This is a genomic window from Ferrovibrio sp. GW821-FHT12B10, assembly GCF_058807515.1.
The window spans coordinates 2049917-2106215 of sequence record NZ_JBXAQT010000001.1 but is presented as its reverse complement, the minus strand read 5'-3'; the positions used below and the strand labels follow the sequence as shown (position 1 = coordinate 2106215).

53 protein-coding genes (1 of these 53 only partly in view) are annotated in these 56299 nt (G+C 63.8%); 30 read left to right on the top strand and 23 right to left on the bottom strand.

Annotated features, from left to right (window positions below; genetic code table 11):
* The first annotated feature begins 178 nt into the window (after positions 1-178).
* The 3 genes from secA (at position 179) to AC1RRT_RS10710 (ending at position 4396) form a co-directional block, all read left to right on the top strand.
* Positions 179-2875 carry a preprotein translocase subunit SecA gene (gene secA, locus AC1RRT_RS10720; RefSeq protein ID WP_493013786.1) on the top strand — a complete coding sequence of 899 codons (2697 nt, stop codon included), beginning with the start codon at positions 179-181 and terminating at the stop codon, positions 2873-2875.
* Between the two features lie 186 nt (positions 2876-3061).
* A complete protein-coding gene (locus AC1RRT_RS10715; RefSeq protein WP_493013785.1) occupies positions 3062-4066 on the top strand; it encodes a DUF2891 domain-containing protein in 1005 nt (334 codons plus the stop codon).
* Positions 4067-4138: 72 nt separating this feature from the next.
* Positions 4139-4396 carry a hypothetical protein gene (locus AC1RRT_RS10710; protein ID WP_493013784.1) on the top strand — a complete coding sequence of 86 codons (258 nt, stop codon included), beginning with the start codon at positions 4139-4141 and terminating at the stop codon, positions 4394-4396.
* Positions 4397-4408: 12 nt separating this feature from the next.
* Here AC1RRT_RS10710 and AC1RRT_RS10705 read toward each other — a convergent pair whose 3' ends face one another.
* Complete coding sequence (locus tag AC1RRT_RS10705) at positions 4409-5365, bottom strand: peptidoglycan-binding domain-containing protein (protein ID WP_493013783.1); 957 nt, start codon at positions 5363-5365, stop codon at positions 4409-4411.
* A gap of 162 nt (positions 5366-5527) precedes the next feature.
* Between AC1RRT_RS10705 and AC1RRT_RS10700 the strand changes: the two genes are divergently transcribed.
* Genes AC1RRT_RS10700 through AC1RRT_RS10690 form a run of 3 tightly spaced genes read left to right on the top strand, consistent with a single transcriptional unit; the run spans position 5528 to position 7803 of the window.
* Entirely contained in the window at positions 5528-6154 is a 627-nt protein-coding gene (locus tag AC1RRT_RS10700; protein ID WP_493013782.1) for a LysE family translocator, read from the top strand.
* A gap of 1 nt (position 6155) precedes the next feature.
* Complete coding sequence (locus AC1RRT_RS10695) at positions 6156-7343, top strand: epoxide hydrolase family protein (RefSeq protein ID WP_493013781.1); 1188 nt, start codon at positions 6156-6158, stop codon at positions 7341-7343.
* A 4-nt stretch (positions 7344-7347) separates the two neighbouring features.
* The gene (locus tag AC1RRT_RS10690) at positions 7348-7803 is read left to right on the top strand and encodes a MaoC family dehydratase (RefSeq protein ID WP_493013780.1); all 456 of its coding nucleotides are present in this window, start codon (positions 7348-7350) and stop codon (positions 7801-7803) included.
* A 27-nt stretch (positions 7804-7830) separates the two neighbouring features.
* Here the strand turns inward: AC1RRT_RS10690 and AC1RRT_RS10685 are convergent, their stop codons facing one another.
* On the bottom strand, positions 7831-8679 hold the full coding sequence (locus AC1RRT_RS10685) for an alpha/beta fold hydrolase (protein WP_493013779.1): 849 nt from the start codon (positions 8677-8679) through the stop codon (positions 7831-7833).
* A gap of 20 nt (positions 8680-8699) precedes the next feature.
* Positions 8700-9932, bottom strand: coding sequence for an MFS transporter (locus AC1RRT_RS10680; RefSeq protein WP_493013778.1), 1233 nt, complete (start codon positions 9930-9932; stop codon positions 8700-8702).
* A 219-nt stretch (positions 9933-10151) separates the two neighbouring features.
* On the opposite strand from AC1RRT_RS10680, the gene AC1RRT_RS10675 reads away from it, so the two are divergent.
* Complete coding sequence (locus tag AC1RRT_RS10675) at positions 10152-10790, top strand: glutathione S-transferase family protein (RefSeq protein WP_493013777.1); 639 nt, start codon at positions 10152-10154, stop codon at positions 10788-10790.
* Between the two features lie 267 nt (positions 10791-11057).
* Positions 11058-12629 (top strand): bifunctional AfsR/SARP family transcriptional regulator/alpha/beta hydrolase, encoded by a 1572-nt coding sequence (locus AC1RRT_RS10670; protein WP_493013776.1) that lies wholly within the window; start codon positions 11058-11060, stop codon positions 12627-12629.
* Between the two features lie 41 nt (positions 12630-12670).
* On the opposite strand, the gene AC1RRT_RS10665 is transcribed toward AC1RRT_RS10670, so the two are convergent.
* The 3 genes from AC1RRT_RS10665 to AC1RRT_RS10655 all read right to left on the bottom strand — a co-directional run bounded on the left by AC1RRT_RS10665 (position 12671) and on the right by AC1RRT_RS10655 (position 15648).
* Positions 12671-13603: a hypothetical protein gene (locus AC1RRT_RS10665; RefSeq protein ID WP_493013775.1), complete on the bottom strand. Its 933-nt coding sequence runs from the start codon at positions 13601-13603 to the stop codon at positions 12671-12673.
* A 166-nt stretch (positions 13604-13769) separates the two neighbouring features.
* On the bottom strand, positions 13770-14636 hold the full coding sequence (locus AC1RRT_RS10660; RefSeq protein WP_493013774.1) for an alpha/beta fold hydrolase: 867 nt from the start codon (positions 14634-14636) through the stop codon (positions 13770-13772).
* A 154-nt stretch (positions 14637-14790) separates the two neighbouring features.
* Positions 14791-15648: a LysR family transcriptional regulator gene (locus AC1RRT_RS10655; protein ID WP_493013773.1), complete on the bottom strand. Its 858-nt coding sequence runs from the start codon at positions 15646-15648 to the stop codon at positions 14791-14793.
* Positions 15649-15746: 98 nt separating this feature from the next.
* On the opposite strand from AC1RRT_RS10655, the gene AC1RRT_RS10650 reads away from it, so the two are divergent.
* Together AC1RRT_RS10650 and AC1RRT_RS10645 are read left to right on the top strand one after the other, a co-directional pair.
* A complete protein-coding gene (locus AC1RRT_RS10650) occupies positions 15747-16127 on the top strand; it encodes a tautomerase family protein (RefSeq protein ID WP_493013772.1) in 381 nt (126 codons plus the stop codon).
* 66 nt (positions 16128-16193) lie between these two features.
* Positions 16194-16793: an alpha/beta fold hydrolase gene (locus tag AC1RRT_RS10645; protein WP_493013771.1), complete on the top strand. Its 600-nt coding sequence runs from the start codon at positions 16194-16196 to the stop codon at positions 16791-16793.
* Positions 16794-17007: 214 nt separating this feature from the next.
* Here AC1RRT_RS10645 and AC1RRT_RS10640 read toward each other — a convergent pair whose 3' ends face one another.
* Positions 17008-17961, bottom strand: coding sequence for an acetyl-CoA carboxylase carboxyltransferase subunit alpha (locus tag AC1RRT_RS10640; protein ID WP_493013770.1), 954 nt, complete (start codon positions 17959-17961; stop codon positions 17008-17010).
* Between the two features lie 147 nt (positions 17962-18108).
* On the opposite strand from AC1RRT_RS10640, the gene purH reads away from it, so the two are divergent.
* The 3 genes from purH to AC1RRT_RS10625 all read left to right on the top strand — a co-directional run bounded on the left by purH (position 18109) and on the right by AC1RRT_RS10625 (position 21798).
* On the top strand, positions 18109-19698 hold the full coding sequence (gene purH / locus AC1RRT_RS10635; protein ID WP_493013769.1) for a bifunctional phosphoribosylaminoimidazolecarboxamide formyltransferase/IMP cyclohydrolase: 1590 nt from the start codon (positions 18109-18111) through the stop codon (positions 19696-19698).
* A gap of 18 nt (positions 19699-19716) precedes the next feature.
* On the top strand, positions 19717-20364 hold the full coding sequence (locus AC1RRT_RS10630; protein WP_493013768.1) for a glutathione S-transferase family protein: 648 nt from the start codon (positions 19717-19719) through the stop codon (positions 20362-20364).
* A gap of 186 nt (positions 20365-20550) precedes the next feature.
* The gene (locus AC1RRT_RS10625; RefSeq protein WP_493013767.1) at positions 20551-21798 is read left to right on the top strand and encodes a cyclopropane fatty acid synthase; all 1248 of its coding nucleotides are present in this window, start codon (positions 20551-20553) and stop codon (positions 21796-21798) included.
* Positions 21799-21822: 24 nt separating this feature from the next.
* Here AC1RRT_RS10625 and AC1RRT_RS10620 read toward each other — a convergent pair whose 3' ends face one another.
* Complete coding sequence (locus AC1RRT_RS10620; RefSeq protein WP_493013766.1) at positions 21823-23226, bottom strand: MFS transporter; 1404 nt, start codon at positions 23224-23226, stop codon at positions 21823-21825.
* A gap of 175 nt (positions 23227-23401) precedes the next feature.
* Between AC1RRT_RS10620 and AC1RRT_RS10615 the strand changes: the two genes are divergently transcribed.
* The 5 genes from AC1RRT_RS10615 (at position 23402) to AC1RRT_RS10595 (ending at position 28626) form a co-directional block, all read left to right on the top strand.
* Positions 23402-23815 (top strand): globin family protein, encoded by a 414-nt coding sequence (locus AC1RRT_RS10615; RefSeq protein WP_493013765.1) that lies wholly within the window; start codon positions 23402-23404, stop codon positions 23813-23815.
* A gap of 14 nt (positions 23816-23829) precedes the next feature.
* On the top strand, positions 23830-24780 hold the full coding sequence (locus tag AC1RRT_RS10610) for an alpha/beta fold hydrolase (protein ID WP_493013764.1): 951 nt from the start codon (positions 23830-23832) through the stop codon (positions 24778-24780).
* A 79-nt stretch (positions 24781-24859) separates the two neighbouring features.
* Entirely contained in the window at positions 24860-25570 is a 711-nt protein-coding gene (locus tag AC1RRT_RS10605) for a response regulator (RefSeq protein WP_493013763.1), read from the top strand.
* A gap of 3 nt (positions 25571-25573) precedes the next feature.
* On the top strand, positions 25574-27496 hold the full coding sequence (locus tag AC1RRT_RS10600; RefSeq protein ID WP_493013762.1) for a PAS domain S-box protein: 1923 nt from the start codon (positions 25574-25576) through the stop codon (positions 27494-27496).
* Between the two features lie 155 nt (positions 27497-27651).
* Complete coding sequence (locus tag AC1RRT_RS10595) at positions 27652-28626, top strand: TRAP transporter substrate-binding protein (RefSeq protein ID WP_493013761.1); 975 nt, start codon at positions 27652-27654, stop codon at positions 28624-28626.
* Between the two features lie 73 nt (positions 28627-28699).
* Here the strand turns inward: AC1RRT_RS10595 and AC1RRT_RS10590 are convergent, their stop codons facing one another.
* A complete protein-coding gene (locus tag AC1RRT_RS10590; protein ID WP_493013760.1) occupies positions 28700-30019 on the bottom strand; it encodes a TRAP transporter large permease in 1320 nt (439 codons plus the stop codon).
* A 10-nt stretch (positions 30020-30029) separates the two neighbouring features.
* Positions 30030-30602: a TRAP transporter small permease gene (locus tag AC1RRT_RS10585; protein ID WP_493013759.1), complete on the bottom strand. Its 573-nt coding sequence runs from the start codon at positions 30600-30602 to the stop codon at positions 30030-30032.
* A gap of 172 nt (positions 30603-30774) precedes the next feature.
* Between AC1RRT_RS10585 and AC1RRT_RS10580 the strand changes: the two genes are divergently transcribed.
* Entirely contained in the window at positions 30775-31128 is a 354-nt protein-coding gene (locus tag AC1RRT_RS10580; protein ID WP_493013758.1) for a RidA family protein, read from the top strand.
* A 14-nt stretch (positions 31129-31142) separates the two neighbouring features.
* On the opposite strand, the gene AC1RRT_RS10575 is transcribed toward AC1RRT_RS10580, so the two are convergent.
* Positions 31143-31694, bottom strand: coding sequence for a cupin domain-containing protein (locus tag AC1RRT_RS10575; protein WP_493013757.1), 552 nt, complete (start codon positions 31692-31694; stop codon positions 31143-31145).
* Positions 31695-31871: 177 nt separating this feature from the next.
* Here AC1RRT_RS10575 and aptA point away from each other — a divergent pair, with 177 nt between their 5' ends.
* Positions 31872-33221 (top strand): omega-aminotransferase AptA, encoded by a 1350-nt coding sequence (gene aptA / locus AC1RRT_RS10570; protein ID WP_493013756.1) that lies wholly within the window; start codon positions 31872-31874, stop codon positions 33219-33221.
* A gap of 74 nt (positions 33222-33295) precedes the next feature.
* Here the strand turns inward: aptA and AC1RRT_RS10565 are convergent, their stop codons facing one another.
* Together AC1RRT_RS10565 and AC1RRT_RS10560 are read right to left on the bottom strand one after the other, a co-directional pair.
* Positions 33296-33877 (bottom strand): SRPBCC family protein, encoded by a 582-nt coding sequence (locus AC1RRT_RS10565; RefSeq protein WP_493013755.1) that lies wholly within the window; start codon positions 33875-33877, stop codon positions 33296-33298.
* Positions 33874-34224: an ArsR/SmtB family transcription factor gene (locus tag AC1RRT_RS10560; protein ID WP_493013754.1), complete on the bottom strand. Its 351-nt coding sequence runs from the start codon at positions 34222-34224 to the stop codon at positions 33874-33876. The genes AC1RRT_RS10565 and AC1RRT_RS10560 overlap by 4 nt, the downstream gene beginning before the upstream one ends.
* A 160-nt stretch (positions 34225-34384) precedes the next feature.
* Here AC1RRT_RS10560 and AC1RRT_RS10555 point away from each other — a divergent pair, with 160 nt between their 5' ends.
* Positions 34385-37096 carry a CHASE domain-containing protein gene (locus AC1RRT_RS10555; protein ID WP_493013753.1) on the top strand — a complete coding sequence of 904 codons (2712 nt, stop codon included), beginning with the start codon at positions 34385-34387 and terminating at the stop codon, positions 37094-37096.
* On the opposite strand, the gene AC1RRT_RS10550 is transcribed toward AC1RRT_RS10555, so the two are convergent.
* From AC1RRT_RS10550 to AC1RRT_RS10505, 10 genes are all read right to left on the bottom strand, one after another.
* Positions 37093-37800 carry a response regulator gene (locus tag AC1RRT_RS10550; protein WP_493013752.1) on the bottom strand — a complete coding sequence of 236 codons (708 nt, stop codon included), beginning with the start codon at positions 37798-37800 and terminating at the stop codon, positions 37093-37095. The genes AC1RRT_RS10555 and AC1RRT_RS10550 overlap by 4 nt on opposite strands.
* Before the next feature lie 250 nt (positions 37801-38050).
* Entirely contained in the window at positions 38051-38833 is a 783-nt protein-coding gene (locus AC1RRT_RS10545) for a heme ABC transporter ATP-binding protein (protein ID WP_493013751.1), read from the bottom strand.
* A complete protein-coding gene (locus AC1RRT_RS10540) occupies positions 38830-39882 on the bottom strand; it encodes a FecCD family ABC transporter permease (RefSeq protein ID WP_493013750.1) in 1053 nt (350 codons plus the stop codon). Before AC1RRT_RS10540 ends, AC1RRT_RS10545 begins: the two co-directional genes overlap by 4 nt.
* 4 nt (positions 39883-39886) lie before the next feature.
* Entirely contained in the window at positions 39887-40819 is a 933-nt protein-coding gene (locus AC1RRT_RS10535; protein WP_493013749.1) for a heme/hemin ABC transporter substrate-binding protein, read from the bottom strand.
* Positions 40774-41826, bottom strand: a complete 1053-nt coding sequence (locus tag AC1RRT_RS10530) for a hemin-degrading factor (protein ID WP_493013748.1) — start codon at positions 41824-41826, stop codon at positions 40774-40776. Before AC1RRT_RS10530 ends, AC1RRT_RS10535 begins: the two co-directional genes overlap by 46 nt.
* Before the next feature lie 151 nt (positions 41827-41977).
* On the bottom strand, positions 41978-44056 hold the full coding sequence (locus AC1RRT_RS10525) for a TonB-dependent hemoglobin/transferrin/lactoferrin family receptor (RefSeq protein WP_493013747.1): 2079 nt from the start codon (positions 44054-44056) through the stop codon (positions 41978-41980).
* Between the two features lie 248 nt (positions 44057-44304).
* Entirely contained in the window at positions 44305-44712 is a 408-nt protein-coding gene (locus AC1RRT_RS10520) for a carboxymuconolactone decarboxylase family protein (RefSeq protein ID WP_493013746.1), read from the bottom strand.
* A gap of 11 nt (positions 44713-44723) precedes the next feature.
* Positions 44724-45221: a cell wall hydrolase gene (locus AC1RRT_RS10515; protein WP_493013745.1), complete on the bottom strand. Its 498-nt coding sequence runs from the start codon at positions 45219-45221 to the stop codon at positions 44724-44726.
* 3 nt (positions 45222-45224) lie between these two features.
* Positions 45225-45827: a 2-hydroxychromene-2-carboxylate isomerase gene (locus AC1RRT_RS10510; protein ID WP_493013744.1), complete on the bottom strand. Its 603-nt coding sequence runs from the start codon at positions 45825-45827 to the stop codon at positions 45225-45227.
* Between the two features lie 21 nt (positions 45828-45848).
* Positions 45849-47165, bottom strand: a complete 1317-nt coding sequence (locus AC1RRT_RS10505; RefSeq protein WP_493013743.1) for a deoxyguanosinetriphosphate triphosphohydrolase — start codon at positions 47163-47165, stop codon at positions 45849-45851.
* Positions 47166-47289: 124 nt separating this feature from the next.
* On the opposite strand from AC1RRT_RS10505, the gene AC1RRT_RS10500 reads away from it, so the two are divergent.
* The 9 genes from AC1RRT_RS10500 to AC1RRT_RS10460 form a co-directional block, all read left to right on the top strand.
* Entirely contained in the window at positions 47290-49002 is a 1713-nt protein-coding gene (locus AC1RRT_RS10500) for a sensor histidine kinase (RefSeq protein ID WP_493013742.1), read from the top strand.
* Between the two features lie 142 nt (positions 49003-49144).
* Entirely contained in the window at positions 49145-49588 is a 444-nt protein-coding gene (locus tag AC1RRT_RS10495; protein ID WP_493013741.1) for an SRPBCC family protein, read from the top strand.
* Between the two features lie 282 nt (positions 49589-49870).
* On the top strand, positions 49871-50653 hold the full coding sequence (locus tag AC1RRT_RS10490) for an IclR family transcriptional regulator (RefSeq protein WP_493013740.1): 783 nt from the start codon (positions 49871-49873) through the stop codon (positions 50651-50653).
* Positions 50650-51846 carry a CaiB/BaiF CoA transferase family protein gene (locus AC1RRT_RS10485; RefSeq protein ID WP_493013739.1) on the top strand — a complete coding sequence of 399 codons (1197 nt, stop codon included), beginning with the start codon at positions 50650-50652 and terminating at the stop codon, positions 51844-51846. Before AC1RRT_RS10490 ends, AC1RRT_RS10485 begins: the two co-directional genes overlap by 4 nt.
* 10 nt (positions 51847-51856) lie before the next feature.
* Positions 51857-52681 (top strand): citryl-CoA lyase, encoded by an 825-nt coding sequence (locus tag AC1RRT_RS10480; RefSeq protein WP_493013738.1) that lies wholly within the window; start codon positions 51857-51859, stop codon positions 52679-52681.
* Between the two features lie 84 nt (positions 52682-52765).
* A complete protein-coding gene (locus AC1RRT_RS10475; RefSeq protein WP_493013737.1) occupies positions 52766-53746 on the top strand; it encodes a Bug family tripartite tricarboxylate transporter substrate binding protein in 981 nt (326 codons plus the stop codon).
* Positions 53747-54220: a tripartite tricarboxylate transporter TctB family protein gene (locus AC1RRT_RS10470; RefSeq protein WP_493013736.1), complete on the top strand. Its 474-nt coding sequence runs from the start codon at positions 53747-53749 to the stop codon at positions 54218-54220.
* A complete protein-coding gene (locus AC1RRT_RS10465; RefSeq protein ID WP_493013735.1) occupies positions 54220-55698 on the top strand; it encodes a tripartite tricarboxylate transporter permease in 1479 nt (492 codons plus the stop codon). Before AC1RRT_RS10470 ends, AC1RRT_RS10465 begins: the two co-directional genes overlap by 1 nt.
* Positions 55699-55956: 258 nt before the next feature.
* A protein-coding gene (locus AC1RRT_RS10460; protein ID WP_493013734.1) for a PaaI family thioesterase crosses the window boundary here: on the top strand, positions 55957-56299 show its 5' portion. 140 nt of this gene lie beyond the right edge of the window; the window shows 343 of its 483 coding nt (coding positions 1-343); its start codon is at positions 55957-55959; its stop codon lies off the right edge, out of view.

Sequence of the window (56299 nt, the reverse complement as noted above, 5' to 3'; positions counted from 1 at the left end):
GCGGGTCAATGCGGCAGCCAGATCGACTTACCGCCGGGTTTATGGGCGGGTTTACGGGCGGTTTTACCGCGCCCCCCTTCGTTGACACGGGCGGGGGCAATGCATATCTAATGCCGGGTTTCCGTCGCCCGGTTCTCGTTTGGCGACGCGTATTTAGCGGCATTTTCAGGGGTACGGCATGTTCGGCGCGATTGCCAAGAAGCTGTTCGGTTCGGCCAACGACCGCGCCGTGAAGGGTTATTCCAAGGCTGTCCAGGCCATCAATGCGCTCGAGCCCGAGATCAGCGCCCTCACCGATGCCGCCCTGCAGGCCAAGACCGTCGAATTCAAGCAGCGCCTGGAGAAGGGCGAAACCCTCGACGATCTGCTGCCCGAAGCCTTTGCCGTCACCCGCGAGGCCGCCAAGCGCGTGCTGGGCCAGCGCCATTACGATGTGCAGCTGATCGGCGGCATGGTGCTGCATGACGGCCGCATCGCCGAAATGAAGACCGGTGAAGGCAAGACGCTGGTCGCCACGCTGGCCGTCTACCTGAATGCGCTGGCCGGCAAGGGCGTGCATGTCGTCACCGTCAACGACTACCTCGCCAGCCGCGACGCTGGCTGGATGGGCCGCATCTATAACTTCCTCGGCCTGACCACCGGCATCATCGTGCATGGCCTGGACGACGAGCAGCGCCGCGCCGCCTATGCCTGCGACGTCACCTACGGCACCAACAACGAATACGGTTTCGACTATCTGCGCGACAACATGAAGTTCCAGCGCGAGCAGATGGTGCAACGCCCCTTCAGCTTCGCCATCGTCGACGAAGTCGACAGCATCCTGGTCGACGAAGCGCGCACGCCGCTGATCATCTCGGGTCCGTCTGAAGACACCACCGACCTCTATGTGAAGGTCAATGCGCTGATCCCGAGCCTGGTGCCAAGCGATTTCGAGAAGGACGAGAAGCAGCGCTCGGCCAACTTCACCGAAACCGGCACCGAGCATATCGAGCAGCTGCTGCGCGACGCCGGGCTGCTGAAGTCTGACTCGCTCTATGACATCGACAATATCGCCGCCGTGCACCATGCCAATCAGGCGCTGCGCGCCCATGTGCTGTTCAGCCGCGACGTGGATTACATCGTCAAGGACGGCAAGGTCATCATCATCGACGAGTTCACCGGCCGCATGATGGAAGGCCGGCGCTATTCCGACGGCCTGCACCAGGCGCTGGAAGCCAAGGAAGGCGTCGCCGTCCAGACCGAGAACCAGACGCTGGCCTCGATCACCTTCCAGAATTACTTCCGCATGTATCCCAAGCTGGCCGGCATGACTGGCACGGCCTCGACGGAAGCCGCGGAATTCGCCGACATCTATCGCCTCGAAGTGGTGGAAATCCCCACCAACGTGCCGGTCGCCCGCATCGATTCCGATGACGAGGTCTATCGCTCGGCGCGCGAGAAATACGAAGCCATCGTCAAGCTGATCGCCGAATGCCGCGAGAAGGGCCAGCCGCTGCTGGTCGGCACCGTCTCGATCGAGAAGTCGGAACTGCTGTCGGATTACCTGAAGCAGCGCAAGATCGAGCACAATGTGCTGAACGCCCGCCATCACGATCAGGAAGCCTATATCGTCGCGCAGGCCGGCCGCCTGAATGCCGTCACCATCGCCACCAACATGGCCGGCCGCGGCACCGACATCCAGCTCGGCGGCAATGCCGACATGCGCATCCTGCGCGAGACAGAAGGTCTGGATGAAGCCGCCAAGGCCAAGCGCGAAGCCGAGATCCGCGCCGAAGTCGCCGTCGAGAAGGACAAGGTGCGCGCCGCCGGCGGACTTTACGTCATCGGCACCGAACGCCACGAAAGCCGCCGCATCGACAACCAGCTCCGTGGCCGTTCGGGCCGCCAGGGCGATCCGGGCGCGTCGAAATTCTTCCTGTCGCTGGAAGATGACCTGCTGCGCATCTTTGGCTCCGAGCGCATGGACAGCATGCTGCAGCGCCTTGGCCTGCAGGAAGGCGAAGCCATCATCCATCCCTGGATCAACAAGGCGCTGGAAAAGGCCCAGCAGAAGGTGGAAGCGCGGAACTACGAAATCCGCAAGAACCTGCTGAAATACGACGACGTGATGAATGACCAGCGCAAGGTCATCTACGAGCAGCGCATCGAGATCATGAGCGCCGATCACGTCGCCGACACCGTGGCCGACATGCGCGACGAGATCGTCAATGACCTGGTCGACAGCCACATCCCCGAGAAGGCCTATGCCGAACAGTGGAACGCCGACGGCCTGCAGGCGGAAGTAAGCCGCATCTTCGCGCTCGACCTGCCGATCGTCGACTGGGCCAAGGAAGAAGGCATCGCCGAGCAGCAGATCCGTGAGCGCCTGCTCGACGCGGTGGAACGCCGCATGGCCGAGAAGGCCGCCAATTTCGGCCCCGACGTAATGCGCATGGTCGAGCGCAGCCTGCTGCTGCAGGTGCTGGACCAGACCTGGAAAGAGCATCTGCATCACCTCGACTACCTGCGCCAGGCCATCGGCCTGCGCGCCTATGCGCAGAAAGACCCGCTGAACGAATACAAGCGCGAGGCCTTCACGCTGTTCGAGCAGATGCTGGTGCGGGTGCGCGAGCAGGTGACCTCCATCCTCGCCCGCGTCGAAGTGCGCAGCGACGAACCGCCGCCGGAATTCCAGCGCAGCCCGCAGCAGATGCGTGAAAGCCGCGGCGAGCCGCTGGAAGGCGAAGGCGACGACAGCCTGCCGGCGCGCCCCGTCGCGCAGTCGCGCTCGGCCGCCGTCGATCCGAACGACGAGGGCACCTGGAAATCGACCCCGCGCAATGCGCCTTGCCCCTGCGGCTCGGGCAAGAAGTACAAATACTGCCACGGCAAGTAAGCCGGCAGGCTTCCACAAAAAAGGCGCCCCGCTCCGGCCGGGCGCCTTTTCTTTTGCCCGCCTCTCTCCTTCGTCATCCCCGCGAAAGCGGGGATCCCATTTTTTGTTGTTGCTGCAGAAAAGAATAATGGGATCCGGGGCCAAGCCCGGGATGACGATCCTGGGATGCCATGCCATCATTGCCACATGCCCCAGACCAAAATCTCCCGCGATCAGGCCGAACGTTTCGCCGCGCTGCCCTTGCGCAATCTCGACCGCGAATTCCCCAACAACCTGACGCATTTCAACAACGATGCGTCCGACGTGTTGCCGCCGCACAGGCTGCATCCGATCTTCTACGGCAGCTATGACTGGCATTCCTGCGTGCATGGCTGGTGGCTGCTGGTGCGCTGCCTGCGCCGGCATCCCGCCTTGAACGACGCCGCGAAAGCCGAGCAGCTATTTGCATCGCATTTCACACCCGAGAAAGGCGACGGCGAAGCCGCCTATCTGGATGCACCGGGACGCGGCACCTGGCAGCGACCCTATGGCTGGGGCTGGCTGCTGGCGCTGTCAGCCGAGCTGTCGCTGTGGGATCATGCCCAGGCCAAGACCTGGCGCGCTGCGCTCAAACCGCTGGAACAGCGCATCGTGCAGCGTTTCCCGGCCTATATGGACAAGCTGACCTACCCGATCCGCGTCGGCACGCATTTCAACACCGCCTTCGGCCTGCTCGTTGCCTTGCATTACGCGCGCGTCACCGGCGAACCGACCTTGGAACCGGCGATTGCCGCCTATGCCGCCCGCGTCTTCGGCCATGACACGGACTATCCAGCACGCTATGAGCCGAACGGCGACGACTTCCTCTCCGGCGCATTGGTCGAGGCACTGCTGATGGCCGAGCTGCTGCCGGCAACAGAGTTTGCCGCCTGGTGGGGGCGCTTCCTGCCCGATGCAGGCACGGTCTTCAAACCCGCCATCGTCGCCGATCGTTCAGACGCCAAGGGCGTGCATCTCGACGGACTGAATCTGTCGCGCGCCTGGTGCCTGCGTGGCATCGCCGCAAAACTGTCGGGTGATTCCACCGCATTGCTGCTCGCTGCCGCCGCGCATGAACAGGCCAGCCTGCCGTTTCTGGAAAGCGGCGAATATGGCGGCGAACACTGGCTGGCGACCTATGGCGCTCTCGCCGTCGAGGGCCTGACCGCCTGAGGGATGAATACGCGGATATAGCTCCCGATTTTCGCCGCAATTCTCGACGATAGTTTGTGCTATGGTTTCGCTATGAGAGACTTGCCCAACAACCCCTTCGATGCCCTCGACAACGTCACGGCCGCGGATCGATTCAAGGTCGGACGCAATCTGCGCCGCCTGAAGCGCTACGGCATCTATTACCGGCGTTTACGCACGCGCATGCGTTTCGGCGTGCTGTTCGACCGCATCCTGCACGTGATCACCATTGACTGGGGTGGCCTGCTCGCCCTTCTGGCCGTTCTTTGGGGCGCCATCGAGCAGCGCATCCGCCGCCGCTCTGCCTCCTGAGCGCGGCTGCGCCTAGCGGTCGCGCGGATCGCGGCGGCGCTCCAGCTCGCGATCCAGCCGGCGCGTTTCGTCCCCGTGGATGATGTCGTTCATCGGCTTCACATAATAATTGCTGACCGCCCTTACCACCGCACCGGGCAGATACGGCGTGATCTCCTTCTGCCAGTACTTCACATCGGCATGCGCCTCGTCCATCAGGCGGCGTGCGCGCTGCAACTCTTCCGGCGTCATCTTGTCGTAATGCCACTGCGGCTGGCTGACGATCTCGGCCGCCAGTGCGTGCAGCTTGCCGGCCAACCGCGGATCGCTCGCGCGCAGATCCTGCACTTTCTGCAGCGCCGCTTCGCGTTCGCATTTGTCGCCATAGCGGATGAAAGCCACGCCGCCCAGAGCCGGCAATAGAGCGGGATTGGAGAGGTCGATGCGATCCGGATCGAGACCGAGCTGCCCGGCGAGATCGCGCGCCACCGCCGTCGATGTCTCACGGCTTTTCATCTCGGCATCCGAGACCTGCACACCTTGCGGCGGCCGATACAGATCGCCAAGCCAGCGGATGGTTTCACCCTGTGGCCCAGCCCAACCATCCACGACGAGTCCATTGTCTTTCTGCAGCGCGCGCAGCGCTTCGTCGTCCCGGTTACCCCAGTAGCCAGTCGGCCCACCGGTGGCTTCGGCGTCCAGCTTGTCCTCGCGATGCAGCAGCGCCTGCAGCTTGAACACGTCGCCGCGCTGGTTGGTGCGGCCGGTGCCCACCGTGTCGTTCAGGCGGAACAGGTGATCGCCGAACAGGTCCTTCAGCGAGGCGCCCTCCAGCCAGCGGCCGCGCGCCGCCTCCCAGGCCGGATCGCCGGGCCCGATGCGGCCGAATGGATCGGGTTCGGATTCGGGCAGGGGATCGGGACCGAATAGGCGGTCGGGATTGAAACCGGAATTCGACGCATCGTCAGGGTCGGCGGGCAGGATCGGCATGGCAGGCTCCGTAAGAACAATAGTTAAACATATTATAGGTTGATTATCCTAATTTGACCAGAGTTATTTCTACTTTTGTTCTAATTTCGCTAAACCCCCGTCACCCCTTGCAGAAACCGCCCGCCCTATGGCTGGCTGGGACAAAGATTCGGAGGAAACAGCATGCCCGTCAGTCTCGAGCTCTGGCTCGCCTTCGCCGCCGCCGCGGCGGTGATGATCCTGATCCCCGGCCCCACCACCCTGATGGTGATGGGCCACACCATGGCCGGCGGCCCGCGCATCGGAGCACTCAGCCTGATCGGCGTCACGCTGGGGGATATCTGCGCCATCACGCTGTCCATGCTCGGCTTCAGCGCGCTGCTGGCGGCCTCGGCCGAAGCCTTCACCGCGATGAAATGGATCGGTGCCGCCTATCTCGTTTATCTCGGCATCAAATTGTGGCGCGCGCCACCGATGGAGATCACGCCGGTCAGCAGCGGCAAGAGTTCGGCGCGCGAAGCGATCATGCAGACCTTCCTGGTTACGCTGCTGAACCCGAAGGGCATCCTGTTCTTCGCCGCCTTCCTGCCGCAGTTCATCGACCCGGCCAGACCTTTGCTGCCGCAGGTGGTGACGCTTACGCTGACGCTGAATGTGCTGGCCGCCAGCATCCAGGGCTGCTGGATCGCCATGATGGGCCAGGCGCGCAACCGCATCGTCACGCCGCGTACGCTGAAAATGATGAACCGCGCCGGCGGCGCCATGCTGATCGGCGCCGGCATGCTGACGGCCACGCTGAAGAAGGCCTGAGATGCCGCGGCTGACGCCATCGACAGAACGCTTCGGTGTCCATGTGCCCGATGCCGCGCTGGCCGACCTGCAGACGCGGCTGGCGCTGGCGCGCTTCCCCATCGAACCGCAGCAGGCCGCCTGGCAGTATGGCAGCAATGGCAGCTACATGCGCCGCTTCGTCGACCGCTGGCGTAACGGTTTCGACTGGCGCAGCTGGGAAGCCCGGCTGAATGCACATGAGCAGTATCTGATCAAACTGAAACGCCCCGATACCGGCGGCCTGCAGACCGTGCATGTGCTGATGGAGCGCGGCTCCGGCGACATGCCCCGGCCGTTGCTGCTCACCCACGGCTGGCCCGGTTCGGTCTTCGAATTCATCGACGTGATCGAACGGCTGGCGCATCCCGAGCGCTTCGGCGGCCGCGAGGACGACGCCTTCACCGTGATCTGCCCGACCCTGCCGGGTTATGGCTTCTCGATGCCGATCGACAAGCCGATCGGCCCGCGCGCCATCGCCGGACTGTGGCGCGACCTGATGGTAGAGGCGCTGGGTCTCGACCGGTTCCTGGTGCAGGCCGGCGACTGGGGCTCGGTGGTTTCGAGCTGGCTGGGCGCCGATCATGCCCGCCATGCCGTGGCGCTCCATCTCAACATGGTGCCGCTGCGGCCGCCGCTGACCAAGGATACGCCGCCGCTCAGCCCGGCCGAGAAGGAGTGGATCGCGCGCACCAAGACGATCCATGCCGCCGAGGCCGGCTATCTGGCGATCCAGAGCACCAAACCCTCCACACTGGGCTATGCCATGAGCGACAGCCCGGTCGGACTGGCCGCATGGATCGTCGAGAAATTCCACGGCTTCGCCCGCGCACCGATCGAGCAGGACCCGGTCTTCTCCATCGATCACCTGATCGCAAATGTGGCGCTCTACTGGCTGACCGACACGGCCGCCACCGCCACCTGGCTCTACTGGGCGGCGCGCGAGACCGGCGACTTCGCGCTCAAGCCTGGTGAATTCGTGTCCAGCCCCACCGGCTTCCTGCTGCCGCCCTGGGACCTGGTGCCGCCGCCGCCCGAGGGCTGGCTGGAGCGCGGCTATAACGTGACGCATCGCCGCGACCTGGACCGCGGCGGGCATTTCGTGGCGATGGAACAGCCCGAGGCCTTCGTCGCCGATGTGCAACAGTTTTTCCGCAACATGCAGATTTAGGATCATGAGCAAGAGCGAACGCTGGTTTGAGGATTACACCGTCGGCGAAGTCATCCGCGCCGATGGCGTCACCATTTCGGAAGCCGAGATTCTCTCTTTCGCCTTCACCTACGATCCGCAGCCCTTCCATCTCGACAAGATCGCCGCCGAGAAATCGCCATATGGCGGCCTGATCGCCTCAGGCTGGCAGACCGGCCTGCTGGGCTTCCGCATGCTGCTGAATGCCGGCCTGCTCGGCAAGGGCAGCATGGGCTCGCCCGGCCTGGATGAAATCCGCTGGGCCATGCCGGTGCGTCCGGGCGACACGCTGTTCGGTCGCGCCAGCATCGAGGACAAACGCGAGAGCGCCTCCAAGCCTGATCGCGGCATCGTGCGCATGAAATACTGGGTCGAGAACCAGAAAGGCGAAACGGTGATGAGTTTCTTCGGCACCCAGATGGTGCTGAAGCGTCCGGGCTGATGCGGCCCGTGCTTGAAACCGTCTCGCCTAGACTCGCTCCAGCGCCAGTTCATCGCGGATAAGGCCGGCCAGTCGACTGGCATGGCTGAGCGGCAGCATATGGCCACCCTCGGCGATCTCGACCAAGCTGGCCTGCGGGATCGAGCTGGTCAGCAGCTCGGCGATACGACGCGTCGGCCGCGGCGACCGGCCGCCGCGGATCACCAGCACCGGCATGCTCAACTCGGCATAGCGCTCGGCTGGTATGCCGGCCGCGTAAAGCGCGGTGAAATCGCTGCCGATGCTGGGCAGCCGCAGGGTCATCTCGGTTTTCATCGCGCCGGGCAGGTTGACCCAGGTGCCAGCGCCATTCCAGTAGTCCACAAACAGCCCCGTGGTGATGTGGCTCACCACGGGATCGTCCTGTCTGCCGCCGCTGGCGAGCTGGCGCCCGATCCTGGCCAGGTCCTCCAGCAGCACTGCATCTTCGGCGTCACCGGTGCGCAGCATGTGGAAGGCTGCCGGTTCGGCCAGGATCAGATGCGACACCATCTCGGGGTGATCGAGTGCGAGCTGCAGCGCGATGGCACCGCCCATCGAATGCCCCACCACGACGGCCGGGCGGCCATCCAGCAGCGTGACCAGCACATCCCGCACGGCGCGCACATGATCCTCAATGGTGACATCGCGATCCAACGGCCAGGCCGGCGATTTGCCATAGCCAAAAAGCTCGGGCGTGATGGCACTCACCGGAATCTGTAGATCGGCCAAGTCTTCGATGGTCTCGTGCCAGTGTCCACGGTCGCCCGCGGTGCCATGGATGAAAACCATGGCAGGGCCGGTACCTTTTTTCCCGCAGCTGAGTCGCACGTCGGGAGAGATGGTCGCTGTCGTCATGAATACGCGCCCGGTCTTGGTCAGGCTCTGGCCGGCTGCGCCGCGTCGCCCAGCGGCTTCACGCTGACCGGGACATTGACCAGCGCCGCGGCGGCGCTGAGCGCGATGCAGATCCACCACATCGCCGCGTACGACCCGGTGAGGTCGTAGAGCGCGCCACCGAGCCAGGCGCCCAGGAAGGCGCCGACCTGATGGCCGAGGAACACCAGGCCCAGCAGCGTCGCCATGTAATATGGTCCGAAGATCTGGCCCAGCAGGCCCGAGGTCGGCGGGATCGACGACATCCAGACCACACCCAGCATGGCCGAGAGCAGCAGCACCGCGCCATCGTTGACCGGAGCATACAGCAGCGCCGTCATCGCCAGCGCGCGGCAGCCATAGATCCAGATCAGGATGCTGCGCTTGCTGCGCGTCTGGCCCAGCACGCCGACAAAATACGCCGAGAAGAGATTGGTCAGGCCGATGGCGCCCAACGCCCAGGCGCCGGTTTCGGCCGAGAGACCCAGGCTGACCACATAGGCCGGCATATGGGTGAAGACGAAGCCGGCATGCAAGCCGCAGACGGTGAAGCCGGCAAAGATCATCCAGAAGCTGCCGCTCGCCGCCGCCGTCTTCATGGTTGCCTGCAGGCTGCTGCGCGGCACGGAGGATCCGCCGCTTCGGATATTCCCGGCGAGCAGCAGGGCACAAGGCAGGATCGCGCCGATGCAGCCGGCCATCACCAGCAGCGCAGTCTGCCAGTCATAGGCGGAGATCAGTGCCTGGCTCACGGTGGCCAGCACGAACTGCCCCATCGAGCAGGCGGCGATCGCCATGCCGGTGGCCCAGCCCTGCAGATGCGGCGGCGCCACCCGCGTCACCGCGCCCACGCTCATGGTCCAGGATGCGCCGGCCAGGCCGAGGCCCGCCGTGATGCCGCCGGCCAGATGAAACAGTATCGGCGTATCGGCCACCGCCATACCGGCGGTACCGGCGACATAGAGCAGCACGCCGCCGATCAGCACGCGGCCATAGCCATGGCGGTCGGCCAGCGCGCCGGCCAGCGGTTGCGACAGGCCCCAGACCAGATTCTGGATCGCCAGCGCCAGGCCGAAGGTTTCGCGCTCCCAGCCGCGCGCCTGCAGGATCGGCTCGAGGAAGACGCCGAAGGTGGTGCGTACGCCAAAGGACAGGAAAGCCATCAGGCAGGCCGCCATGATGCAGGTATAAATCAGCAGGACGGAGATCGGACGGCCGGCGGCGACGCTCTGCATGAACCCTGTACCCTGGACGCATCTGGAGCCGCCGATTCGGCCGCTCCCCTGTCCGCACTGTGGCCGGGGACTGTGGGTCCGGGCGTGGTAGCCGGCGTGGAAATCGCGCAGACTTCGACGGCAGACTGGCTTGGATGCCAGACTGGCTTGGATCGCAGGCTGGCTTGACCGCGGCGGCGCCCCGCCCTTTCTCAGACCCCTAACCCAGAGGGATCACACATGTCCGTCACGCTCTATTACGGTTCCGGTTCGGCCTATGCCTGGCGCGTCTGGCTGGCGCTGGAACACAAAGGCGTGCCTCACGACCTGAAGGTACTGTCCTTCAGCGAAGGCGGCCACAAGACGCCGGACTACACCAAACTCAACCCGCGCCAGCGCGTGCCGACCCTGGTGGACGGCGACTTCATCCTGCGTGAATCGGCGGCGATCATGGAATATGTCGAGGAGCGCTGGCCCGAGAAGCCGCTGTTCGCCCAGGACCTGCGGCTGCGCGCCGAACAGCGCCGCATGATCCGCGAAGCCGACAATTATGTGGGCGAGACGGTGGAGCATCTGTTCCATGCGGTGTTTGCGCCACCGGAAAAAGCCGATGCCGCCAAGCTGACCCAGGCCGTGGCGGATGTGCAGGCCGAAATCGCGCGCTGGGAGCCGCAGATCGCCGGCGACTATGTGAATGGCGATGCCGTTTCAGGGGTGGACTATACGCTGTATCCGCACCTGGCCATCATCGGGCGTTTCCAGCTGCGCAAGCCCGAGGCCATCCCGGGCAGCATCTTCACACCGAGGCTGGGCGCCTGGATGGAGCGCATGAAGGCACTGCCGGTGGTGCAGAAGACCTGGCCGCCGCACTGGAAGTAAGGTGCACCATTAGCCGGGATTCGACCTGATGCACAAAACCGGAAATGCCATCTGATGCGTTGTGGTTCGCTGCACTATCAGCGTGCTGATTAACAGCCTGCGGGACAATGGCGGTGCCGCGCCACCATCGAGCAGGTTCAGTTTCTGCACTTGCATGACGATACGCTGCGCTTGTGACGAATCTGCCGATGGCCTACAAGACTGCAAAGGCCGGAGCGACGCATGCGCAACACAAATGCGATTCAACATAAACCAAGCGGGATGCTGATGCTCTCGCTGACCGGTTCGCTCTCTGCGAACCTGGACGGCACTGCACTGGAGCTGCCACCGTCCAAGAAGGCGCGCGCCCTGTTGGCCTATCTGGCATCCGCCCGGCGACCGCAGCGCCGCGAGCGTCTGGCGTCTCTGCTGTGGGCCGACACGGAAACGGGTCGCGAAGGTCTGCGCTGGAGCCTGAGCCGGCTGCGTAAAACACTTGAGCTGGACGGTGTATCCCGCCTTGTCGCCGACCGCGATACAATCTTTCTGGATGCGACCCACGCTGACTGCGACATCTGGTCGATCCAAAGAATTGCAGCCATGACGCCCGCGATGGCATCGACGGCCGACCTGATCGGCGCCGCCGGGCTGATGCAGGGCGAATTCCTCGAAGGCCTCGACCTGCCCGACTGCTACGAATTCCGGCTCTGGTGCATGGCGGAGCGCGAAAACATGCGCCAGACCCAGGCAGCGATCCTGGCGACGCTGTGCGACCGGCTTGGCGCCACCGAACAGTCGCTGCCTTATGCGCGCCAGCGCGTGCTACTGGAGCCGACAGAGGAAGCGGCCCATGTGTCGCTGCTGACGATGCTGATCGCCCTTGGCCGCATACCCGAAGCAGAATCGCATGTCGAAACTGTGCAGCGGCAATTCAAGACCGCCGGCCTGCCGCCACCCTACAAGCTGGTCCGGCAGTGGGCAGCTCATCGCGCCGCACATCAGCCCGTTGTCGAACGAATCAAGGAAAAGTCCACGCGGCAACGCATCCATTTCTGTGCAAGCACCGATGGCGTGCAGATAGCCTATGCTGTTTCTGGCCGTGGGCCGCGTCTGGTGAAGGCGGCCAACTGGTACAGCCATCTGGAATACGATCTGGAAAGCCCTGTCTGGAAGCATCTGATCAATGCTCTGGCACAGGACCGCGAGCTGGTCCGCTACGACCGGCGTGGCTGCGGCCTGTCAGACCGCACAACCAAAGCATTGAGCTTCGACGATGCACTGAACGATCTTGAAGCCGTGACCGGCATGCTCGACGCAGATCCATTCGATCTTGTCGGATTCTGCAGCGGTGGCGCGATGTCCATCGCTTATGCGGCCCGTCATCCGGAACGCGTGCGTCGCCTGATCCTGATTGGCACTTCGGCGCTGGGCTGGCGCCGGCGTGCGAAGGGCAATGCGCCCAATGAACATATGGTCGCCCTGACCCGTCATGGCTGGGGCCTGGATAACCCGGCCTTCCGGCAGATTTTCACCTCACTGATGTTCCCCGAGGCGACACCGGAACAAGCCACCTGGCTGAACGAACTGCAGCGCGTCTCGGCCACGCCTGAAGCCGCCGCCATGTTGATGGACAGCTTCGGTGATTTTGACGTGAGCGACCTGCTCGCCCAGATTCAATGCCCGACCCTCGTGCTGCACAGTCGCGACGACTCCATGGTACCGATGGAGTTCGGCCGCGAATGCGCCACCGGCATACCGCAGGCGCAATTCATTACGGTGCCCAGCCGCAACCATCTGCTCCTGGAAAGCGAGCCGGCCTGGTTGACCCTGAAGTCGGAAATAGAATCCTTCTTGGCGTGACGATTCCCGCCGCAGAAACGCCGCGCAACCGCAATCCAGCATTACATGATCGGAGCTAACGCCGCCTGGATACGGAGTCCCTGCGCCTCGGTGATCATGCCGCCCAGCAGTTCCTGGAAACGCGGCACCTGAACGCCGGATACAATGTATTGCCACCGATAGGCTTTCAGCAGCCCCTGTTCGAGCAACTGCTGCTCCTTGTCGGTAAGTTTGCGAGCGTTGATTTTTGCGAAATAGGCGGCATCGGCCTGTGACTGGGCCTGCAGGATGCCATCGACGGCACCGACCAGGGCAATCAGATCGTCCACGGCAGCATCGCGCTCGATGTCGCTGAGACGTGCATTCGCGCGCGCCCATTCCATTTCATCGAGAATCGCATGCTGCGATTCTTCGCGCCAGTGATGCAGGAACACGTCCTTGTAGAGATCGGAAAGACCGCTATCCGGCTCTATGCTCTGGCGGTAATGCACCAGTGTGAACAGTTCTATACAGCAGGTCAGTGCCAATACAGCCCAGGTGGATTTCGATAGCACCACCCCTGCGACGGCATCCGGATCGGCCGTGCGAACATATCCCGCCGGCATCTTGGTCGCGATCATCTCTTCTATCCGCCGGAACAGCTCTTGGTGTTTCAGTTCTTCGGCGCTGAAGCGAACCAGCGCCTCAAGTGCGACTTGATCGCCAAGGCTTGATTCGGCGCTGATTTCCAGAATCTTGGCGGCAATATAACGTTCAACCAGGCCAAAGATATACGCATAGGTGCGGCCTTGGACCTGGCTCAATAGCCGCTGTTCGTCCTCAGACAGAAAGCTGAAATCAGTGACCATCGATAGGCCGTCGGGCAGGAACTTACGCGAGAAATCGAACGTCCTTCCCTTGAAGATGTCCTTGTCGATATCCCAGTTCACACGCTTCGCGTTTTCGATGCACCGGGCATAACGCTCGGTCTGCAGATTCGGCTGAATGGCGGTCATGATCCCTCTGTCTCCATGCGATACTGTAAAAAGTATCTGTGATGGGCCGCGCATTGGCGGCACCATCAGGGATGAATAGAGGGACTCAATTGGATTCGGCGTGTGTATAGCCGTATAAACACGCCGCGACCCGCAAGATTGGGCCGTACCGCGACTCTGGGCTCGATCAGACTGCCACGCGGCCCTGGAACTCGCGGATCAGTTCCGCCACCAGCGCCGCATGGGTCAGCGGCATCATATGGCCGGCATCGGGAATGCCGATCTGCTGCGCCGCCGGCAACGTGACGCCCAGGCCGGCGACGATGTTGCGCACCGGACCCGGCGACTGGCCGCCGCTCAGCAGCAATGCCGGCATGGTCAGCGCGGCGTAATCAGGCAAACGCGTCGGCTCGTTGAAGGCGGCGGTGAAATCGCCCGAGATCGCACCGACCGTCTGCGCCATGGCATCGCGCAGCGACTGGTCCACGGTCTGCCAGCGGCCCGCCGTGCTCCAGTAGTCGAAGAAATATTCCATGGCGCAATGCCGGGCCTCTTCCGCCTTCGATGCCGCGCCGGCATGCACGGCGGTGGCCACGGCCGAGATCTCGGCGAACAGCCGCAGCTCGGTTTCGCCGCGGTCCTTCAGCAGGAAGAAGGCTGCCGGCTCGATCACCGTCAGCGTGCGCAGGCGGCCAGGCCGCGTCAGCGCGAAGCGTAGCGCCACCGCGCCACCCATCGAATGGCCGACTAGGTCGAAAGGCTCGTCGATGTCACGGGTGCAGGCTGCCACGATGGCGGCATAGTCATCCAGCGTGATCGGGCGCTCGCCACGCCAGCTGGCGGTTTTGCCGCAACCGAACAATTCCGGGATGATCACGCGGCGGTTCAGCGGACCCCAGGCCTTCAGCACGCGCTTCCAGTGCTGGCGATCCGCACCTGAGCAATGCAGCAACACCAGCGGTCGGCCTTGTGCCACAGCGCCTGTATCCTCGCAGCCGATGGCAAAATCCGGCGGCAGTTGCACGGGGGAAGACGGAAGCGTCATCACTGTCATGGCAGCTCGCGATGCAAACACCGACTCGCATGAGCCGGCACGACGAGCTGCGCTATAACATGCGGCACGCATCGCGCTTTGCGACAACGGTCACAGGCAGAATCACAAGCGAGTGAGATTAATCCCGCGGGATTAGGCGCGGACTAGCTGCGGACTAGCCGCGCACCGCGCTTCTGAACGCAGCTGACAACGCCGCCAGCGCTTCGCGCGCGCGGCCATCCTTCACGCGTGTGTGCAGCAGCACCGGCAGGCGTGGCAACTCCGGCAGCCCGAGCCTGCGGCCGACATCGACCGCGCCGAACGGCACCATGCGCGGCGACAACGCACCGACGCCCAGCCCCGCCATCACAGCTGCTGCGACCGCCGCAACACCGCCCCCGACGAAAATTTCCGTCCAGGGCACGCCGGCCGCATCGAGCATCTCTCCCGACAGCACGCGCACGCCGCAGGGCTCGGCCATCGTCGCCACCGGCAGTGGTTCATCGGCGCGATGCTGCCAGTTCGGCGCCGCGAACCAGCCGAATTTTTCCTCGGTCAGCAGTTCGCCGTCGCTGCGCCCGGCATGCAGGCGCACGATCACCGTATCGAGTTCGCGCCGGTCGAAGCTTTGAAGCAGCGGGCCTGAGGATCCGATCCGGATCTCGATCAGCAGCTGCGGGTCCTGCGCGTTCATGCGTGCGATCAGGGCGGGCAGCTCCGGCCCGGCGACATGATCGCTGATGCCGATGGCCAGGCGCTGGCGTGCGCCGGCAAAACCGGCCAGCGCGCGGTCATGGACATCGAGGAGTTCGCGGGCATGTTCGAGGAATGCCGCACCGCGCGGCGAAAGTTCGAGATAGCGCGGCGTACGCTCGACCAGCCGACAGCCGAGCCGTTCTTCCAGCCGCTTGAGCTTCAGGCTGACCGCGCCCTGGGTCGTCTGCATCGATTCGGCTGCGCGTGTGAAGCTGCCCAGCTCCGCGATGCGGACAAAGGCCTGGACGGCGTCGAGATCGAGGGGGCAATTAATCATTTCTATTTATAATAACTGATATGATTATTCATTGCATTTATAAATATATAAGCCGGATTTAGGGTTTAGCTGCAACCCCACTCCGAAAGGCTCCCGCGATGCCCCTCGTCCACATCTCCCTGCGCGCCGGCAAACCGGCCGCCTACCGGCAGGCCATCTTCGACAGCATCTATGCCGCGATGCGCGAGGCGCTGGGCGTGCCCGAAGACGACCAGTTCATGACCATCACCGAGCATGAGGCCGCCAACTTCCGCTATGGCGCGTCCTACCTCGGCGTCGCCCGCAGCGACGATCTCATCTACATCCAGATCACCGTATTCAACACCCGCACGACGGAGCAGAAGGCGGCGCTGTTCCGGCGCATCGCAGCGCTGCTCGGCGCAAGCCCCGGCATCCGTTCCGAGGATGTGTTCGTGAATATCCTCGAAGCCGCGAAAGAGAACTGGTCGCTGGGCAACGGCATCGCGCAATTCGCCTGAAATTTGAGGGTCAATCGGGACAATCCGGCGGATGACGGTCCGCGCCCTCTGCGGCATGGTATCGTCATGACGCATCTTCTCTTCCTGCCCGGTGCCGGCGGCGCAGCCGAGTTCTGGCATCCGCTTGGCGCGCTGCTGCCCGACAACTGGCGCAAGACCTATCTGAACTGGCCCGGGCTTGGTCGCGAGAAGCACAGGCCCGGCTTCGACAGCCTGGATGCGCTGACGGCCCATGCCGCAGCCCAGCTCGAACCGCGCAGCATTATCGTCGCGCATTCGATGGGCGGGATTTTCGCCATGCGGCTGGCGCTGTTGTATCCCGAACGCGTCAGCCATCTGGTGCTGACGGCATCATCCGGCGGCGTCGATGTGATGAAGTTCCGCGCCGCCGACTGGCGCCCGGCCTATCGCGCCGAGTTTCCGCAGGCAGCAGACTGGATCACCACGGCGCGTGCCGACCATACGGCCGAGATCGGCAGCATCGTGGCACCGGCCCTGCTGCTCTGGGGCGATGCCGATCCGATCAGCCCGCTCGGCGTCGGCCGGCATCTGCATGGCCTGCTGCCGCGGTCGACCTTGCAGGTCGTCAAGGGCGGCGATCACGGCTTCCCGCATGACCGTGCGCGTGAGATCGCGCCACTGGTGGAAAATTTCCTGCGCGCTTGATCATCATCGCGGCGGCACCATCTCAAGGAAGCTGCTGTCGGACATCGTGAAAATGGACGGGATGGGGCTGGATCGCCCTGGCCAGCACCAGGCAGGACCTGGCATCCAACTGGACGCAACTGGCCTGAACTGGACGCAACTGGCACCCAACTGGCCAGGCAACCGGCAGCAACCGGCCTCCGGTGCCGCAAGCAGGTCCAGGTTTTACAGAGACTTAAAGTCCAGTCGCACCCATATCGAGGAATTTGCGCCGGCGCGCCTCGCGCAGCGCACCCGGCTCCTGGCCGGCCAGCGTGCGCAGGTTGGCGTCCAGCGCATCGCCCAGTGCATTGATGGCGCGCACCGGATCGCGATGGGCGCCGCCCAGCGGCTCCTTCACGATCTCGTCGACCACCTTGAGCTTGAGCAGGTCTTCCGCCGTGACGCGCAGCGCCTCGGCCGCATCGGGCGCCTTGGCGTTGTCGTTCCACAGGATGGCAGCGCAGCCTTCGGGCGAGATCACCGAATAGATCGCGTGTTCGAACATCAGCACGCGGTTGGCGGCGGCCAGCGCCACCGCGCCGCCCGAACCACCCTCGCCGACGATCGCGGCCACCAGCGGCACACGGATGTCGAGGCAGCAGTCGATGGCGCGCGCAATGGCTTCGGCCTGGCCGCGCTCTTCGGCCTGCACGCCCGGATAGGCGCCGGCGGTGTCGACTAATGTTACGACCGGCAGGCGGAAGCGGTCGGCCATGCGCATCAGGCGGATCGCCTTGCGATAGCCCTCAGGTTTCGCCATGCCGAAATTGTGCTTCACGCGGCCTTCGGTGCCACGGCCCTTTTCATGGCCGATCACCATGACGGCGCGGCCACGCAGGCGGCCGAGACCGCCGGTGATGGCACCGTCCTCGGCAAAGGCGCGGTCGCCGCAGAGCGGGACATAGTCGGAGATCAGCGTCGCGACATAGTCGGCGAAATGCGGGCGGTCCTGATGGCGGGCAACCTGGGTCTTCTGCCATGCACCCAGTTTCGAATAGGTGCTCTGCAGCTGCTGGGCGGCCTTGGCCTCCAGCTTCTCCAGGTCTTCCGCGATATCGGTGTTGCCGCTGTCGACCAGCTTCCTCAGATCGGCGATTTTCGCCTCGAGCTCAGCGATCGGCTTCTCGAATTCCAGATAAGAGCGCATGGGGGCATCGTTTAGCATGGATCGCGGCGGCGGACAAACCTCTTAAGCCATTGTATTGGGTGAAGTTTTCCACATCTTTCGGGGGTGGCCGGGGCATGCTATAGCCCGTCCGCCCTTCCCTCCTGCCGAGTCCAGAGGCCCCATCCGATGTCCGCCGATCTCATTCCCGTCCGCCGTGCGCTCCTCTCCGTGTCCGACAAGACCGGGCTTATCGACTTCGGCAAGGCGCTGGCCGGCTTCGGGATCGAGCTGCTCTCCACCGGCGGCACCTACAAGGCCCTGAAAGATGCTGGCGTCGCGGTGAAGGAAGTGGCCGAGCATACCGGTTTCCCCGAGATGATGGACGGGCGCGTGAAGACGCTGCATCCCACCATCCATGGCGGCATCCTGGCGCTGCGCGACCATGCCGATCACAAGGCGGCGATGGACAAGCACAACATTCCGCCGATCGACCTCGTCGTTGTGAACCTCTATCCCTTCGCCGCCACCGTGGCCAAGGGCGCCGACTTCCCGACCTGCATCGAGAATATCGACATCGGCGGCCCGGCGATGATCCGCTCGGCGGCCAAGAACCACGGCTTCGTCAATGTCGTGGTCGATGTCGCCGATTACGCCAAAGTGCTCGATGCGCTGAAGACCAACAATGGTGCGACTGGCCTGAAACTGCGCCGCGAACTGGCGGCCAAGGCCTATGCCCATACCGGCGCCTATGATTCGATGATCGCCACCTGGTTCGCGCGCCAGAACGGCGAGAATTTCCCGCCCACCCTGCTGCTCTCGGCCGAGCGCAAGCAGACGCTGCGCTATGGCGAGAACCCGCACCAGGACGCGGCTTTCTATACCGTGACCGGCGACAAACGCCCTGGCGTCGCCACCGCCGTGCAGGTGCAGGGCAAGGAGCTGTCGTACAATAACCTGAATGACACCGACGCGGCCTTCGAGCTGGTCTCGGAGTTCAGCGACAAGCCGACCATCGCCATCATCAAGCACGCGAACCCTTGCGGCGTCGCCACCGCCGATACGCTGGCCGCCGCCTGGGATGCGGCCCTGCGCTGCGATCCGGTTTCGGCCTTCGGCGGCATCGTCGCCATGAACCGCAAGCTGGACAAGGCCACCGCCGAGAAGATCGGCGCCATCTTCACCGAAGTGATCGTCGCGCCCGAGGCGGATGACGACGCCAAGGCGCTGCTGGCGGCGAAGAAGAACCTGCGCCTGCTGCTGACCGGCGGCATGGCCGATCCGGTCGCGCCGGGCTGGTTCGTCAAGTCGGTCGCCGGCGGCTATCTGGTGCAGACCCGCGACGCCGGCCGCATCGTGGAGGCCGACCTCAAGATCGTGACACAGCGCGCGCCGACGCCGCAGGAACTCGCCGACATGCTGTTCGCCTTCCGCGTCGGCAAGCATGTGAAGTCGAACACCATCGTCTATGCCAAGAACGGCGCCACTGTCGGCATCGGCGCCGGCCAGATGAGCCGCGTCGACAGCGCCCGCATCGCCTTCCGCAAGGCGCAGGACTCGGCCAAGGCGGCCGGCCTGACCGAGAGCCTGACCAAGGGTTCGGTGGCCGCCTCGGATGCCTTCTTCCCGTTCGCCGACGGCTTGGAAGTTCTGGTTGAGGCCGGGGCGACGGCCGTGATCCAGCCCGGCGGCTCGATCCGCGACCAGGAAGTGGTGGACGCCGCCAACAAGGCCGGTCTGGCCATGGTCTTCACCGGCATGCGCCACTTCCGCCACTGAGCCTCAGGGACCAGCCGCATGTACAAACTCTACTGGGCGCCGGGCACTGCGGCGATGGCACCGCAGACCGTGCTGGAAGAGATCGGCGCACCTTATGAGACAGTGCTGCTCGACCGCGCCACCAAGGAGCATGAGCAGCCGGCCTACAAGACGCTCAATCCCAATGGCCGCATTCCCACCCTGGTGGACGGCGACTTCGTCATCTTCGAGACGGCGGCCATCTGCCAGTATCTGAGCGACAAGCATCCCGAGGCAAAACTGGTGCCGGTGGAGCTGCGTACCCGCGGCCGTCACCATCAGTGGCTGACCTATATGACCAACACCGTACAGGTGGGGTTCAGCGACTGGTTCCACCCCGACTGGATCTTCGACGAGGCAGACCAGCAGGCGGCACTGAAGGCCCAGGCCGAGACCCGGCTCTACGCCTGCTTCCAGGTGCTGAATGACGGCATCGGCTCGATATCACCCTACATGCTGGGCGAGAGCCACAGCATCTGCGACATCTATCTCGCCATGATGACGCGCTGGAGCCGCTTCCTGCCCCGGCCGATGTGGACCTGGGCGAATATCGAACGCGTCGTCGACAACACCTACATCCGTCCGGCTTTCCAGCAGATGATGCAGAAACAGGGCATCGCCTGGGCGGAAAACTGGCCGCAGAAGTAGGCGCACCCCCCGCGCCGCATAACTGTCCCGCGTATTCGACGGGCCAGTAACCAACGCACCGTTATATTCCCGGCACCGCCGGGTGCATCCTTGGCCGACTCGCACAACCCCTCTTGTCGAGTGCAACCGAGCGCGCCAATATGGTTGGTGGATTGGGGCGTTATCTCTTTTAACCGGAGATTCCGCATGCTTCTCGATTTTGTTCTGAAGTCGGTACTGAAGTCCGGTTCGCTGACGGTGATCGACCACCGTAATCAGAGCCGCCATTACGGCGACCCGCCGGGTCCCGACAGCGTTGTGATTAGGCTGATGAAACCGGAGACGGGGCGGCGCATGGCGCTGGACCCGAACCTTGCCGTGGGCGAGGCCTATATGAATGGCGACCTCGTGATGGAGAAAGGCTCCATCTACGATTTCCTCGCGGTCGTGGTGCGCAATCTGGGCACGCATGGACAGTTGCCGCTGTCGGGCCTGCAGCATTTCATCGACCGCTTCACCCGGCTGTGGCACCAGTTCAACCCGATCAGCCGCGCAACCAAGAACGTGCAGCATCATTACGATCTGGACGGCCGGCTCTACGATCTCTTCCTCGATACCGACAAGCAGTATTCCTGCGCCTATTTCCCCACGCCCGACACAACGCTGGAACAGGCGCAGCTCGCCAAGAAGCGGCATATCGCCGCCAAGCTGCAGATCGAGCCCGGCATGAAGGTGCTGGAGATCGGTTCGGGCTGGGGCGGGATGGCGCTGTATCTGGCCGAGACCTGCGGCGCCGAGGTCACCGGCGTCACACTCAGCACCGAGCAGCACACCATCTCGACCAGTCGCGCCCAGGAGCGCGGCTTGAGCGAACGGGTGAAGTTCCACATCCAGGATTATCGCACCCTGGCCGGCCAGTTCGACCGCATCGTCTCGGTCGGCATGTTCGAGCATGTCGGCGTACCGCATTACGGCGAGTATTTCAGCGGCGTGTCGCGACTGCTGAAAGATGATGGCGTGGCGCTGATCCATTCGATCGGCCGCATGGATGGACCGGGCACCACACCGGGCTTTATCCGCAAATACATCTTCCCCGGTGGCTATATCCCCGGCGTGTCGGAAGTGACGCCGGTGATCGAGCGCAGCGGGCTGTGGATCACCGACATGGAAATCCTGCGTCTGCATTACGCCGAAACGCTGTTGCACTGGCGCCAGCGCTTCATGGCGCAGTGGGACAAGGCCAAGGCGCTGTATGACGAGCGCTTCTGCCGCATGTGGGAGTTCTATCTTGCCGCCTCGGAAGTCACCTTCCGGCACTGGGGCAACATGGTGTTCCAGCTGCAGCTGACCAAGCGGGTCGACACCCTGCCAATCACGCGCGACTACATGCACGAGACCGAACTGGCGCTGGCCGGGCGGGAACTGCCGCAGCGGCCGTTTGCCAAGACCGCGTAAGGGACAGCCGGCGCACCCATCGACCTAGGCCGGGCGCGCCGGCTCCTTCACCTTCCACAGCAGCACGAAACCCACCGCCAGAAAGACCAGCACGATCACTGCGCCGACCCGCTGGGTGGCAAAGATCGGCGTCGTGATGGCGATCAGGAAGGGCGCGAGGAATGTCGTCGCCCGACCCGACAGCGAAAAGATGCCATAGAACTCACCCACCATGTCGGGCGGCGAGAGTCGCGCGACCAGCGTGCGGCTGGCCGCCTGCACCGGGCCGAAACCCAGACCGAGAAGCACGGCGCAGACAAAGAAGACCTGCTCGCCAGCCGAGCTGAACAAGCCCGCACCGGCTGCCTTCGGCGCAACGTTGATGACGAAGAACACCGTGTCGGCCGTAATCGAGAGAATGCCGAAGGTGCCCAGCGCGAGCGATACCAGCGCAACCTGCACGGCACGTTTTGAGCCGATCCTGTCTTCCCACGAACCGCCGGCGATCACAGCCGGGATCGCCACCATATTGATCAGGATTCCAAAGATGCCGAGTTCGGTGGTGCCCCAGCCGAAGATACCGGCCGCATAGATGCCGCCGAAACCGATCACCGTCACCACGCCGTCATAGAAGATCATGTAGGCGATCAGGAAACGCATCAGGTTGCCATACTGCCGCAGGTGCCGCAGCGTGCCGATCACGCGGCTGATGCCGGCGCGCACCACCTGGGTGAACGGCAGGCCCGAGCCGGGCCGGTCCGGCGTGAACAGAAACATCGGCAGCACGAAGATCGCGATCCAGACGGCCGTTGCCGGGCCGATGATGCGCTCGGCCTCGAAAGCTTCGCGCTTCAGGCCGAGCAGCGCTTCGCCCGGCGGCGGCGCGATGCCGATCAGTTCAGGCTGCGAGACAATCAGCACGCCAAACAGCGCAATCAGGCCGCCGGCATAGCCCAAGCCCCAGCCCAGGCCGCTCAAGCGACCGACATGCCTTGGCGTTTCCAGCGACGGCAGCAGCGCATTGTTGAACATGATCGAATACTCGGCCGCGATATTGGCCAGGATGAAACCCAGAATCACCAAAGGCAGCAGTTGCACCTGTCCCGGCTGGGCCAGCCACAGAAGCATGCAGGCAAAGGCCAGGATCAGCTGGAACAGGAACAGCCAGGGCTTGCGCCGACCGCCGGCATCGGCGATGGCGCCAAGGAAGGGCGCACCGATGGCCACGATGGCGGCCGAGAAGGCCAGCGTGAAACCCCACAGCGATTGCCCTTCCACGGAGTCGCCGATCACCTTGCTGGTGAAATAGGGAACGAAGATGAAGGTGGTGATGACGGTGAAATAAGGCTGATTGGCCCAGTCGAACATCGCCCAGGACAGGCGGGCGCGCCATGACGCCGGCACAGAGGGCGCGGCGACAGGGATCGGTGGCGAATTTTCGGCCGTCATGACAGTCCCGCTTCCGGTCGTTTGACCCAACATAGAGGCCGGATATGACAGCGCCAATCACCACAGGCGTGCATCCAGACACAATTGAAACACTTTTCGCAGCTGCGAGAAACAGAGGCGAAACCGGCAGAGCCGATAAACCCCGCGACCCGAAGCCTCCAACAGAGCCGCCATCATGACACCCGACCAGATCGCCCTCGTCAAAGACAGTTTTTCCAAGGTTCTGCCGATCAAGGACGCCGCTGCCGCAGCCTTCTACGCACGCCTCTTCACACTGGATCCTTCCTTGAAGCCGCTGTTCAAGAATGATCTGGTGGCCCAGGGCCAGAAGCTGATGCTCGCAATCGGCACCGTGGTCGCCGCGCTGGACCGTCTTGAGACCGTGCTGCCAACCGTGCAGGCGCTGGGTCGCCGTCATGCCGATTACGGCGTGACGGACAGTCATTACAGCACCGTCGGCGCCGCACTACTGGATACGCTCGCCGGCGCCTTCGGCGAAGCCTTCACCCCCGAGACCCGCGAGGCCTGGGCCACAGCCTATGGCGCACTCAGCAGTGTGATGATCGAGGCCTCGCGGAAAGCCGCCTGACTCAAGATTCCGTCATGACCGTACTCACCCAGCAGACCGATCCTGCCGCCACGGATACGGCGGCCGCAACTGTCGTTCATCCGGCATTGCCGCTGGCGTTGACCAGCAATGTGCCGATCCAGGCTTTCGTCGGCCCACATGGTACGCTGGTCCACATGTTTGCAGCAGGTACAGGGGCGCCGGTGCTGGCGGTGCATGGCTCGGGCATGCAGGGCCAGATGTGGCGCAGCATGCTGCCCTGCATGAATGACGAGTTCCGCCTGCACTGCCCCGATCTCTATGGCTATGGCCAGAGCGAGCCTCTGCCGATGCAGCAGCGCATGACGCTGGAAGACAACGCCGCCTTGATCGGGGCCCTGTTGCGGCGTTTCGACCGTCCGGTGCATGTGGTTGCGCATGCTTTTGGCGCTGCCGTGGCGCTCCGCGCTGCGCTGGACCATCCGAACCGCCTGGCCAGCATGACGCTGTATGAGCCGATGGCCCTGCATCTGCTGAAGCCAGAATGCGACGGCCATGTGCCGGCGCAGCGCCAGATCGAGATCATGGCCGGCGACATGCGCATTGCCTGCCTGCGCGGCGAGACCAAGGAAGCCGCCCGGCTGTTCTTCGATCACTGCCACGGTGCCGGCGCCTTCGCGGCCCAGCCCGATGCGCGGCAAGCCACGCTCGCCATGCAGGCGCCGCGTCTCTGCCTCGATATCGGCATGAGCTTCGGGCCAACCCAGTCGCCCCGTGCCTATCGCAGTCTGCGCATGCCGGTACTGCTGCTGAACGGCCAGCGCTCCTCCGGCACGCTCCGGTTGATCGCCGAGCGTCTTGCCGGGGTACTGCCGCTGGTGCGGCACGCGGTTTTGCCCGAACTCGGTCATCTGGCGCCGATCACCCATGCGGAAGCCGTGGCCCGGGTGATCCAGCCCTTCCTGAATATCTGCGAACGCGCCCTGCCGCAGCATATCCGGGCCTGAATTCATCGCGGCGCGGCAAGAGGAATGGACGGCCCCGCCCTCCTCTTGCTATCACAGACCGGGGAGAGGGTGGCGCAGCATGACAGGCGAACCTCGCATCATTGTGGTCGACGACGAACCGGGCATCCGCGACATGGTGGCGGAGTATCTCGGCGGTCACGGATTTCATGTTGAAACCGCTGCCGACGCGGCCAGCTTCCGCTTGTTGCAGGGTGAACGGCCAGCCGATCTGGTGATCCTCGACATCAACATGCCCGGTGAAGACGGCCTGAGCCTCGCCCGCTGGCTGCGTGCCCGCTCCAAGATCGGTATCATCATGCTGACGGCAGCCGGTGAAGTGGTGGACCGCATTGTCGGACTGGAAATCGGCGCCGACGATTATATCCAGAAGCCCTTCGACCTGCGCGAGCTGCGTGCCCGCGTGCGCACCGTACTGCGGCGTGTCGAGGATGCGCCGCAGCCGTCGTCCGAGAACATCGAGGTCGTGCGCTTTGGCAGCACCTTCCTGAACCTGCCGGCGCGCAAGCTGTTCGACGCTGTCGGCAGCGAGATCGCGCTGACGGCCATGGAGTTCGACCTTCTGGCTGCCTTCGCCCGTCACCCAGACCGCGTGCTGAGCCGCGACCAGTTGCTGGATCTGGCGCATCACCATCACTGGGAACCCTTCGACCGCAGCATCGACATCCGCATCGCGCGGCTGCGCCGCAAGATAGAAACAGATCCGACCAAGCCGGAAGTGATCAAGACCGTGCGCGGCGCTGGCTACCTGTTCAGCCGCCGGGCATCGTAGCGCGTGTACAAGGACGCAGCCTACGACCTCGATCATCTGCGTCCTTTTCTGGATGCTTCGCTCGACGGTGTGATCCTCACCGACATCCAGGGCAGCATCATCGAATTCAATCCCGCCGCCGAAGCCATGTTCGGCCAGCAGCGTAGTCGCATCATCGGCCGGCCAGTCGGCGATGTCGTCGTGCCGCCGGGACTGCGTAATTCGCATGAGAAGGCGATGCTGCGCCGGCTGTCCAATCCGGGAGACACCCGCAACCGCCAGCGTTTCGAGACCGACGGCCTGCGTTCGGACGGCACGATCTTTCCTGTCGAACTCACCGTCACCGATGTGATGCTGCCCAGTGGCGGCCGGCTGCTGCTGGCCTATGTGCGCGACATCACCGCACGCCAGCAACTGCGGATCAGCGAGGAACGTTATCGTCTCGCCATCCGCGGCGCCAATGACGGTATCTTTGAATGGGATGTCGAACACGGCACCGCCTTCTATTCGGCGCGCCTGGAAGAGATCGTCGGCCGCAAGGCCCGCGACCTGGGCAATAACATCACGGCCTGGCATGCCTTCGTAAATCCGGAGGACCTGGAGGGCCTGAAGGACGAAACCCGCAAGCTGCTGCGCGGCGACATTCAGCGCATTGTTATGGAATACCGCATTACGCGCAGCGACGGCGTGGAACGCTGGATCCAGGTTACGGCGGCCACTGAGCGTGACGCCAGAGGACAGGTGCTGCGCATCGGCGGATCGATCGGTGACATCACCGACCGCAAACGCGCCGCGGCCGAGATTGAGCGCCAACGCGAGGCCCTGTATCAGTCGGAAAAACTGTCGGCCCTCGGCTCGTTGCTCGCCGGCGTGGCACATGAGCTGAACAACCCGCTGTCGATCGTTGTCGGTCAGGCACAGATGCTGAAGGAAACCGCCGCCGATACGCCCTATGCCGAGCGCGCCACCAAGATCGAAACCGCCGCCGGCCGCTGCGCCCGCATCGCCCGCACCTTCCTGTCGATGGCGCGGCAGCGCCGCCCTGCCCGCCGTCCGGTGATGCTGGAGCGCGTGGTCGAGGACGTGCTGAATCTTCTGGACTACAACCTGCGCAGTGCCGGCGTCAGCATCGAGCGGCGCTTCTCAGCCGACCTGCCGACGATTTCTGCCGACCCGGACCAATTGAACCAGGTCTTCACCAACCTGGTGATCAACGCACAGCAGGCGCTGGCCGGACAGGCCGGGCCGCGCCGCATCACCGTCTGCATCGCGCTGGGCGACGATGGCCAGTGGGTCGAAGCGCAGGTCTGCGACAACGGCCCGGGCATTCCGCCCAACCTGCGACGCCGGATTTTCGAACCGTTCTTCACCACCAAGCCGCCCGGTTCCAGTCCCGGCAGCGGCACCGGCATCGGCTTGGCCGTCAGCCACGGCATCATCACCGCCCATGGCGGTACGCTGGAGGCTGACGCGGCCGGGGATGGTGGCGCCTGTTTCCGCTTGCGCCTGCCAGTACTGGCCGGCACCGCGCAGCCGGCGCGCCGGCATGGCGACACAACGGTACCCCTGCTGCCCAGCGGCCATCACGCGCTGGTGGTGGATGATGAAAGCGGCGTGGCCGACCTGCTTGCGGAAATCCTGCGCGGCGCCGGGTTCACGGTGGCGCTCGCCGATAACGGGCAGACGGCGCTCGACATGCTCGGCCATACCGACTTCGCCGTCATCCTGACCGATCTGCGCATGCCGGGGCTGGACGGTCCCAGTCTGTTCGCCCGCCTGCAGCAGCAAAATGCGGCTCTGTCGCAGCGTATCATCTTCGTCACCGGCGATACGCTGAGCCCCGATGTGACCGACTTCCTGCGCGACAGCGGCCAGCCCTGCCTGGAAAAACCCTTCTCGCCCGAAGACGTGCGACGCGCCGTCGCCTCGGTTTTCAGCGCTATGTGAGCGTCGGCTGATCGCAGCGCGATCAGTCTGCCTGTTTCGGCATCAGCCTCTTTTCTCGGCCTTGGCCTTGCCAATCCCCGTCATACGATGACAAACTGTTTTTAATGCGCGCTTTATTCTGCCTGGCGCATTGTTTCAATGGGGAGACCATCGATATGACGAAGATGTGGCTTAGCGCTGCCGTGCTCGGCACCGCAATGATCGCGGGCGGCGCCTCGGCGCAGACCAAATGGGACCTGCCGAACGCGTATGCGATCAGCAACTTCCACACCAAGAATCTGCAGCTGTTCGCCGACGACGTGAAGAAGCTGTCGAACGGCAAGCTGGAGATCACCATCCATCCGGGCGCTTCGCTGTTCAAGGCGCCGGAAATCAAGCGCGCCGTGCAGACCGGTCAGGTCCAGGCCGGCGAAGTGCTGATGGTGAACATCGAGAACGAAATTCCGATCTTCGGCGTCGACGGCGTGCCGTTCCTCGCCACCAGCTTCGACGCCTCGCAGAAGCTCTGGGCCGCCCAGAAGCCGCTGCTGGAGAAGAAGCTGGCCGACCAGGGCATGATCGCGCTCTATGCTGTCGCCTGGCCGCCGCAGGGCATCTATTCCAAGAAGGACATCAACACGGTCGATGACCTGAAGGGCACCAAGTGGCGCGCCTACAGCCCGGCCACCTCGCGCATCGCCGAGCTGGTGCAGGCGCAGCCCGTGACCATCCAGGCGGCCGAACTGGCCGGCGCCCTGGCCACCGGCGTCGTCAACACCATGATGACCTCGGGCGCCACCGGCCGCGATTCCAAAGTCTGGGAAAGCCTGACGCATTACTACGACACCCAGGCCTGGCTGCCGAAGAACCTGGTCTTCGTGAACGCCGACGCGTTCAAGAAGCTGGATGCGGCGACGCAGAAGGCCGTGAAGGATGCCGCTGCCGCTGCCGAAAAGCGTGGCTGGGATATGGCCAAGGAAGAGACCGAGTCCGCCAAGGCCGATCTGGCCAAGAACGGCATGAAGGTGCAGCTGCCGTCGCCGGCGCTGAAGGCCGGCCTCGAGAAGATCGGCGCCACCATGATTGACGAATGGGTCAAGAAGACCGGTGCCGACGGCGCCGCCATCGTCGACGCCTACAAGAAGATGTGAGCCCTGCGAAAGCAGCGCAAACGGAAAGGGCGGCCTCTCGGCCGCCCTTTTTATTGCTTCGAATGATTGCCGGCTATCCGCCGGCGCTATCCGGGAAGGCCCATTTCGGCACGATCGATACGATCTCCGGGAAGATCGTGATGATCGCCACCGACAGCACCAGCAGGAAGAAGAAGGGCAACGAGGCTTTCGCCACGAACAGACTGTCTCGCCCTGACATGGTTTGCAGCACGAAGAGATTGAAGCCCACTGGCGGTGATACCTCGGCCATCTCGATCACCAGGATCATGAAGATGCCGAACCACACCAGGTCGAAGCCAGCCTGCTTGATCAGCGGCAGCACGACGACCGTGGTCAGCACGATCATCGAGATGCCGTCCAGGGCTGTGCCCAGGATGATGTACATCACTGTCAGCGCCGCGATCAGCGCGAACGGGCTGAGATGCAGACCACCCACGTAATCGGCCAGACCGCGCGGAATGCCGGTATAGGCCATCGCCTTCGACAGGAAGGCGGCCGACGCCAGGATCAGCATGATCATGCAGGTCATGCGCACCGTGCCCATGACACTCTGCCAGAAGTTCTCCCAAGTCAGCGTGCGCGACCAGGCCGCGATGCCAAACGAGCCGAGCACGCCCCAGGCTGCACATTCGGTGGCCGTGGCCCAGCCCATGATCAAGGTCACCGTGATCAGCAGGATCAGCAAAGCGGTCGGGATCAGGTTGTAAGATGCTCGCACACGATCCATGAAGGGCATCGATTTCATGTCGTCGGCCGGCTGCTTGTCGGGATTGAGCAGCGCCCAGATCGCGATGTAACCCGAATACAGCACCATCACCAGCAGGCCCGGCAGGAAGCCGGCGAGGAAGAGCTGGATGATCGAGACATCGGCCGCCACGGCATAGACGACCATGGTAATCGAGGGCGGGATCAGGATGCCCAGCGTGCCAGCGCCGGCCAGCGAGCCGAGCGAAATGCGTTCGTCATAGCCACGCTTGTTCAGCTCTGGCAGCGCGATCTTGGCGATCGTCGCGGTGGTGGCGGCCGAAGAGCCGGACACCGAACCGAAAATGCCGCAGCCGATGACGTTCACATGCATCAGGCGGCCAGGCAGCCATCCGAGCCATGGCGCGAGGCCCTTGAAGATTTCTTCCGAGAGCTTTGTCCTGAACAGGATTTCGCCCATCCAGATGAACAGCGGCAGCGCCGCTAGTGTCCAAGATGCGCTGGAATCCCAGAAGGCGACAGCCAGCACCTTGCCGGCGGGCGCCGGCGTGTAGAGCAGCATGGCGAGCCAGCCGCAGGCGGCGAGTGAAATGCCGATCCAGACGCCGGTGCCAAGCAGCAGCAGCATGAAGACCAGCACGATGGCAGTGAGTTCGATCTGTCCCATGATGCGCTCCTCAGACCTGCGACGCGGCGCGCTCGAGGACTTCCTCGGCGGTCTTGGGCGGGTCCTTGGCGTAATCGGGCTTGTAGCCCCACACCGTGATCACCAGCTGCTCGAAGAAGGCGAGGAACTGCACGGCGGTGCCGAAGGCGAGCGGGAACTGCACGATCCACAGCGGCAGCACCAGCATGCCGGGGGTCACATCCTTGAAGCGATAGGCGTCCCAGACGAAGTCGGCGCAGAACCAAGCGATCCAGCCGGTGAGGAAGCAGCCGACCAGAAGGCAACCCGCCTCGGCCCAGCGCCGCGCATCACCTTCGAAACGTTCGACCAGAATACCAACGCGCACCATTTCGCCATGCTTGAAGGTATAGGCGAGGCCGAGCGCGAAGCAGGCGGTTGACGCCCAGCCGCAGATTTCGTCGCCACCACGGATGTTGATGCCGACCTCGCGGCCAACTGACATCAGCAGCATCAGCACGCAGATCAGCACCAGCAAGGCACCGGCCATCCAGCCGCAAACAAGATAAAGACCATCCAGGGCGCGCCGCACGGCGGTCGCTCCAGGTCCATACTGCGTTTTCATAAGACCCCCGATACAAACAATGTGGCTGCAAGTTATCAGCCATCGGCGGTATGCGTACAAGACTTTGTTCGTTTCTGCGGCTGGTCAATCTCTGTGCAGCTGACTAAAAATCTGCTTCTCTCTCAGTCGTTTATGCGCCGGTTACGGCCAATACAACCTAAGGAGACTCCCCATGCTTCCCATCACTCGCCTCACCGGTATGGCACCGGGCCGCAGTCGCGTCGTCGCGTATAACAACATGGTCTTCACCGTCGCTGTCGCCGACACTGCCGAACTCGACATGCGCAAGCAGACCACGGAAGCGCTAGCCAAGATCGACAAGCATCTGGCCGAAGCCGGCACAGACAAGTCGCGCCTGCTGTCCGTCACCGTCTATATCGCCGACATGAGCCGGAAATCCGAGATGAACGACGTCTGGCTCGGCTGGGTGGACAAGGCCAACGAGCCGCAGCGCGCCTGCATCGGCGCGACGCTGGATACCAACCATCTGATCGAGATCGTCGCCGTCGCCGCGACCAAGGCCTGATCGCGCCGCCTGCTTCAGAAGGTGGGCGGCGTGCAGGCGCTGATCAGTTCGCAGGGCTCGCTGCCGAGATTGCGGAAACGGTGTGGCTGGGCGCTTTCAAAGTAATAGGCATCGCCCGGCCCCAGCACCCGCACCTGCCCGGCCACTGTCACTTCCATGCGGCCGCGGATGATCACGCCGCCTTCTTCGCCTTCATGCTGCAGCATGACACGGCCGGTATCGGCGCCGGGTGCATAGCGCTCGACCAGGATCTGCAACGCGCGGCCGCTCAGGTCGGCGCCGAGCTGGCGATAGCTGATCTTGCCTTTGCCCACTTCCGCCAGTTCGTCGGCCGCATAGAAAGCCTTGCGCGGCGCCGGCTGCCCCGCATCGGCGAAGAACTCCGCCAGGCTCATCGGCAGGCCGTCGAGCACGCGCTTCAATGCGCCGACGGAGGGATTCATCTGGTTGGACTCGATCAGCGAGATCGTCGCGTTGGTGACATTGGCGCGCCGCGCCAGCGCCCGCTGGGACAGCTTGGCCGCCTGCCGCACCGATTTCAGCCGCGCTCCGATGTCGATCTCCATGCCGGACTCCACCCCAGATCTGTCTGGAATCTGTTTTATTGTTCACGATCGTGAACATTCTGGCTCCCCAGTCCATAGAAATCAACAAGTTAAGATTCCTCAGAAAAACCCTGTTTCGCCATCGCAAACTCCCCGATGATCCTGTTCAGCCCCTCCCCATCCACCTTGGAGTCCCGCATGTCCGCCAAACCCGCCCTGGTATCCAACGAAAACACGGCCGTGCCGAACGACCTCGAATCCTGGTGGATGCCGTTCACCGCGAACCGCCAATTCAAGGCCAATCCGCGCCTGCTCGTGGGCGCCAAGGACATGCATTACACGACCCATGACGGTCGCCAGGTCATCGATGGCAGCGCCGGTCTGTGGTGCGTCAATGCCGGCCATTGCCGCCAGCCGATCGTGGACGCGATTCAGAAGCAGGCCGCCGAAATGGATTTCGCGCCGACCTTCCAGATGGGCCATCCCAAGGCCTTTGAATTCGCCGCTCGCCTCGCGCATCTGGCGCCCGGCGATCTCAATCATGTCTTCTTCGCCAATTCCGGTTCGGAAGCGGTCGATACGGCGCTGAAAATTGCCATTGCCTATCACCGCGCCCGCGGCGAAGGCGCACGCACCCGCCTGATCGGCCGCGAGCGCGGCTATCACGGTGTCGGCTTCGGCGGCATTTCCGTCGGCGGCATCGTGTCGAACCGCAAGGTCTTCGGTCCGCTGCTGGCCGGTGTCGACCACCTGCCGCATACCCACAGCCTGAAGGATATGGCCTTCTCCAAGGGCCAGCCCGACTGGGGTACCCATCTGGCTGATGACCTGGAGCGCATCGTGGCGCTGCATGACGCCAGCACGATCGCTGCCGTGATCGTTGAGCCGGTGGCTGGTTCGACCGGCGTGCTGATCCCGCCGAAGGGTTATCTGCAGAAGCTGCGGCAGATCTGCGACAAGCATGGCATTCTTCTGATTTTCGACGAAGTGATCTGCGGCTTTGGCCGCACCGGTGCCGCTTTCGGCGCCGACACTTTCGGCGTGCTGCCCGATATGATGACGGTGGCCAAGGGCCTGACCAACGCCGCCGTGCCGGCCGCCGCGGTCTTCACCCGCAAGCATGTCAACGAGGCCTTCATGAGCGGCCCCGAAAACATGATCGAGCTCTTCCACGGCTACACCTACTCGGCCCATGCGCTGGCCTGCGCCGCCGGCATCGCCACGCTGGACGTCTATCGCGATGAAGGCATCTTCGAGAATGCCAAAGCGCTGTCGCCCTACTGGGAAGATGCCGCGCACAGCCTGAAGGGCGTGAAGAACGTCATCGACATCCGCAATATCGGCATCATGGCCGGCATCGAGCTGAGCCCGCGCGAAGACGGCGCTGGCAAGCGCGGCTACGACGTTTTCGTGAAGGCCTATGAAAAGGGCCTGATGTGCCGCCTGACCGGCGACACCATCGCGCTGTCGCCGCCGCTGATCCTCAACAAGGGCCATATCGACGACATCTTCGGCATTCTGAAGGATTCGATCCAGAGCGTGAACTGATTGCAGCCGGTTCACTCCATGGAAAAGCCCAGTCGAAAGACTGGGCTTTTTTCATGCCGGATCCAGCAGGCCGATCAGCCCGGCACGCGCTTGTCGTAAACCTGCGACAGCCGGTCCATGCTGCCCCAGAATTCGGTGGGCGCACGGCCGTTCAGCCGCTCGATCAGCACGGCCACATGCGTATGCCAGCCGGACGAGACGCCGAGCATGTCGCCACGGGTGGCAAGCCGGCGATGAGTCAGCGTCAGCAGCACATCCTTGCCCTTCGGCGTCAGCTCGAAGGTCACTTCGGAACGGTTGCCGCTGCATCCGGCATCCGCGCCGCCGTCTTTCTCGTTCCAGGTCATGGCCAGCAGGCGCAACGGCTCGAGCTGGGTTATATGGCCGCGATGCGTGACCGGGCCGGTGTATTGGCTGTAGCGCTCTGGCACCACCTCGCCCTTCGGCGCCAGATCGCCGTTGCGGAATTCCAGCGTCACCGCACCGCCGACCCGCAGGTCCATCTTGCCTGCCGCCAGCCAGGTGGCGCGCTTGTCAGACTCGGTGATGTATTCCCAGACCCGCTCGACCGGTCCGGGCAGCAGGCGTTCGAAACGGACAGTGCCGGATTCCAGCACTGTGCCATAGGCATTGTTGTCGACCACATCCACGCTCATCGCTTGCTTCCTTTCGTCTTTGATTTCGGCTTATCCGTCCTGCGCAGTTCGCGCTCCAGGGCATCGAGCTTCGGGGCCCAGAAACGCCGCACGCTGTTTAGCCAGTCATCCATCTCGCTCAGACCCTGCGGATTGAGCTGATAGATGCGCCGCTGGCCATCCACGCGCACCTGAACCAACGCCGCTTCGCGCAGCACCTTCAGATGTTGCGAGATCGCCGGGCCACTGACAGCGAAGGCCTCGACAATCTCGCCGGCGGAAGATTCACCACGACTGAGCAGTTCAACGATCTGACGACGGGTCGGATCGGCGAGGGCGGTGAAGACGGGTGCGGCATTGGTCTGCATGACTTATTATTTATATAAAATACTTAAATAAGTCAATACTTAAATAAAAGCTTATTTCATACCGGTGTATTCCTCGCTTTGGGTGCGGGCGGCACTATTTCTTGCCGCTGGTGTTTTACGCGTGATAGCACCGAGGTGCCGACCGTCACCGACAGGCCCCATGGCAGCGGAACCAAGCGACGCATCCCGACCTTCCGGCCAGCATCCCTGGGAATGGATGCTGGCCAACAAGCTGCTGCTTGGCGCGGCAATTCTGGGCCTCGCCATTTCGGCGATCCTGCTGGTTGTCGGACGCAGGTTGGATGAACAACGTGTCCTGAGCATCTTGGAATTCCGCGCTGAATGGCGGGCCGGCGATTTCGAAGCCAAAATTCGTAACAGTGCCTTCACAGTCGGCAATCTGGCCGCCTTCGTCGCGTCGCAGGATCCGGTCACGCCCGGCGATTTTCATCGCTTCGTGCGCAAGCAGCAGAACACGGCACCCATCCGGACCCTGAACTGGGTGCCACATGTCACTGGCGCCGAGCGGCCATGGTTTGAATCCCACGCCCGCATCAGCGGACAGACGCAGTTCGCCATCCTGGAGCGCGGTGCAGGCAGCGCGCTGGTATCCGCTGCCAATCGCGAGGAGTATTTTCCGGTCTGGCTGAGCGAGCGTTTCGAGACCCAGGCATCCGCCATCGGCCTCGATCTTCTTTCACATCCCGATTTCGGTCGCCTGCTCCCCTTGTCGCGTGACAGCGGCCTGCCCGTCATGGTCTCCGCCGCCAGTACGACGGTACCGCCACTCGTGCTCCCTGCCTTCCAGGTCCTTTGGCCGGTCTACAGCACCGATCTGATCCCCAACACTCTTGATGAACGCCGGCAATCGTTGCGGGGCTTTGCCATGGGCCATTTCCGTATCGAGGCGGTGCTGGCGGCGGCGATCAAGGAAACCCCCGGTATCGTCGAGCAGATTCGCTTTCATGTCGGAACGCCAGCACTCGACAGGCCAGCCCAGCTTGTGAGCGTCTACCTGCCCGGCAAGGGCTTTGTGCCTGAGACAGACATGGAGGAAATCTCAGGCATTCCGGTGAGCCGGCAGTTTGAAATCCTGGGCCACCGCTGGACGCTGGTTTCGATCTTCCCTGCGTCGCTGGTTGCCGAACTGCGCTCCTGGGCGCCGCTGGCGCTGTTTGCCACTAGTCTGTTGCTGACGGCGCTGATCGTCATGTACATGGCCCGGCAGCAGGCGGTTCAGCGTAATATCAACAGTCTGGTGGCGACGCGCACATCAGACCTCACGGCGGTCAACATATCGCTCAACCGCGAGATCACCGAACGCCAGCGCGCTGAACAGGCCCTGCAGCAGCAGGCCGAAACCTTGGCCGCCACACTGGAGACCCTGCCGGTCGGCATTATTCATCTGAACCCGCGCAAGAATATCCTGTTCTGGAGCCACACGGCCGAACAGATTTTCGGCTATTCGGCGGGAGAGATTCTGGGCGAGCCCTTCGGTCTGGCCGTAGAGGAGGAACGCGAGTCTTTCGACGCCATGCTGGACTCTGTCATTGCAGGCACGGTGGTGCGCAATCACCCTTTGCGCGCCGTCAAAAAGGATGGCAGCCCCTTAGTGATCAGCTTCTCCGGCGCAGCGCTGTATGATCATGACGAGCTGCGCGGCATCGTCGGCATCCTAGAAGACATCTCGCAGCGGCAGTCACTGGAGGCGCAGCTGCTGCAGTCGCAGAAGATGGAGGCGTTGGGCCAGCTGACCGGCGGCATGGCGCATGACTTCAACAATCTGCTGATGGTGATCATGGGAAACCTGCAGCTGGTGATGGATCTGACCGAAGGCCAGGATGAAATCCTCCATTTCGCCGGCGAGGCCTACAAGGCAACCGAACGCGGAGCCGACCTCATCCGCAGCCTGCTAGCCTTCGCCCGCCGCCAGCCACTGCGCCCGCGGCAGATCGACATCAATGAGGTGGTGTCCAGCACCACCAAGATGCTGACCCGCATCCTGGGCGAGAATGTGAACATCACTCTGGATGCCGGCCATGCGCTCTGGCCGGTCAAGGCCGATCCCGTGCAGGTGGAAGCGGCCCTGACCAACCTGGCGACCAATGCCCGCGATGCGATGCCGCGCGGCGGGCGCCTGACCATTGCCACACAGAACCGACATCTGGACGAGGCCTATGCCGCGCAGCACCCGGAGGCGATGTCTGGCGATTACGTCATGCTGCAGGTATCGGATACCGGGACCGGCATTCCACCTGATGTCATGGCTCGCATCTTCGAGCCCTTCTATACCACCAAGGACCGCGGACGCGGCACCGGCCTGGGCCTGAGCATGGTGTTCGGTTTCATGAAGCAGTCAGGCGGCCATATCAACGTCTACAGCGAAGTGGGTGTTGGCACCACTTTCCGGCTCTATCTGCCGCGCCATCGCGATCCGGTGGCAGAGAGCAGCGTGACCCAGCAGAAAACGGCGGCACGCGGCGGCGGCGAAGTCATCCTGGTGGTGGAAGATGATCCGGCGATCCGCAAGCTGGTGCTGTATGAACTCAATGGCCTGGGTTATCGCACCCTGGAGGCCGACAATGGCAGCAAGGCGCTATCGCTGCTGGAAGGTGGGCAGCATGTCGATCTTGTCTTCACCGACATCGTCATGGCGGGCAAACTCGACGGCCTGGATCTGGCACGTCTGATCCCGGCGAAATGGCCGCAGGTGAAAGTGGTTCTGACATCGGGCTTCCCCGACACCAAGATGGGCGACGAGATGGATGGCCTCGACGGCGTCCATCTACTCAGCAAGCCCTATCGAAAATCCGAACTCGCCAATGTCTTGCGCGCGGTGCTGGACGGCAAACCACCGGGTGGCGACGACTAGCTCGGCACCAGCATGTAGCCCGAGCCACGGATGGTACGGATCAGGCCCGAACGTCGGGGATCGGCCTCCAGCTTGCGGCGCAGGTTGCTGACATGCACATCCATGCTGCGATCTAGCGGATCCCAGTCGCGTCCCGCCACCGCCTCCATCAGCTGCTCGCGCGTCACCACCTGCCGCGGCGCCTGTGCCAGCAGAACCAGAATGCGATATTCCGCCAGCGTCAGATGCACGGCCTCGCCCTGCTCGTTGCGCAGCTGCTGCGCAGCCAAATCGAGTACCCAGCCCTGGAAACGTATTTCGCCGGCCGGTGCCGCCTTGGCGGGCGCCGCAGCGGATTGAAGGGCACGGCGCTGCACGGTACGCAGGCGGGCCAGCAGCTCCCGCAGATCGAAAGGCTTGGACAGATAGTCGTCGGCCCCGAGTTCCAGACCCACCACCTTGTCGACCGTATCGCCCTTGCCCGTCAGCATGATCACCGGCACCTGGCTGCGGGCGCGCAGCCAGCGCAGGGCGCTCCAGCCGTCCTCGCCGGGCAGTACCACATCCAGAATGATCATGTCGGGCGGCGAGGCCTGAAACGCCCGCTGCATGTCAGGCACATTCCCGGCAACGGCGGTTTCGAACCCCTCCTTGCCCAGATAGGCGGTGAGAAGTTTCGAAACAGCGGGGTCGTCTTCGACGATCAGTATCTGTGTCTTTACCACAGGCCCCTGCATCCGTGTGTATGTCAGGCCACCGCTGAGGCGGCGCATGCCATTGATGGCATTTAGCCATTCAGGGCTACACGGATCAAACTATTTACGCTCCGGTCACCTGCTTCCAGGCTGCCGGCGGCAATCAGCATGATGCCGGCCAGTGCAGCAGCGGCAGCGTCTCGCCCAGAAACAGCATCCCAAACACCGCGGTTATGGCCACGCTCAGCTTGTCGACCGGCTCGACTCGTGCGGGCCAGGATTAATGTAAGACCGGTCCGCTGATCACCAGGCAGCCATCCAGTACGCGGCCCTCGACGGCGAAAATGCGGCGCAGTATGTCTGGCCCCAGCACCGCCTGCGGCGGGTCGAGCGCCTCCAGCCTGCCGTTGTTGAGCACCAGCACACGGTCGGCATAGCGATAGGCCAGGTTCAGGTCGTGCAGCACGGTGGCGACGGCCGCGCCGCGCCGCGCCAGGTCATGCGCCAGGTTCAGCACGCCATGGGCATGCGAGAGATCGAGGCTGGCGGTCGGCTCGTCCAGCAGCAGCACAGGCGGCACCGCCGGCGCCGCTTCGAAATCAAGTTGCGCCATCACCCGGGCGAGCTGCACACGCTGCTGCTCGCCGCCGGACAGCGTGCCATAGGTGCGCTGGGCCAGATGTGCGATATCGGCAGCAGCCAGCGCCTGCTGGACCGCACGCGTATCGCCGGCACGATCATTGCGCTCCCGGAAGGGCGCGCGGCCCAGCGCCACCACATCCCAGACCGGCAACGAGAAACCCAGGCGCGAGGCCTGTGGCATCACGGCGCGGCGGCGCGCCAGCGCCAGCGGCGTCCATTGCCGCAGCGGTCGATCATCAAGATGTACCGCACCGCCATCGGGCGCCAGATCGCCGGCCATCCCGGAGAGCAGCGTGGTCTTGCCTGCGCCATTGGGACCGACGATGGCCAGCAGTTCGCCGGGCTGAAGCTGAAAGCTGACCTTGTCCAGCAGCAGGCGGCCCTTGCGCTGCACGGTGATGTTGTCGACCCGCAGGCTCATGGCAGGAAATCCTTGCGCGAGCGCCAGAGCAGGCTGAGGAAGACCGGGGCGCCGATCAGGCAAGTGAGCAAGCCGAGCGGCAGTTCGGCCGGCGCCACAATGATGCGGGCGACCAGATCGGCGCCGATCAGCAGCGCCGCGCCCAGAATGGCCGAGAGCGGCAGTAGGCGGCCATGCTGCGGCCCGGCGATCAGGCGCACCACATGCGGCACCAGCAGGCCGACGAAGCCAACGGTGCCACTGACCGAGACGGCGCCCCCCACGGCCAGCGCCGTGCACAGGCAGGCAAGCCGCTTCACGTATTCGACGCGATAGCCCAGATGCGCCGCCTCGCGCTCGCCCAGATTCAGCGCATCCAGCGCGCGGGCGAACCAGGGCAGCGCCAGAAACGGCACCAGCGCAAAGGGCGCCAGCATCATCACGGTCTGCCAGCGCGCCCCGCCGACACTGCCAAATGTCCAGAACGAGATGTCGCGCAGCTGGTTGTCATTGGCGAGGAAGATCAGGAAACCGGTCATCGACAGCGCGATGGCATTGAAGGCGATGCCGGCCAGCAGCAGCATTGGCACCACCGTGATGCCGTCGACCAGCGCCACGCGGTAGATCATCGCGATCACCAGAAGGCCGCCGCAAAAAGCGCCGAGCGGCAGCAGCACCGGCTGCCAGGCCGGCGGCAGCACGGAACCGGTCAACACGATCACGCTGGCCGCCGCCACCGTCGCACCGGCGGAGACACCGATCAGGGTGGGATCGGCGAGCGGATTGCGAAACAGGCCCTGCATGATGCCGCCCGAGATGCCGAGCGCCGCGCCGACCAGGCCGGCCAGCAGCACGCGCGGCAGGCGCAGATGCAGCACGATGGCTTCATGGCGGCTTTCGCTGGCCTGACCGACCAGGGCGGACAGCACATCCATGGGCGACAGCGAGACCGCACCGATGCCCAGTCCCGCCATGGCGGCAATCAGCAGCAGGGCCAGCGCACCGCCAACCAGCACCGGCAGACGCAGGCGCAACGGGGCGGCGCCGGCCGAAACCTCGATCACGCTCATGCCCTCATATCCAGGGACGCGCCGGCAGGGCCGGCAGCCCGGCGCCGGGATGCAACAGTTCGGCCAAGTCGCGCGTGGCATGTGCAATACGCGGCCCCAGGCCCAGCATGTAGAGCGTGTCCATTGCATGCACGCGGCCATCGCGCACGGCGCGTGTGGATTTCAGCGCCGGCAGGGCGGCGACGCCGGCAGCTCCACCCAGCGCCTCGAAGGAATGGCCGGGCAGCAGGATGACATCGGGGTCGGCAGCCAGCGCCGCTTCGGCATTCAGCGGTTTGAAATTCTTGTAATCGGTCACGACATTCTGCGCGCCGGCCAGCCGCAGCATGACATCGGCCGAAGTTTCCTGGCCGCCGGCCAGGATATTGCCGTTGCTGGTGCTGAGCACAAACAGCACGCGCGGCCGCTTCAGCGGCGTCACCATCGCCTGCACGGCCTGCTGGTCGACCTCCACCGCATCGGCGACTACCCTACCTTCGGCACCACGGCCGACGGCCTCCCCGACCATGCGGATTTTCTTCGGCACCGCTGGATCGGTATAACTCTCCGGCACCACCAGCAGCGGCACGCCGGCCGCTTTCAGCTGCGCGATGGTCGCCGGCGGGCCGGCATGATCCGATGCGATCAGCAAGCTGGGTGACAGCGAAAGGATGCCTTCGGCGCTAAGCGTACGCACATAACCGATCTGCGGCAGCTTGCTGGTCAGGCTGTAGGGATACAGGCTGGTGGAGTCAACGCCGGCGAGCCGGTCGCCCAGCCCCAGCGCCACCACGATTTCCGTGAGCGCGCCGCCGGCGACGACCAATCGTTGGTCGGCGGGCGCTGCAAAGCCGATGCGCGGCAGCGTTGCCGCCGCCGCCATCGTTCCCAACAGGGCACGCCGGGTCAGCATCACGCCGCCGCCCGCGTCACCAGCGATTCGGCCAGGCTGCGCCATTCCTGCAGCTCCGGATTGCCCGGCTTGCGCTTGCCGAAGAAGGAGACGATCAGCTCGCCATCCTTGTCGAAGAGTTCGAGCGAAGTGACGGTGCCGTCGACGCTGGGCTTGCGCACCAGCCAGCTCGACACGATGGCATCCTCGCGCAGATGCAGGTTGAACATCGGGTCCAGGACGTTGAACCAGGGGCCGGTCGGCACCAAACGCTTCACCGGGCCGGTGTGAATTTGGATCATGCCGGGATTGCCGACGAAAACCATGATCGGCAGGTCGGAAGCGGAAGCCGCCTCCATCATGCGCCGCGCACTGTCATTCGTCACCGGTTCGGCGAATTCGCGGCCGGCCAGACGGAAGGCCTGTTCACGCGCCACCTTGTGCTTGCGCAACAGCGGGAAGAAATCATGCGTATCCTTCAACGCCGCCCATTCACTGCGCAGCGCGGATGCATCGATCTCGACATCAGGCCGCGGTGCCGGTTTCACCGCGGCCGGCTTGATCGCCAGCTCGGCGGACTGTTCGGGCGCGCGGAATGTCCCGGCAATTGCCGCGAAGGCCGCCGCATCCGTCTTCTCGGTGGCGTAGATCTTGTGGATCGCCTGACCGGCGGCATCAAAGAACTGCAGGCTGTTGCGCGGGCCGGCCTTGGTCTCTTCCGAAACGGCAAAGCCATGCGCCCAGGGGCCGAAGAAGATGCGCAGGTCGATATCCTCGCCGACGATGAGACCGACATGGCCTTCGACGGACAGGTCCCCATACACACCGTGGCGTTCATGCACGATGGAATTGTTTCGGGTCAGCGCCATCACCTCGCCCGCCCCGCCGACGGCGCGGATGATCTCCGGCCAGGGGCCGGTCAGGCGGGTAACGCCGTTGCCCAGACGCGTGACGAGAAGCTCGGCTTCACTCACACCCAGGCGCTGAGCGGCATCGCGGATGCGCAGGTTGGTTTCACTCGCACGCAGAGCGGCCCAGCGTTCGGCAAGTGTAGTGGCGGTCTGGCTGGTCATGGAACGGTCTCCCGATCTCTGGAATGGAAAGGTAGGGCGAAAACTGACGGATACAAACGGCGGTAAACGCAAGCACGGCCAGCGCGGGATGGGGCTCCCGGCCGGCCGGCTCAGACTGCTATGTGACGCATAGGCCGCCGACAGGCGGCGATCAGAACCCCTTGGTGTAGCTGACGGAAACACGGTAATCGCGGCCTTCCTCGTAGAGCGAGGCCAGGTGGCGGCGATAGGTATTGTCGAAGATGTTCTCGACCCCGGCGTCGACGCGGAAGCCCTGCAGGAATTCCGGCATCGGGAACCACGACACGAAGACGCTATGTACAGCGTAGCCGCTGGTGGTGGGGGTGGCCGAGGTGGCCGTACCGCTGACGAATTCCCGACCGCTGACATTGTCCTGCGCCGCGACGAACTCGCCGCGCCAGCCAAACCTCACTCCATATTCCGGCAGCTTGGCGCCGAGGACGGCGGTGAACTTGTCGGCCGGCATCGAGTCCAGTGAGCTGCCATCGCGATCATTCTTGCCGCGGATGCGCGCATAGCCCAGCGACCCGAAGGCGAAGCGGTTGTCGTAAGCCGCCGAAAGCTCCGCGCCCTGGATGACGGCCTCTGGAATATTCAGGTTGGTGGTGCTGCCCCCTGCGGCCGTACCGGTGACGACGGTTTCGATGAAGTCTTCGGCCTTGGTGTAGAAGTATGTCGCATTCAGCCGCACACTGTCCTTGTCGGTCGCGACATTGTCGAACTTGAAGCGGAAGCCGCCTTCCGCCGTTTCGGTGGATTCGGGCCGCAGGTTCGGGTTCGGAATGAAGTTATTGGTCGGGCCGAGATGCGGACCGGCAACATACATTTCCAGCAGGCTGGGGGCACGGAAGCCGTAGCCATAGGAGCTGTAGAGACTGGCCCAGTTCGTCGCCTGCCAGTTGGCCGCCAGCTTGGGCGAGAACTTGCTCTCATCAACATCGCGGGCCGTGTTGGCCTTGAGTTGATACTGGTCGTAACGACCTGATGGGGTCAGGGTGAAGCCCTTGAACAGCTCGATCTCGTCCTGGACGTAATAGCCCGACACTTCACCGAAGGCGGTCGGATAGCCCGGACGCGCCGCGTTGTTGCGGTAGGCCTTCTGGTTATCCTGGTAATATTCCGTACCGAAGGTCACGGCATGCTTAAGGCTTCCGGTGTCGAACCGCGACGTGTTGTAGACATCGAAGCCGTCGGTGCTGTGATAGGTGGTGTCGTAGCGCGCGGCGGCAGGCGGCAGGCGGCGTTCGCTCGAGGTCAGTTCGTTGCGGTACAGCTTCAGGGTCGGATTGACCAGTGGCATGTCCGGATTGGCATAGGAATAGGTCGCCGCATAGGTGTTCAGATAGGTGTAGCGGCTGACCGGATAGGCTTCGGTGGCGCTCTGCTGTGCATCGGGATTCGACAGCGTGTCGCCATCTTCCTTGAAGCGGATCACGGTCAGGCCGAGCTTGTGGTTCTCGGCCGGACGCAATGTCGCCTTCAGCAGCACGTCGCGCAGGTCTTCAGCCGAATAGGCCAACTCGCGGTCATCGCCCTGCTTCAGGGCGCCGCTTGCACGATAGGAGACGTTGCCCAGCAGTTCGACCTTGTCCTGCACACGGCCAAATGCACCTGCGCTAACATAGTTTTCGCTCCCCGCCGTGCTGTGGCCATATTTGGTGCGGAAGCCGTAATTCTGACCCGCCTCGAGGAAGTCGGAAGCGTCCCTGGTCTCCATGGAGACCACGCCACCAATGGCGCCCGAACCATGCAGGGCCGAGTTGCTGCCGCGCACGACTTCAACCTGCTTCAGCAGCTCGGGATCGAGGAAGAAGCGGCCTTTGTGGCCGGCGTTGAAATTCTGGCGCGCGCCATCGAGCGTGGTGACCACGCGCTGGCCACCCATGCCGCGGATATTGATGTCCTGGCCGATACGGCGCGGACCGCCGGTCATTTCGACGCCGGGCAGCTCGCGGAACAGATCGTCCATCTTCGACGGGCTGCGGCTGTCGATCGTCTCCATGTCGATGATCGAGATATTGGCCGGCACTTCATCGAGCTTGTGCTCGGTCTTGGTGGCCGTGACCGTCACCGGATCAAGCAGAACGCCGCCATAGGACAGGCCCTGCGCCACCTGCTGCTGCGCAAAGGCAGGCACGCCCAGGCCACCGGCCAGCGTCAGGCCCAGAAAAGTCGTTGCGAAATAGCGATTTCGATTGGATGCGCTCACGACGCCAATCCCCCAACAATGGGCACTTCGGCCCTGTTTCATGTTGTGGCTGGCTGCCTGCCGCGAGCGTGCCGCGGGTGGGTGGCTGGCTAAGTCGTGTCTCTCTTAACCTGTCACAATCAGATTAGCAACTAGGAAGCATTCGCAACAATGCAAAAAAGGATTGCGGAGAAATGTATTAAAATCAATATGATAAAATGGGAGGGCGGCGACGGCTTGGCCGAATGTCGGGCCCTCCCGGTGACGGGTCAGGCTTTCGGCTTCACCGCGCCGGCGGCTTCCAGCACCTCGTTGGCGGCCTTGAAGGCATCCAGTCCGGCCGGAATGCCGCAGTAGATGGTGGCGTGCAGCAGCACTTCCTTGATCTCGTCGACGGTGACGCCGTTGTTCAGCGCGCCTTTTACATGCAGCTTGATCTCGGGCGCGCGGTTGAGCGCGGTGAGCATGGCGAGGTTCAGCATGCTGCGGGTCTTGCGATCCAGACCCGGACGGTCCCAGCCATAGCCCCAGCACCATTCGGTGGTGATGTTTTGAAAGGCCATCATGAAATCGTTGGCCTTCGCGATCGAGCTGTCGACATACTCGGCGCCCAGCACCTCGCGGCGCACCTTCAGGCCGGCTTCAAACAGCGCCTTGGTTTCATCACTCTTCGCCATGTTTCGCTCCTTCAGCGGTAGAATATGTGATCGCCGATGCGGCCCAGAGTCTTGCGCTTCTTGGCCCAGACCGGCGGCTTGATCTTGGCGCTGTGAAAATACAGCGCGCCATTGGTCGGATCCTTCGCGCCAGCCTGCATGGCCATGCGGGTGCTCTCGACCGCTTCTTTCCAATTCTCATCTTCCGTGGGCTCGTCGCGTTTGCCGTCGCACCACCAGGAGAACTGGCACCCCTTCTTCCCCCTTTCCGCCTTTTGCGAAACCACGCCGCAGATCGTGTTGGGGAATTTCGGATTCTTCGTGCGATTCAGCACGGTATGCGCTACCGCGAGCTGGCCCTCGCGCGTTTCGGTCTTGCCTTCCCAGTAGACCGCCAATGCCAGGCATTTGCTTTCGGCACTTAACGGCTTCGCCGGCTCGGCGACCGCGACTTGCGCTGCGGTTTCCTGCGCGGCAGCGGCGCCGCATGCAAGGACGGCCGCGAGCACAAGAACCAGCAACGCGCGCATGTTCTAGCCGGCCTTGGCGAGCGCGCGGTCGACAAACTCCAGACGATCCTGGCCCCAGAAGGGTTCGCCGTTCAGCACAAAGAACGGCGCACCGAACACACCGGCATCGATGGCCTGCTGGGTGCCGCGATCATATTCTTTCTGCACGGACTCGGTTTCGGCGGCCTTGAACAGCTTGGCCGGATCGAGGCCGGCTTCGGTGATGATCTCTTCCAGGATTTCAGGATCGGCGAGGTTGCGGTCCTCGGCCCAGACAGCGCGCATCATTGCATGCGCCAGCGTAATGGCATCGTCACCGGCATCACGCGCGGCAACCACCAGCTTCGCTGCCAGCGCCTCATTCAGCGGGAACACCGAAGGCTGCGGGATCAGCTTGATGCCGAGATGCTCGCTCCAGCGCTTCAGTTCGAACAGGCGATAGGTCTGGCGCTGCTTGGCGCGCTTGGCCAGCGGCAGCCCGCCGCTGGCATCGAACACCGCCAGCGCTCCCATCGGGATGATATTGACCTTGGCCTGATGCTTCGCAGCGATTGCCTCGAACCGCTTCGACCCCAGATAGGCCCAGGGCGATGTGATGAAGACATAATAGTCGATCTGCGCCGCCATGAATCCTCCGAGGACGTGTTTTTATTGCAAGCCGCGCAGACGCTGGAACTGCCGCAGCGCGTAAGAATCAGTCATGCCGCTGATGAAGTCGGTCACGGTCAGCAGCCAGTCATAACGCCCGGCCCCGGTCTTGGGTTTCTGCGGCATCAGGCGCAACAGCGCGCGCTGTCTCGGCGCCAGCGCCGTCAGCGTGCCGCCAGCCAGTTCCAGCGCATGATGGGCGCCGCAGAAGGCATCCAGCAGGCTGGTCAGCACCTCGCCGCCCATGACTTCGGTCTGGAAGCGCTCGCGCGTCTCGAAGATGCGGCTGCGGGTAAAGCCGGCGATCTCGTTCAGCGCCGGCGCGACGACAGTGCGGCTGAGCAAGTCGCCCTCGAAGCGGCCGGCCAGTATCTCGGTCTCGTGATCGAGGAAGACCTTCACCGCCAGATCGATCAGGTCACCAATCACCTTGGCGCGCAGATAGGCGATCTTCCAGGTCTCATCCTCGATCTCGACATAGCGCGGCGGCATCTTTTGCAGCAGCTTCTTCAGCCGCTCTTCCGCCTGCGCAAAGGTGATGCGGCCGAGCTTGAAGCCGTCCTCGATATCCACCACCGAGTAGCAAATGTCGTCGGCCGCCTCGACCAGATAGGTCAGTGGATGACGGGCGAAGCGGTCCTGGCCCAAAGAGAGCAGCCCGGCATTGCGCGCCACTTCCTCGAACTGCTCGGTCTCGGCGGCGAAATGGCCGAACTTGCCCTTGGCCGGATCGGCGGCCGGGCTGCCGAAGGGGTATTTCATGAAGGTGGCAAGCGTCGCGCAGGTCAGCCGCAGGCCGCCGGCATCGCGCCAGTTCTGCAGCCGGGTCATCACGCGGAAGCCCTGCGCGTTGCCCTCGAAATGCAGGAAGTCACGGCGCTCGGCCTCGGACAGACCCTGCATCAGCGGCGCGCCGGGGCCGGAGCGGAACCAGTGCTGGATCGTCGCCTCGCCGAAATGGCCAAATGGCGGGTTGCCAATATCGTGACCGAGGCAGGCGGCCGCGACGATATGGCCGAACTCGGCCGCGCCGATGCCGCCCAGATCGCCATGGCGCGCCAGCACGGTCTGCCCCACCTGGGCACCGAGCGAGCGGCCGACGGAGGAGACCTCCATCGAATGGGTCAGCCGGTTGCGCACATAGTCGCTCTCCGGGAGCGAGTGAACCTGCGTTTTATCCTGCAGCCGGCGGAAGGCTGAACAGAAGACCACGCGGTCCCAGTCCTTCTGGAAGGGATTGCGGGCTGGCGTCACCGGTTCGGCGGTTTCGTGACCGAGCCGCTGGGCCGACAGCAGGCGGGACCATTGCATTGTCATGGCGGGCATCGTGGAGAGAAGCCCCCACCCTTTCAAGGCTTTGCCTCACGGAAGTGCCATCGCCGGTTAATCAAATAACAATCATCTGACCATAAGAGTGAAGAAACAGGACCAGCCGACGACCATGACCTTCCCGATCATCGCCGCCATAGCCATCGCCGCGCCGCTGGTCGTCACCCTGATCTGCTATTTCACCTGGCGGCGCCTGGACGGCGGCCGCCATCTGATGTTCTGGGCCATCGGCCATGCTGGCTTGGCCGTCGCACTCGGCCTGCTGGGCTTCACCGAGTGGACCAATCCGCCCTGGCCGCTCACCGTTCTGGCCGTCGCCGGCAATCAGCTATGGACCGTGATGCTGGCAGCCGGCATCCGTGTGCTGATCGGCAAGTCCGACAGCCTGCGCAACACCCTGCTGCTGGTCGGTGTGGTGACGGTGGCGGTGCTGCTGCTGCAGACACTCAGCGAGACCTTCTACTACCTGGCGCCGACGGTGATCGGCGCCCTGTTCCTGACCTATGCGGGCATGACGCTGCTGCGGCACCGCCGCTCGATCCTCTACACCTTCACCGGCATCCTGCTGCTGGTGCGCGCCATGCTGACGCTGTCGTTGGGCCTGAAGCTTCTGCAGGTGGCCGAGCTAAACAGCGCGCTGACCTCCTCGATCTTCGTCAACCTGCTGACCGGCCTTGGCCTGATCCTGATGGAATTCGACAACGCGCGGCACCGCGAGGCACAGGCGCGCGACGGTGAACGCGAGACGCGTGAATTCTTCGAGACCGTGCTGGACGTGATGCCGGCGACCATGACCTACAAGGACATCACGCTGCGCTACCGCATCATCAACCGGCGCATGCACGAGTTGATGGCGATGTATGGCAGCGACTTCATCGGCCGCACCTGGGCCGAGATCGTCGGCGATGTCGCGGCCGGCATCGTGGAAGAGGCCGACCGCCGCATCCTGGAAACCGGCGCGCCCGAGCACATGGAGCAGGTCTGGACCGGGCCGGACGGCCGGCGCCTGGTGCTGTTCGCCCTGAAAGTGCCGCTGCGCGACACGGCCGGCCATGTCATCGGCATCATCACCTGCGGCGTCGACATCACGCGGCTCAAGGAAACCGAGGCCCAGTTGATCGAGCAGCGCGAGGCGGCCGAGACGGCGAGCCGCGTCAAGACCAGCTTCCTCGCCAACATGAGCCACGAGCTGCGCACACCGCTCAATGCCATCATCGGCTTCGCCGACATGATGGCCGCCGGTTACGCCGGGCCGTTGACGCCGCGCCAGCAGGATTACGCCGTCAACGTGCGCGATTCCGGCGAGCATCTACTGCGCCTGGTCAATGACATCCTTGACCTTTCGCGGCTGGAAAGCGGCCGCCTGGAAATCAGCGCCGAGGATTGCGATTTCGACCAGATCGCGCAGAGCGCGCTGGCCATGGTGGAACCGCAGGCGCGCCAGGCGCAGGTGACACTGGATTTCGAGCCGCAGCAGCTCCGTTTACACGCCGACGAACGCGCGCTGACCCAGATCCTGATCAACCTGCTGGGCAACGCGGTGAAGTTCAATCGCCCCGGCGGCACCGTCACCTTACGCGCCACCGAGGTCAACGGCGTGATCCGCATCCGCGTCAGCGATACCGGCATCGGCATGAGCGAGGCGGAAAGCCGCGCCGTAGTGCAGCCGCTGTATCGCTCCGACGTCTATCGCAGCCGCGCCAACAGCGGCGCCGGCCTCGGCCTGTCGATCTGCCGCAGCCTGGTCGAACTGCATGGCGGCCGCATGGAACTGCGCAGCGAACCCGGCGTCGGCACCACGGTGGAAATTGCCCTGCCGGCGTGATGCTCTGCACAAAGATCACGCCCCTGTGCGCTGCATGAGCCTTGGTTTTGCTGTTTCGCATTTCAATACTGTGACCAGCCCAATACACCATGCTCACCAGGGATAATCCGTGAGAAACCTGAGACCATTAACACTCGACACAATGTCTGCACTGCCAATCCATATTGAAGTGAGTGCTGTATTGCCGGCTTCAGTTAACCGTGTGTTCGAGACGCTCGCAGACCCCGAATCCTGGCCGCAGTGGTTTTCCTTTATTCGTCACGTGCATTATCTGGACGCACAACGTGGCGTCGATGCCGAACGCGATGTGACCACCAAGATCGGCGTCATCCGCGAGCGCTTTCTGGCTTGGCAACCGAATCGTTTCAGTTTTTTCGTGAGCCAGAGCGACGCAGCCGGCTTAGCGGCTTTTGCAGAAGATTATCAAATCGAAGCACTCGGCGAGCGCAGCCGCCTGACCTGGCATGTCTATGCCGACCTCCAGCCGCCATTTCGCCCCTTGGCTTTCATTGTGCCGCCGGTGGGTCGCTTGATGTTTTCCAAGAGCCTGCGCGACTTGAGTGCCTGGCTCGATACTCATCGATAAATCCCGACTGAGGCGAATTCTTTTATTTCGTCTGATTTCGCTTCGTTCGTGTTCGCTGGGCTTCGTTCGGCTTCGTTTCTGTTCGTTTCGCTTCGTTCGAGTTCGTTTCGCTTCGTTTGCACTGGTCCAGCATTGCTTAAAAAAGAACAAAACAAGAATATAGTAGCTTGATCCATAAGGCAAGCCAGCTCCTTGCCTGCCGCCCACGCTTTTATTAAAATAGAATATCGTTCTATTAGATAGAACGATGGGAGTGAACCAAAGCGAGGACGGCGCCGGCGCATGGCCAAGGCTTCCGCGACCACATCCACGACGACAGACCCCGTCGAATCCAGCGGCGTCGCCGCTGTCGATCGCGCGCTGTCCATCCTGGCCGCCTTCACCGCCGAGGACCGCAGCCTGACGCTGGCCGAGCTGGCGCTGCGCACCGGCCTGTACAAAAGCACCATCCTGCGCCTGGCCCAGTCGCTGATCGCACGCCGGCTGCTGCTGCGGCTGGATGACGGCCGCTATCGGCTGGGCAGCGAGCTGCTGCGGCTGGGCGCGCTGTGCCAGCAGACGTTTGCCATGGGCGATGCGCTGTTGCCGGCGATGCGCGCGCTGGTGGCCGAGACCGGCGAGAGCGTCGCCTTCTATGTGCCCGAGAATGATGCGCGCATCTGCCTCTATCGCATCCAGTCGACCCACGCCGTGCGCTATCACGTGCGCGAGGGCGATCGCCTGCCACTGGATGCCGGATCGGCCGGCCGCGTCATCGCCGCCTTCCTGCATGACAGCCGCGACGAGCCATATCCCACCATCCGCCAACACCTGCATCACGCGTCGTTTGGCGAGCGCGACCCAGACATCGCCGGCATCGCCGCGCCGGTCTTCGGCCCCGACCATCATCTGATCGGCGCGCTGACCGTGGCCGGGCCGCGCTCGCGCGTGACCGAAGCCTTCGTCACCAGCGCCCGTGCCCCTTTGCTGCAGGCCGCCGCGAAGGCCACCTGGGCGCTGGGCGGCGACGCGGATGCACTGCGCGCCCAGGCAGAGAAAATCGCGGTGGAGGCGATGGCATCATGAGCGCGCTTCCCCTGACCGGCATTCGCGTGCTGGACCTGACCAATGTGCTGGCCGGGCCTTTCTGCACCTATCAGCTGGCCCTGATGGGCGCGGAAGTCGTGAAGATCGAGCAGCCAGGGCGCGGTGACCTGGCGCGTCGGCTGGGTGCCGACCCAATGGCCGCCAAACGCGACATGGGCGCGAGCTTCGTCGCCGTGAATGGTGGCAAGCAATCGATGACGCTGGACCTGAAGCATGCCGAAGGCAAAGCCATCCTGCGCAAGCTGGTGGCGCAGTTCGACGTGCTGGTGGAGAATTTCCGCCCCGGCGTGATGGATCGCCTGGAGCTGGGCTATGACAGGCTGAAAGAGATCAATCCGGCGCTGGTCTATTGCGCGATCTCCGGCTTCGGCAAGACCGGGCCGTTCGCCGACCGCCCGGCCTATGACCAGATCATCCAGGGCTTGTCGGGCATCATGAGCGTGACCGGCGACGTGCACAGCGCGCCGCTGCGCGTCGGCTATCCGGTCTGCGACACCGTCGGCGGGTTGACGGCGGCCTTTGGCATCGTGTCGGCGCTGTTCGGCGCCAGGCAGAGCGGACAAGGCCGCATGATCGACCTGTCGATGCTGGAGTCATCATTGGCCACCATGGGCTGGGTGGTCTCGAACTACCTGAATGCCGGGGTGACACCGGAGCCGATGGGCAACGAGAATTTCACGGCAGCGCCATCTGGCACCTTCGGCACGGCGAAAGGCCTGCTCAACATCGCCGCCAACGAGGACAAGCAGTTCGCCGCGCTGTGTGATGTTATCGGACGGGCGGACCTGGCACGCGATCCGCATTATGCGGAACGTCAGGCACGCAAGGCCAACCGCGCATTGCTGAATGCCGAAATCAGCCTGGCACTGGCGGCGCGCACGGCGGCCGAGTGGGAGAGCCTGCTGATCAAGGCCGGCGTGCCGGCCGGCCAGGTGATGGATGTGCCGGCCATCCTGAACCACGCGCAGATTTCCGAACGCGATTTCCTGCATCGCTTCGATACGCCGGACGGCGCGCAACATATGACGCGCGGCGGCTTCCGCCTCGATGATACGGCTCCGGCGCCTGCTTCACCCGCCCCGGCGCTGTCGGCCGATACGGAACGCTGGCTGAAGGTGCTGGGCTATGACGCGGCGCGGATCGAAACCCTGAAAGCCCAAGGTGCTATATGAGGGGCGCGATATGAGCATGATTGAAGAAAAGAGCGCGCAACTGGCGGCCGACTACTGGAACACGGCGATTGTCGACATCCATCCCGGCTCGATCCGCATGCGAGGCTTCGCGATTGAAGACCTGATCGGCAATGTCAGTTTCCCCGCCATGATCTGGCTGATGCTGCGCGGCGAACTGCCTGGGGAGGGCGAGGCAAAATTACTGGAGGCCGCGCTGGTCTCCGCGGTCGATCACGGCCCGCAAGCGCCCTCGATTGCGATTGCGCGCATGGCTGTGACCTGCGGCCTGCCGCTGAATGGCGCGATGGCATCCGCCGTGAATGCGCTTGATGACGTGCATGGCGGCGCCGGCGAGCAGGCCAGCGCGCTGTATCTGGATATCGACCGCCGCGTGGCTGGCGGCCAGCCACTGGGCGAGGCGGCAAAGGCCGGGCTGGATGCCTTCACGGCGGAGCATGGCAAGTTCATCCCCGGTTTCGGCCATCGCTTCCATCCCGTCGATCCGCGCGCCGGCCGGCTTTTAGCCCTGGTGGATGAAACGGCGGCACGTGGCGCGATCTCGGGGCGCTTTGCCGGCATCGCCCGCGCGGTGGAGGCTGCGCTGCAGGCCGCCAAGGGCAAGGCCATCCCGATGAATATCGATGGCGCGACCGCCGTGATCTATACCGAGCTGGGCTTCCCGCCGGCACTGGCGCGCGGCCTGTTCTGCCTGTCGCGCAGCGTCGGTATCCTGGCCCATGCCTGGGAACAATCGGGCCGTGGCGAGCGTAACAAAGGGCCCCTGCCGCGGCAGTTGCCCTACCGTTACAGCGGCCATGCCCCCCGAAGCCTGTAACGCCAGTAATTTACGAGATATTTTCTTGTTTTCGGCCGCGTAACCCGTCACCAATCACAGAACCGTATCCGGGAGAGAAACGTCATGATGAACCGCCGCAGCTTCCTGCAGTCCTCCGTCTATGCCGGCACCGCTGCCGCGCTGCTGCCCACCCTGGGCTTCGGCGATGCGCAGGCCGCCGTCGACACCCTGAAATTCTTCGTGCCCGCCAATCCCGGCGGTGGCTGGGACCAGACCGCCCGCAGCATGGAACTGGCGCTGAAGCAGGCCAACCTGATCAAGGGCGCGCAGGTGACCAATGTGGGCGGTGCCGGCGGCGCTGTCGGCCTGCCGCAGTTCGTCAACCAGTGGAAAGGCCAGGGCAACGCATTGATGGTCGCCGGCATGGTGATGGTGGGCGCGCTGCTGACCAACAAGTCGCCGATCAAGATGACGCAGACCGTGCCGATCGCGCGCCTGACCGGCGAGTTCGAGGTGATCGTGGTGCCGCCGAATTCGCCGCACAAGAATCTGAAAGACCTGATCGACGCCTTCAAGGCCGATCCGACCAAGGTGTCCTGGGCCGGCGGTTCGGCCGGCGGCTCCGACCATATCCTCGCCGGCATGATCGCCAAGGCGGCCGGCGGCGATGCCAAGAAGGTGTCCTATGTCGCCTATGCCGGCGGCGGCCCGGCCCAGGCCGCGCTGCTGGGCAACCAGGTGACCTGCGGCGTGTCGGGCTGGGGTGAGTTCAGCGAGCAGGTGAAAGCCGGCAAGCTGCGCGCGCTCGCCATCTCAGCCGACAAGCGCCAGGCCGGCATCGACGTGCCGACCATCAAGGAACAGGGCCTGGATGTGGAGCTGTTCAACTGGCGCGGCGTCTTCGCGCCCCCGGGTGTCAAGGATGCCGACAAGGCGACGATGATCGATCTGGTCACCCAGATGAGCAAGAGCGCGCCCTGGCAGGAGCAGCTCAAGACACGGGAATGGACCGACATCTTCCTGCCCGGCGATGCCTACGGCAAATTCCTGGAAGCGGAATCGGCCCGCATCGAAGCGATCCTGAAAGAACTCGGTCTCGCATAAATGGATCGCCTGAAGAAGCCGGAAACGGCCGTCGCGCTCGGCGTCGTCGCGCTGGGGTGTCTCTCCTTCTATGAGACAAGCCAGATTCCCGTCTCGCCGATGTATGCCCAGGTCGGCCCCACCGCGATGGCCTATCTGGCCAGCACGCTGCTGCTCGGTCTGGGCCTCGCGCTGCTGGCGCAGGTCTGGACCGGCGCCTGGTTCAGCCCGCCGGAAGAGACCGAGGTCACGCTCGACCTCAAGGCCATGGGCTGGCTGGTGCTGGGCCTGGTGCTCAATATCGGCCTGATCGGCCCGCTCGGTTTCATCCCGGCCTCGATGCTGCTGTTTGCCTGCACCGCGCGGGCCTTCGGCAGCACACGGCCGGGCCGCGATGCCCTGATCGGTTTCCTCTTCGCGGCGATCGCCTATTTCGGCTTCGCGCAGCTGCTCAACATCAATATCGGCGCCGGACTTCTGGAAGGCTGGATCTAATGGACACGCTGTCGCTTCTGGCCGGCGGTTTCGCCGTCGCCCTGCAGCCAATCAACCTGATGTGGGCGCTGGTCGGCGTCACCCTCGGCACCGCCATCGGCGTGCTGCCGGGCCTCGGCCCGGCGCTGACCATCGCGCTGCTGCTGCCGATCACCTTCTCGGTGCCGGCCACGGCTGCCTTCATCCTGTTCGCCGGCATCTACTACGGCGCGATGTATGGCGGCAGCACCACCTCGATCCTGTTGAACACGCCGGGCGAAAGCGCCACCATCATCACGGCGCTTGAAGGCCACAAGATGGCCCGCAAAGGCCGTGCCGCCGCAGCGCTCGCCACCGCCGCCATCGGCAGCTTCGTTGCCGGCACCATCGGCACGCTGGGGCTGACCTTTGTCGCCCCGCCGCTGGTGGAATTCGCGCTACGCTTCGGCCCGGCCGATTACTTCTCGCTGATGGTGGTGGCCTTCATCGCCGTCTCCGCCGTGCTCGGCACCAGCGTCGTGCGCGGGCTGACCGCGCTGGCCTTTGGCATCATGCTGGGCCTGGTCGGCATCGACCTGCAGACCGGCCAGCCGCGCTTCACCTTCGGTCTGCCTGAACTGCTGGACGGCATCAATGTGATCGTCGTCGCCGTGGGACTCTTCGCGGTCGGCGAGACGCTGTATCTCGCCGGGCGCCCCAAGGATGAAGTGACGCTGGTACCGCTGAAAGGCCGCGCCTTCATGACCAAGGAAGACTGGCAGCGCTCGTGGAAGCCGTGGCTGCGCGGCAGCTTCCTCGGCTTCCCCTTCGGCGCGCTGCCGGCCGGCGGCGCGGAAGTGCCGACCTTCGTCAGCTACTTCCTGGAGAAAAAACTCTCCAAGCATCCGGAAGAATTCGGCCATGGCGCCATCGAGGGCGTGGCCGGGCCGGAAGCGGCCAACAACGCATCCGCCGCCGGCGTGCTGGTGCCGATGCTGGCGCTCGGCCTGCCGACCTCGGCCACCGCCGCGATCATGCTCTCGGCTTTCCAGTCCTACGGCATCAACCCCGGCCCGCTGCTGCTGCAGAACCAGCCCGAGCTGGTCTGGGGCCTGATCGCCTCGCTCTATGTCGGCAACGTGATGCTGCTGGTGCTGAACCTGCCGCTGGCCGGCATGTGGGCGAAGATCCTCACCATCCCCTCGCCCTGGCTCTATGGCGGCATCCTGGTGTTTGCCACCATCGGCACCTATGGCATCAGCCAGTCGCCCATCGACCTGGTGCTGCTGTATCTGATCGGCGGCGTCGGCTACCTGATGCGGCGCTTCGATTTCCCCACCGCGCCGACCGTGATCGGCATGATCCTCGGGCCGTTTGCTGAACAGGAATTCCGCCGCGCGATGACCATCTCGGCCGGCGACCTGTCCACCTTCGTTACCCGTCCGCTCAGCCTGACCCTGCTGATTATTGCAGCTTTGTTGCTGGTGACACCGCTGCTGTTGCGCTTGCGCAAGCGTTAGTTTTCATGGGGTTCTGCTTGAAACCGGCGGTTGCCGAGGATTCGTGACCGCCGTCACTGCGCGCTAGGCGGGGGCGGGCTATATAGGGATCATGAAGCGGCGTGATTTTGCAGAGTCGCGCTGGTTCAGGGATACGAAGAGATTTTGCAGAGTCGCTTCGTTTTCCTATTTCCTCCCCCAATGAATACCCCCTAGAGGGCGATCTCCCCCTAGATCGCCCTCTTCTTTTTGCCTGCAGTTTTGCCCAGCATCATTGCCTTGGCTGCATGGCTTGCCTTCGGCGGCTGCATGGGCCATCACGGTTTCATGACCCGTCGTTCCAAGCCCTCTCCGGTGCCACCCGGCTTTGCCGTGCTGCCACCGGTCTCGCCCTTCTTCCGCAGCCTCGGCAAGATCTATGTCCGCGATCCCGGGAACGACGGTGATCCGGTCTACGGCCTGCATGTGCGGCCCAAGCATGCCAACCGGCATGGCACCGGCCATGGCGGCTTCCTCGCCACACTCGCTGATACCTTCATGGCCGCCTTCGTGCATCACCGCGATCCCGCGGTGGTGATGTGGACGGCGCGGATGAGCATGGAATACAAGCGGCCGGCACCGA

What these genes read in the sequence shown, in the direction of transcription:
- AC1RRT_RS10655 (WP_493013773.1), bottom strand. Translation starts at nt 15,648, where the DNA reads ATGATTAATTGCCCCCTCGATCTCGACGCCGTCCAGGCCTTTGTCCGC.
- AC1RRT_RS10630 (WP_493013768.1), top strand. Translation starts at nt 19,717, where the DNA reads ATGTACAAACTCTACTGGGCGCCGGGCACTGCGGCGATGGCACCGCAG.
- aptA (WP_493013756.1), top strand. Translation starts at nt 31,872, where the DNA reads ATGTCCGCCAAACCCGCCCTGGTATCCAACGAAAACACGGCCGTGCCG.
- AC1RRT_RS10625 (WP_493013767.1), top strand. Translation starts at nt 20,551, where the DNA reads ATGCTTCTCGATTTTGTTCTGAAGTCGGTACTGAAGTCCGGTTCGCTG.
- AC1RRT_RS10705 (WP_493013783.1), bottom strand. Translation starts at nt 5,365, where the DNA reads ATGCCGATCCTGCCCGCCGACCCTGACGATGCGTCGAATTCCGGTTTC.
- AC1RRT_RS10650 (WP_493013772.1), top strand. Translation starts at nt 15,747, where the DNA reads ATGCCCCTCGTCCACATCTCCCTGCGCGCCGGCAAACCGGCCGCCTAC.
- AC1RRT_RS10585 (WP_493013759.1), bottom strand. Translation starts at nt 30,602, where the DNA reads ATGAAAACGCAGTATGGACCTGGAGCGACCGCCGTGCGGCGCGCCCTG.
- AC1RRT_RS10540 (WP_493013750.1), bottom strand. Translation starts at nt 39,882, where the DNA reads ATGAGCGTGATCGAGGTTTCGGCCGGCGCCGCCCCGTTGCGCCTGCGT.
- AC1RRT_RS10575 (WP_493013757.1), bottom strand. Translation starts at nt 31,694, where the DNA reads ATGGAGATCGACATCGGAGCGCGGCTGAAATCGGTGCGGCAGGCGGCC.
- AC1RRT_RS10580 (WP_493013758.1), top strand. Translation starts at nt 30,775, where the DNA reads ATGCTTCCCATCACTCGCCTCACCGGTATGGCACCGGGCCGCAGTCGC.
- AC1RRT_RS10475 (WP_493013737.1), top strand. Translation starts at nt 52,766, where the DNA reads ATGATGAACCGCCGCAGCTTCCTGCAGTCCTCCGTCTATGCCGGCACC.
- AC1RRT_RS10610 (WP_493013764.1), top strand. Translation starts at nt 23,830, where the DNA reads ATGACCGTACTCACCCAGCAGACCGATCCTGCCGCCACGGATACGGCG.
- AC1RRT_RS10480 (WP_493013738.1), top strand. Translation starts at nt 51,857, where the DNA reads ATGAGCATGATTGAAGAAAAGAGCGCGCAACTGGCGGCCGACTACTGG.
- AC1RRT_RS10555 (WP_493013753.1), top strand. Translation starts at nt 34,385, where the DNA reads ATGGCAGCGGAACCAAGCGACGCATCCCGACCTTCCGGCCAGCATCCC.
- AC1RRT_RS10710 (WP_493013784.1), top strand. Translation starts at nt 4,139, where the DNA reads ATGAGAGACTTGCCCAACAACCCCTTCGATGCCCTCGACAACGTCACG.
- AC1RRT_RS10690 (WP_493013780.1), top strand. Translation starts at nt 7,348, where the DNA reads ATGAGCAAGAGCGAACGCTGGTTTGAGGATTACACCGTCGGCGAAGTC.
- AC1RRT_RS10565 (WP_493013755.1), bottom strand. Translation starts at nt 33,877, where the DNA reads ATGAGCGTGGATGTGGTCGACAACAATGCCTATGGCACAGTGCTGGAA.
- AC1RRT_RS10590 (WP_493013760.1), bottom strand. Translation starts at nt 30,019, where the DNA reads ATGGGACAGATCGAACTCACTGCCATCGTGCTGGTCTTCATGCTGCTG.
- AC1RRT_RS10485 (WP_493013739.1), top strand. Translation starts at nt 50,650, where the DNA reads ATGAGCGCGCTTCCCCTGACCGGCATTCGCGTGCTGGACCTGACCAAT.
- AC1RRT_RS10545 (WP_493013751.1), bottom strand. Translation starts at nt 38,833, where the DNA reads ATGAGCCTGCGGGTCGACAACATCACCGTGCAGCGCAAGGGCCGCCTG.
- AC1RRT_RS10645 (WP_493013771.1), top strand. Translation starts at nt 16,194, where the DNA reads ATGACGCATCTTCTCTTCCTGCCCGGTGCCGGCGGCGCAGCCGAGTTC.
- AC1RRT_RS10515 (WP_493013745.1), bottom strand. Translation starts at nt 45,221, where the DNA reads ATGCGCGCGTTGCTGGTTCTTGTGCTCGCGGCCGTCCTTGCATGCGGC.
- secA (WP_493013786.1), top strand. Translation starts at nt 179, where the DNA reads ATGTTCGGCGCGATTGCCAAGAAGCTGTTCGGTTCGGCCAACGACCGC.
- AC1RRT_RS10535 (WP_493013749.1), bottom strand. Translation starts at nt 40,819, where the DNA reads ATGGCGCAGCCTGGCCGAATCGCTGGTGACGCGGGCGGCGGCGTGATG.
- AC1RRT_RS10715 (WP_493013785.1), top strand. Translation starts at nt 3,062, where the DNA reads ATGCCCCAGACCAAAATCTCCCGCGATCAGGCCGAACGTTTCGCCGCG.
- AC1RRT_RS10530 (WP_493013748.1), bottom strand. Translation starts at nt 41,826, where the DNA reads ATGACCAGCCAGACCGCCACTACACTTGCCGAACGCTGGGCCGCTCTG.
- AC1RRT_RS10560 (WP_493013754.1), bottom strand. Translation starts at nt 34,224, where the DNA reads ATGCAGACCAATGCCGCACCCGTCTTCACCGCCCTCGCCGATCCGACC.
- AC1RRT_RS10520 (WP_493013746.1), bottom strand. Translation starts at nt 44,712, where the DNA reads ATGGCGAAGAGTGATGAAACCAAGGCGCTGTTTGAAGCCGGCCTGAAG.
- AC1RRT_RS10465 (WP_493013735.1), top strand. Translation starts at nt 54,220, where the DNA reads ATGGACACGCTGTCGCTTCTGGCCGGCGGTTTCGCCGTCGCCCTGCAG.
- purH (WP_493013769.1), top strand. Translation starts at nt 18,109, where the DNA reads ATGTCCGCCGATCTCATTCCCGTCCGCCGTGCGCTCCTCTCCGTGTCC.
- AC1RRT_RS10505 (WP_493013743.1), bottom strand. Translation starts at nt 47,165, where the DNA reads ATGACAATGCAATGGTCCCGCCTGCTGTCGGCCCAGCGGCTCGGTCAC.
- AC1RRT_RS10695 (WP_493013781.1), top strand. Translation starts at nt 6,156, where the DNA reads ATGCCGCGGCTGACGCCATCGACAGAACGCTTCGGTGTCCATGTGCCC.
- AC1RRT_RS10680 (WP_493013778.1), bottom strand. Translation starts at nt 9,932, where the DNA reads ATGCAGAGCGTCGCCGCCGGCCGTCCGATCTCCGTCCTGCTGATTTAT.
- AC1RRT_RS10640 (WP_493013770.1), bottom strand. Translation starts at nt 17,961, where the DNA reads ATGCGCTCTTATCTGGAATTCGAGAAGCCGATCGCTGAGCTCGAGGCG.
- AC1RRT_RS10595 (WP_493013761.1), top strand. Translation starts at nt 27,652, where the DNA reads ATGACGAAGATGTGGCTTAGCGCTGCCGTGCTCGGCACCGCAATGATC.
- AC1RRT_RS10490 (WP_493013740.1), top strand. Translation starts at nt 49,871, where the DNA reads ATGGCCAAGGCTTCCGCGACCACATCCACGACGACAGACCCCGTCGAA.
- AC1RRT_RS10620 (WP_493013766.1), bottom strand. Translation starts at nt 23,226, where the DNA reads ATGACGGCCGAAAATTCGCCACCGATCCCTGTCGCCGCGCCCTCTGTG.
- AC1RRT_RS10660 (WP_493013774.1), bottom strand. Translation starts at nt 14,636, where the DNA reads ATGACAGTGATGACGCTTCCGTCTTCCCCCGTGCAACTGCCGCCGGAT.
- AC1RRT_RS10685 (WP_493013779.1), bottom strand. Translation starts at nt 8,679, where the DNA reads ATGACGACAGCGACCATCTCTCCCGACGTGCGACTCAGCTGCGGGAAA.
- AC1RRT_RS10605 (WP_493013763.1), top strand. Translation starts at nt 24,860, where the DNA reads ATGACAGGCGAACCTCGCATCATTGTGGTCGACGACGAACCGGGCATC.
- AC1RRT_RS10470 (WP_493013736.1), top strand. Translation starts at nt 53,747, where the DNA reads ATGGATCGCCTGAAGAAGCCGGAAACGGCCGTCGCGCTCGGCGTCGTC.
- AC1RRT_RS10495 (WP_493013741.1), top strand. Translation starts at nt 49,145, where the DNA reads ATGTCTGCACTGCCAATCCATATTGAAGTGAGTGCTGTATTGCCGGCT.
- AC1RRT_RS10675 (WP_493013777.1), top strand. Translation starts at nt 10,152, where the DNA reads ATGTCCGTCACGCTCTATTACGGTTCCGGTTCGGCCTATGCCTGGCGC.
- AC1RRT_RS10615 (WP_493013765.1), top strand. Translation starts at nt 23,402, where the DNA reads ATGACACCCGACCAGATCGCCCTCGTCAAAGACAGTTTTTCCAAGGTT.
- AC1RRT_RS10665 (WP_493013775.1), bottom strand. Translation starts at nt 13,603, where the DNA reads ATGACCGCCATTCAGCCGAATCTGCAGACCGAGCGTTATGCCCGGTGC.
- AC1RRT_RS10510 (WP_493013744.1), bottom strand. Translation starts at nt 45,827, where the DNA reads ATGGCGGCGCAGATCGACTATTATGTCTTCATCACATCGCCCTGGGCC.
- AC1RRT_RS10500 (WP_493013742.1), top strand. Translation starts at nt 47,290, where the DNA reads ATGACCTTCCCGATCATCGCCGCCATAGCCATCGCCGCGCCGCTGGTC.
- AC1RRT_RS10700 (WP_493013782.1), top strand. Translation starts at nt 5,528, where the DNA reads ATGCCCGTCAGTCTCGAGCTCTGGCTCGCCTTCGCCGCCGCCGCGGCG.
- AC1RRT_RS10670 (WP_493013776.1), top strand. Translation starts at nt 11,058, where the DNA reads ATGCTCTCGCTGACCGGTTCGCTCTCTGCGAACCTGGACGGCACTGCA.